This is a genomic window from Streptomyces albidoflavus (assembly GCF_000719955.1).
Taxonomy (GTDB): Bacteria; Actinomycetota; Actinomycetes; order Streptomycetales; family Streptomycetaceae; genus Streptomyces; species Streptomyces albidoflavus.
The window spans coordinates 282,072-332,223 of the sequence record NZ_JOII01000003.1 but is presented as its reverse complement, the minus strand read 5'-3'; the positions used below and the strand labels follow the sequence as shown (position 1 = coordinate 332,223).

General features: G+C 74.8%; 45 protein-coding genes, 1 pseudogene and 1 riboswitch (1 of these 47 running past the window's edge). Of the genes and pseudogenes, 22 read left to right on the top strand and 24 right to left on the bottom strand.

The features are described from left to right. Window positions 1-137 precede the first annotated feature (137 nt). The 4 genes and pseudogenes from IF45_RS31245 to IF45_RS0104855 all read right to left on the bottom strand — a co-directional run bounded on the left by IF45_RS31245 (window position 138) and on the right by IF45_RS0104855 (window position 2,612). Window positions 138-1,022, bottom strand: a pseudogene (locus tag IF45_RS31245) (class I SAM-dependent methyltransferase). A gap of 104 nt (window positions 1,023-1,126) precedes the next feature. Then, window positions 1,127-1,837, bottom strand: a complete 711-nt coding sequence (locus IF45_RS0104865; protein WP_030305687.1) for a class I SAM-dependent methyltransferase — start codon at window positions 1,835-1,837, stop codon at window positions 1,127-1,129. Between the two features lies 1 nt (window position 1,838). Continuing rightward, window positions 1,839-2,144, bottom strand: a complete 306-nt coding sequence (locus IF45_RS0104860) for a 4a-hydroxytetrahydrobiopterin dehydratase (protein WP_003951946.1) — start codon at window positions 2,142-2,144, stop codon at window positions 1,839-1,841. A gap of 162 nt (window positions 2,145-2,306) precedes the next feature. Continuing rightward, window positions 2,307-2,612 (bottom strand): YciI family protein, encoded by a 306-nt coding sequence (locus IF45_RS0104855; RefSeq protein ID WP_003951945.1) that lies wholly within the window; start codon window positions 2,610-2,612, stop codon window positions 2,307-2,309. 160 nt (window positions 2,613-2,772) lie between these two features. On the opposite strand from IF45_RS0104855, the gene IF45_RS0104850 reads away from it, so the two are divergent. The 7 genes from IF45_RS0104850 to narI all read left to right on the top strand — a co-directional run bounded on the left by IF45_RS0104850 (window position 2,773) and on the right by narI (window position 11,721). Next, window positions 2,773-3,300 (top strand): SRPBCC family protein, encoded by a 528-nt coding sequence (locus tag IF45_RS0104850; RefSeq protein WP_030305686.1) that lies wholly within the window; start codon window positions 2,773-2,775, stop codon window positions 3,298-3,300. Between the two features lie 249 nt (window positions 3,301-3,549). Then, complete coding sequence (locus tag IF45_RS0104845; protein WP_003951943.1) at window positions 3,550-4,209, top strand: hypothetical protein; 660 nt, start codon at window positions 3,550-3,552, stop codon at window positions 4,207-4,209. A 5-nt stretch (window positions 4,210-4,214) separates the two neighbouring features. Beyond that, on the top strand, window positions 4,215-4,889 hold the full coding sequence (locus IF45_RS0104840; RefSeq protein ID WP_030305684.1) for a hypothetical protein: 675 nt from the start codon (window positions 4,215-4,217) through the stop codon (window positions 4,887-4,889). Window positions 4,890-5,068: 179 nt separating this feature from the next. Then, entirely contained in the window at window positions 5,069-8,764 is a 3,696-nt protein-coding gene (locus IF45_RS0104835; protein ID WP_030305682.1) for a nitrate reductase subunit alpha, read from the top strand. 18 nt (window positions 8,765-8,782) lie between these two features. Next, window positions 8,783-10,408 carry a nitrate reductase subunit beta gene (gene narH, locus IF45_RS0104830; RefSeq protein WP_030305681.1) on the top strand — a complete coding sequence of 542 codons (1,626 nt, stop codon included), beginning with the start codon at window positions 8,783-8,785 and terminating at the stop codon, window positions 10,406-10,408. Next, window positions 10,408-11,001 (top strand): nitrate reductase molybdenum cofactor assembly chaperone, encoded by a 594-nt coding sequence (gene narJ, locus IF45_RS0104825; RefSeq protein WP_003951939.1) that lies wholly within the window; start codon window positions 10,408-10,410, stop codon window positions 10,999-11,001. The genes narH and narJ overlap by 1 nt, the downstream gene beginning before the upstream one ends. A gap of 9 nt (window positions 11,002-11,010) precedes the next feature. Further along, complete coding sequence (gene narI / locus IF45_RS0104820; protein ID WP_018468991.1) at window positions 11,011-11,721, top strand: respiratory nitrate reductase subunit gamma; 711 nt, start codon at window positions 11,011-11,013, stop codon at window positions 11,719-11,721. 51 nt (window positions 11,722-11,772) lie between these two features. Here the strand turns inward: narI and IF45_RS0104815 are convergent, their stop codons facing one another. Then, window positions 11,773-12,198: an OsmC family peroxiredoxin gene (locus tag IF45_RS0104815; protein ID WP_003951937.1), complete on the bottom strand. Its 426-nt coding sequence runs from the start codon at window positions 12,196-12,198 to the stop codon at window positions 11,773-11,775. 231 nt (window positions 12,199-12,429) lie between these two features. Here IF45_RS0104815 and IF45_RS0104810 point away from each other — a divergent pair, with 231 nt between their 5' ends. Further along, a complete protein-coding gene (locus tag IF45_RS0104810) occupies window positions 12,430-13,473 on the top strand; it encodes a methyltransferase (protein ID WP_030305680.1) in 1,044 nt (347 codons plus the stop codon). Here the strand turns inward: IF45_RS0104810 and IF45_RS0104805 are convergent. Next, a complete protein-coding gene (locus tag IF45_RS0104805) occupies window positions 13,451-15,466 on the bottom strand; it encodes a phage holin family protein (protein WP_030305679.1) in 2,016 nt (671 codons plus the stop codon). The genes IF45_RS0104810 and IF45_RS0104805 overlap by 23 nt on opposite strands. A 176-nt stretch (window positions 15,467-15,642) precedes the next feature. Continuing rightward, the gene (locus tag IF45_RS0104800) at window positions 15,643-16,065 is read right to left on the bottom strand and encodes a hypothetical protein (RefSeq protein ID WP_003951934.1); all 423 of its coding nucleotides are present in this window, start codon (window positions 16,063-16,065) and stop codon (window positions 15,643-15,645) included. A 155-nt stretch (window positions 16,066-16,220) separates the two neighbouring features. Between IF45_RS0104800 and IF45_RS0104795 the strand changes: the two genes are divergently transcribed. Beyond that, the gene (locus tag IF45_RS0104795; RefSeq protein ID WP_008410887.1) at window positions 16,221-16,988 is read left to right on the top strand and encodes an MBL fold metallo-hydrolase; all 768 of its coding nucleotides are present in this window, start codon (window positions 16,221-16,223) and stop codon (window positions 16,986-16,988) included. Continuing rightward, a complete protein-coding gene (locus IF45_RS0104790; RefSeq protein WP_008410888.1) occupies window positions 16,985-17,638 on the top strand; it encodes a DedA family protein in 654 nt (217 codons plus the stop codon). The genes IF45_RS0104795 and IF45_RS0104790 overlap by 4 nt, the downstream gene beginning before the upstream one ends. Before the next feature lie 12 nt (window positions 17,639-17,650). Here IF45_RS0104790 and IF45_RS0104785 read toward each other — a convergent pair whose 3' ends face one another. Further along, on the bottom strand, window positions 17,651-18,673 hold the full coding sequence (locus IF45_RS0104785) for an MBL fold metallo-hydrolase (protein ID WP_030305677.1): 1,023 nt from the start codon (window positions 18,671-18,673) through the stop codon (window positions 17,651-17,653). Then, window positions 18,670-19,920, bottom strand: coding sequence for an aminotransferase class I/II-fold pyridoxal phosphate-dependent enzyme (locus IF45_RS0104780; RefSeq protein ID WP_015506792.1), 1,251 nt, complete (start codon window positions 19,918-19,920; stop codon window positions 18,670-18,672). Before IF45_RS0104780 ends, IF45_RS0104785 begins: the two co-directional genes overlap by 4 nt. A gap of 202 nt (window positions 19,921-20,122) precedes the next feature. On the opposite strand from IF45_RS0104780, the gene IF45_RS0104775 reads away from it, so the two are divergent. Both IF45_RS0104775 and IF45_RS0104770 read left to right on the top strand, forming a co-directional pair. Beyond that, complete coding sequence (locus IF45_RS0104775) at window positions 20,123-20,473, top strand: DUF2795 domain-containing protein (RefSeq protein ID WP_008413550.1); 351 nt, start codon at window positions 20,123-20,125, stop codon at window positions 20,471-20,473. Between the two features lie 158 nt (window positions 20,474-20,631). Beyond that, the gene (locus IF45_RS0104770) at window positions 20,632-21,183 is read left to right on the top strand and encodes a type 1 glutamine amidotransferase domain-containing protein (RefSeq protein WP_010640853.1); all 552 of its coding nucleotides are present in this window, start codon (window positions 20,632-20,634) and stop codon (window positions 21,181-21,183) included. Window positions 21,184-21,201: 18 nt separating this feature from the next. Here the strand turns inward: IF45_RS0104770 and IF45_RS0104765 are convergent, their stop codons facing one another. Beyond that, on the bottom strand, window positions 21,202-21,795 hold the full coding sequence (locus IF45_RS0104765) for a TIGR03086 family metal-binding protein (RefSeq protein ID WP_030305672.1): 594 nt from the start codon (window positions 21,793-21,795) through the stop codon (window positions 21,202-21,204). 122 nt (window positions 21,796-21,917) lie between these two features. Between IF45_RS0104765 and IF45_RS0104760 the strand changes: the two genes are divergently transcribed. The 3 genes from IF45_RS0104760 (at window position 21,918) to IF45_RS0104750 (ending at window position 25,901) form a co-directional block, all read left to right on the top strand. Then, a complete protein-coding gene (locus tag IF45_RS0104760; protein WP_030305669.1) occupies window positions 21,918-23,441 on the top strand; it encodes a bifunctional phosphatase PAP2/diacylglycerol kinase family protein in 1,524 nt (507 codons plus the stop codon). A gap of 149 nt (window positions 23,442-23,590) precedes the next feature. Further along, window positions 23,591-24,406, top strand: coding sequence for a methyltransferase domain-containing protein (locus tag IF45_RS0104755; protein ID WP_030305667.1), 816 nt, complete (start codon window positions 23,591-23,593; stop codon window positions 24,404-24,406). 372 nt (window positions 24,407-24,778) lie between these two features. Next, a riboswitch (cyclic di-AMP (ydaO/yuaA leader) is annotated at window positions 24,779-24,958 on the top strand. Between the two features lies 1 nt (window position 24,959). Next, on the top strand, window positions 24,960-25,901 hold the full coding sequence (locus tag IF45_RS0104750) for a LysM peptidoglycan-binding domain-containing M23 family metallopeptidase (protein WP_030305665.1): 942 nt from the start codon (window positions 24,960-24,962) through the stop codon (window positions 25,899-25,901). 103 nt (window positions 25,902-26,004) lie between these two features. Here IF45_RS0104750 and IF45_RS0104745 read toward each other — a convergent pair whose 3' ends face one another. Then, entirely contained in the window at window positions 26,005-26,886 is an 882-nt protein-coding gene (locus IF45_RS0104745; protein ID WP_030305664.1) for an alpha/beta fold hydrolase, read from the bottom strand. A 44-nt stretch (window positions 26,887-26,930) separates the two neighbouring features. On the opposite strand from IF45_RS0104745, the gene IF45_RS0104740 reads away from it, so the two are divergent. Then, window positions 26,931-27,530 (top strand): TetR/AcrR family transcriptional regulator, encoded by a 600-nt coding sequence (locus IF45_RS0104740; protein WP_015506795.1) that lies wholly within the window; start codon window positions 26,931-26,933, stop codon window positions 27,528-27,530. Here the strand turns inward: IF45_RS0104740 and IF45_RS0104735 are convergent. Then, entirely contained in the window at window positions 27,490-27,861 is a 372-nt protein-coding gene (locus IF45_RS0104735) for a MerR family transcriptional regulator (RefSeq protein ID WP_030305662.1), read from the bottom strand. The two genes, IF45_RS0104740 and IF45_RS0104735, sit on opposite strands and share 41 nt — an antisense overlap. 108 nt (window positions 27,862-27,969) lie before the next feature. Between IF45_RS0104735 and IF45_RS0104730 the strand changes: the two genes are divergently transcribed. Together IF45_RS0104730 and IF45_RS0104725 are read left to right on the top strand one after the other, a co-directional pair. Next, a complete protein-coding gene (locus IF45_RS0104730) occupies window positions 27,970-28,851 on the top strand; it encodes an NADP-dependent oxidoreductase (RefSeq protein WP_030305660.1) in 882 nt (293 codons plus the stop codon). Between the two features lie 215 nt (window positions 28,852-29,066). Further along, a complete protein-coding gene (locus IF45_RS0104725; protein ID WP_003951918.1) occupies window positions 29,067-29,423 on the top strand; it encodes a VOC family protein in 357 nt (118 codons plus the stop codon). Between the two features lie 7 nt (window positions 29,424-29,430). On the opposite strand, the gene IF45_RS0104720 is transcribed toward IF45_RS0104725, so the two are convergent. The 11 genes from IF45_RS0104720 to IF45_RS0104670 form a co-directional block, all read right to left on the bottom strand. Next, on the bottom strand, window positions 29,431-31,485 hold the full coding sequence (locus tag IF45_RS0104720; RefSeq protein WP_008413528.1) for a DUF5107 domain-containing protein: 2,055 nt from the start codon (window positions 31,483-31,485) through the stop codon (window positions 29,431-29,433). 51 nt (window positions 31,486-31,536) lie between these two features. Beyond that, window positions 31,537-32,154, bottom strand: a complete 618-nt coding sequence (locus IF45_RS0104715) for a GNAT family N-acetyltransferase (RefSeq protein WP_008413526.1) — start codon at window positions 32,152-32,154, stop codon at window positions 31,537-31,539. A 91-nt stretch (window positions 32,155-32,245) separates the two neighbouring features. Then, a complete protein-coding gene (locus tag IF45_RS0104710) occupies window positions 32,246-32,800 on the bottom strand; it encodes a YbaK/EbsC family protein (protein WP_008413524.1) in 555 nt (184 codons plus the stop codon). A gap of 81 nt (window positions 32,801-32,881) precedes the next feature. Further along, complete coding sequence (locus IF45_RS0104705) at window positions 32,882-34,675, bottom strand: CocE/NonD family hydrolase (protein WP_030305655.1); 1,794 nt, start codon at window positions 34,673-34,675, stop codon at window positions 32,882-32,884. A 153-nt stretch (window positions 34,676-34,828) separates the two neighbouring features. Beyond that, the gene (locus tag IF45_RS0104700; RefSeq protein ID WP_030305653.1) at window positions 34,829-35,770 is read right to left on the bottom strand and encodes a DNA-3-methyladenine glycosylase family protein; all 942 of its coding nucleotides are present in this window, start codon (window positions 35,768-35,770) and stop codon (window positions 34,829-34,831) included. A 169-nt stretch (window positions 35,771-35,939) separates the two neighbouring features. Continuing rightward, window positions 35,940-36,878 (bottom strand): S66 peptidase family protein, encoded by a 939-nt coding sequence (locus IF45_RS0104695; protein ID WP_015506801.1) that lies wholly within the window; start codon window positions 36,876-36,878, stop codon window positions 35,940-35,942. 76 nt (window positions 36,879-36,954) lie between these two features. Beyond that, entirely contained in the window at window positions 36,955-38,934 is a 1,980-nt protein-coding gene (locus IF45_RS0104690; protein WP_030305651.1) for a prolyl oligopeptidase family serine peptidase, read from the bottom strand. Between the two features lie 63 nt (window positions 38,935-38,997). Continuing rightward, the gene (locus tag IF45_RS0104685; protein ID WP_030305648.1) at window positions 38,998-40,350 is read right to left on the bottom strand and encodes a M20/M25/M40 family metallo-hydrolase; all 1,353 of its coding nucleotides are present in this window, start codon (window positions 40,348-40,350) and stop codon (window positions 38,998-39,000) included. Then, the gene (locus IF45_RS0104680; RefSeq protein ID WP_008410591.1) at window positions 40,343-41,176 is read right to left on the bottom strand and encodes a M55 family metallopeptidase; all 834 of its coding nucleotides are present in this window, start codon (window positions 41,174-41,176) and stop codon (window positions 40,343-40,345) included. The genes IF45_RS0104685 and IF45_RS0104680 overlap by 8 nt, the downstream gene beginning before the upstream one ends. A 127-nt stretch (window positions 41,177-41,303) precedes the next feature. Beyond that, a complete protein-coding gene (locus tag IF45_RS0104675) occupies window positions 41,304-43,862 on the bottom strand; it encodes an MFS transporter (protein ID WP_030305647.1) in 2,559 nt (852 codons plus the stop codon). Between the two features lie 245 nt (window positions 43,863-44,107). After that, complete coding sequence (locus tag IF45_RS0104670; protein WP_003951907.1) at window positions 44,108-44,551, bottom strand: SRPBCC family protein; 444 nt, start codon at window positions 44,549-44,551, stop codon at window positions 44,108-44,110. 143 nt (window positions 44,552-44,694) lie between these two features. Between IF45_RS0104670 and IF45_RS0104665 the strand changes: the two genes are divergently transcribed. Beyond that, window positions 44,695-45,732: an Rv2578c family radical SAM protein gene (locus tag IF45_RS0104665; RefSeq protein WP_030305645.1), complete on the top strand. Its 1,038-nt coding sequence runs from the start codon at window positions 44,695-44,697 to the stop codon at window positions 45,730-45,732. Between the two features lie 169 nt (window positions 45,733-45,901). Further along, window positions 45,902-47,518 (top strand): alpha/beta hydrolase, encoded by a 1,617-nt coding sequence (locus IF45_RS0104660; RefSeq protein WP_030305643.1) that lies wholly within the window; start codon window positions 45,902-45,904, stop codon window positions 47,516-47,518. Between the two features lie 7 nt (window positions 47,519-47,525). On the opposite strand, the gene IF45_RS0104655 is transcribed toward IF45_RS0104660, so the two are convergent. Then, complete coding sequence (locus IF45_RS0104655; protein WP_015506805.1) at window positions 47,526-48,095, bottom strand: HEAT repeat domain-containing protein; 570 nt, start codon at window positions 48,093-48,095, stop codon at window positions 47,526-47,528. Between the two features lie 115 nt (window positions 48,096-48,210). Here IF45_RS0104655 and IF45_RS0104650 point away from each other — a divergent pair, with 115 nt between their 5' ends. Continuing rightward, entirely contained in the window at window positions 48,211-48,984 is a 774-nt protein-coding gene (locus IF45_RS0104650) for a helix-turn-helix domain-containing protein (RefSeq protein WP_008410581.1), read from the top strand. Between the two features lie 242 nt (window positions 48,985-49,226). Continuing rightward, window positions 49,227-50,152, top strand: partial view of an iron-siderophore ABC transporter substrate-binding protein gene (locus IF45_RS0104645; protein ID WP_030305641.1) — the 5' portion only. It continues 127 nt past the right edge of the window; 926 of the gene's 1,053 nt are visible here — the first part of the coding sequence; the start codon lies at window positions 49,227-49,229; the stop codon falls past the right edge of the window.

The following is a 50,152-nucleotide window of genomic DNA, read 5'->3' as shown; positions in this document are numbered from 1 at the left end:
GTCCAGCGCCTCGAAGAACCTCGCCTTCAGCGCCTCAAAATCCACGACCCCCGCAACTCCCTGAACTCCAGGGTGTTGCGGGGATCAATAGAACCCGCCGTCGCGCGGTGCGGGGCACTGTCGTGTGCGGGCCCGGCTCACTCCTCGCGTACGGCCAGGTGGACGGTCTGGGCGCTGAGCAGGAAGAGGTCGGGCCGGTGGTACAGGCCGGCGCTGTCCTCGGGGTCGAGGAGGCGGCCGGCGGTGGCGCGGTCCACCGGGTCCAGCTCGACGTGGTCCAGCCGGCGCTGCCACTGGGCGATCAGGTGGGCGCGGGTCTCGTAGGGCACCGGGGCGGGCAGGTCGAGGAGGAAGCTGCGGGTGGCGACGTGGCGCAGTCCCGCGGCCTCCAGCAGGGCCGTCCAGTCCTCGGTCTCCTTGACGGTGCCGGGCAGCGACTCGCGCATCCCGGCGAACTACTCCTCCTGGGCGGCGTCGAGCCGGGACTCGATGCCGGGCCGCCCGAAGCCCAGTTCGCGCGGGAGGGTGCGCGGCGGCAGACCGCCCTCCAGCAGGACGAGGTGGCCGCCGGGGAGCAGCGCCCGGCCGAAGGCGGCGAGCCCGGCGCGCTGGTCGCCGACGTGGTGCAGCGAGCGCCCGGCCCAGACGAGCGAGGCGGCGGGCAGCGCGTCGAGGCCGCCGGGGAGTTCGGCCCGGTGGGTGTGGAGCCGCTCCTGGAGGCCGGTGCGGTGGGCCCGGTCGGCGGCCCGCTCCAGCAGCGCCGCCTCGGCGTCGACGGCGTACACCTCGCGGTCGGGGAAGATCTCCGCGAGGAGGGCGGCGACGACGCCGGGGCCGCTGCCCGCGTCGACGACCGGGCCGGGGACCCGCTCGCTGCGTTCGGCGGCCCAGCCGGCGATCTCCCGGTACAGCGGGAGGCTCACCTCGGCCTCCCGCTCCATGACGGGCCCCATCACGGACCAGTCGAGATCCCCGTGGCCGTGCCCGTGCTGGTGGCCGTGCCCGTGGCCCTGCTCACTCATGTACGCCGCCCTCCGCTCGCCCGGTGCTGCCTCCAGCCTGGTACGGGCGGGGCGAGCGGGCCAGTCGTGTTGCCGTCGCGGCAAGCGGAGGCGGCGCGTCCGGGTCAGGCGGCGCGGAAGGCCATCAGCCGGAAGACCGGCTCGGGGCGGGGGGTGTCCGGGTCGGGGAGGGCGGCGAGGCGGGCGGCCAGCGCGCTGCCGCCCTCGCGGTACATGTCGCCCGCCCGGACCCTGCGGGCCAGTTCGGCGGGGGTGCGGCCCTGGCCGTGGCCCTGGAAGAGCGCCTCGCCGCAGGGGGTGAGGCCGTGCTGTTCGGCGAGGGCGGTGACGGTGGCGTGCGCGTCGGCCACCTGGCGCAGCCGGTAGGGGCCGACCAGGGTGTCGATGTCGCTGCCCACGTCGTGCGCGTCCGCCTTGTCGACGGTGGTGACGAAGACCCCGCCGGGGCGCAGCACCCGGGCCGCCTCGGCCACCACGGGGGCGGCGTCGTCCAGCAGGTGGAGCAGCCAGACGGCGGAGACGGAGTCGAAGGCGGCGGCGGTGAAGGGCAGGCGGCGGCAGTCGGCGCGCAGCGCGTGGCCGGGGAGCCGTCCGGCGGCGACGGTGAGCATGCCCGGGGCCAGGTCGACGCCGACGACGCGGCGGCCGGGCCGCGCGACGCGCTCGCTGACCAGGCCGGTGCCGCAGGCCAGGTCGAGGTGGTCGCGGGCGGTGGCGGGGAGCAGGGCGTCGACCGCCTCGGCGGCGGCTCTGGCGCGGGGGACGCCGCCGCGGGTGGCGTCGTAGACGGCGGCTTCGCGTGTGTAGTCCAGCACGTCAGTGCGCTCCGTGGGCCGGTGCCAATTGCTCGATCCGGGCCGCGAGGTCCAGGTCGAGCGCGGTGATCGCGCCGTCGGCGCTGTGGGTGCGTACGGCGAGCCGCACGGTGTCGTAGCCGAGGGTCAGGTCGGAGTGGTGGTTCAGCTCGTCCTGGACCTGGGCGATGTGGGTGGTGAGCGCGGCGGCGGCGAAGTGGGAGCCCAGCCGGTAGGTCCGGGTGATCCCGTCGTCCTCCAGGGCCCAGCCGGGGAGTTGGGCGAGCCGGTCCTCGATCTGCCGCTGCGGCAGAGGGTCGGCGGTCATGACCTGCCTCCTTCGGTACGACTGCCGGTACGACTGCGGTCGGGGTCACCCTGCCACACCGGCGGCGCCGACCGGCTGATGCGCGCCTGAGGTTCGCCCGGCCGCGCGGGGGATCGTCCCCTGGCGTCCGCCGAGCGGTGGTGCGCCAGGGGACGGGGCGGCTCAGCTGGTCCCGAAGGTGCCGGCGAGGGGGCCGAGCACCGGCAGCCACTCGGCCACGTCGGTGCGGGCGACGAGGCCCTCGACACGGAACGGGTCCTTCTCGGTCAGGGCGAGCACCTCGTCCTTGGACCCGGCGCGGAAGAGCAGCAGGGCGCCGGCCGGCTCGTCGGCGCCGAACGGGCCGGAGACCAGGTTGATCCCCTGCTCGGAGAGGGTCGAGAGGTAGGCGCGGTGGGCCGGGCGGTGGGTGTCGCGGGCGGCGGCGGAGTCGTCGGCGTAGGTGTAGGTGACGGCGTAGATCGGCACGGTGGTCCTTCTCGGTACGGGGTGCTGACAAGGCGGTTCACCGGGCCGCGGGCCCGGTCCTCGGATCGTACGGGGGTGGGCGGTGCCCGCCGTCCGGGGGCCGGGCGGGGCCCTGTAGCGTGCGCCGCACCCTCATCCGGACCACCCTCCAGGAGCAGCCGTGCCCCGTGTCCTGACCGTCTCCGGCAGTGTCGTCGTGCCGATCGCGCCCCGGGAGGCGTACGCGCTGATCGCCGATCCGGCCGGGATGGGGCGGTGGAGTCCGGAGAACGAGGGGGCGGTGGTACGCGGGGAGGACGGCGCTCCGTATCCGGGGATGGTGTTCGACGGGCGCAACCGGCGCGGCCTCGTGCGGTGGACGACGCGGTGCACGGTGACGGCGGCCGAGCCCGGGGAGCGGTTCGCCTTCAAGGTGCGGGCCATCGGGCTGCGCCGCCCGGTGGTGCGCGGCCCCATCGCGACCTGGGAGTACCGCTTCGCGGCGGAGCCCGGTGGCGGCACGCGGGTCACCGAGACGTGGACGGACGACCGGCGGGGCTGGCCGGACGCCGCCGCGTGGCTCTTCGACCACGCGGTGACCTCGGGCCGCTCCTTCGCCGACTTCCAGCGGCGCAACATCGCCGCCACCCTGCGCCGTTTCGCCGAGAGCTGCGAGACCCCGGCGGAAGGTCCCGGCAACCGCCGCTGAGCTGGGCCTTCACCCTTCATTCCAGCTTCGCTCACCTGCGCGTGCATTGGCGGTGCGCTTCGGGGCATGCGGTCAGCACCGGGAGGTACGGCGGCCCCGGCACCGGGCCCGCCGGGCCCGTGCCTCACCGGAGAGAACGCTTCCGGGAGCCGGCTCCGACGCCGGTTCCCCCCGCGCCCCGCCGACGCCACGCGACCGCGTCCGGCGGAGGTGCCGCACCCCTGCACACCGGAGCCGAAGGGAACAGCCATGCTCACAGTCGTGATCATCGTCGCGGCCGTCATCGTCGTGGCGGCGGCCGCCTACGCCCTGATGAGGCGTGAGAACACCGGGCCCGCGCTGAAGAAGCGCTTCGGCCCCGAGTACGACCGGACCCTCGCCCGGCACAACGGCGACGAGGCCGCCGCCCGGCAGGAGCTGGGTGAGCGGGTGAAGCGCCACGGTGCGCTGGAGGAGCGTCCGCTGGACGCCGAGTCGCTCGCCCGGTACGAGGCCGAATGGGCCGGTGTGCAGCGCCGCTTCGTCGACTCGCCGCAGCAGGCGATGGCCGACGCCGGCGCGCTGCTCGCCCGGCTCGCCCAGGAGCGCGGCTACCCGGGCCCCGAGCAGGGCGACGAGCAGATCGCGGCCCTCTCGGTGCACCACGCCCACGAGGTCGAGGGCTACCGCACCGTCCGCAAGGCCGCCGAGCACGGCGGCGACACCGAGCGGATGCGTGAGTCGCTGCTCTCCGCCCGCTCCCTGTACGAGGCGCTCACCGGCTCGGCCGGACACCCGCAGGCCGGCCGCCCGGCCGACCACACGGAGCCGGGCGACGACCCCCACACCCCCCGGGCCCACGACGACATCCCGGCCACGGCCCGGCCCGAGACGCCGGCGGCCGACGCCCGTACCCCGAAGGGGATCTGACGGACATGGCGGCCGAGAGCGGCAAGTGGGCAGCGAAGCACACCCAGAACCCCCCGGAGAAGGAGACCATCGTGGAGAACGACCCGCGCCCCCAGTCCGGCAGCACCCCCCGGGGCGCCGCCGACCTGACCGGCACGCCCGCCGGCGCCCCTGACGGTGCCCGGCCCGCCGAGGCCGGCACCCCCGGCCGGCCCCCGGCCGACGTGCCTCACCAGGCTCAGGGCGACCGGGCGACCGGCACCGGCGCCGGCACCGGCGCCGGCACCGTCGGTGACGACGCGGTGGGCGGCGACCGGACCACGGTGAAGCCTCAGCCGCTGGCGGGGAAGAACACCGCGGACAAGGCGGCCGGGGCGACCGGCGGCAAGGAAGCGGCGCCCCGCGCCCCGCAGACCGACGGTGCCCCGCAGGTCCCGATGTTCGGTGCCGGGGAGGGCGAGCGCTGGACCGGCCGGCTCCAGGGGGCCGTGAACGGCTTCGTCGACCGGCCCCGGGAGGCGGTCGCCGAGGCCGACGAGGTCTTCGCGGAGCTGGCCGGACGGGTGACCGAGGCCCTGGCCGAGCAGCGGCGGGTGCTGCGCTCGGGCTGGGAGGAGCCGGCCGGTGAGCCCGACACGGAGCGGCTGCGGGTGGCCCTCCAGTCGTACCGGGAGGCGTCGGAGCGGCTGCTGAAGCTCTGACCTCTCCCCCAGAGTCGCCGGTGCCCGGGCCGGGGTGCGAACCCCCAGCCCGGGCACCGGCATGTCCGGCCCCGGGCACACCACCCGGTCGGCGGCGCCCCTGACGGACCGTGCCGGGAGGTGGGCCGCGGGCGGCGCTCCTACGGTCGCAGCACGGCCCGACCCAGGGAGCGCCTCAGGTGACCGACACGACGACACCGTCCGAGCCGGACGCGGCACTCCTGCGTGCCGGACGGTTCTTCCGGCGCGGCACCACGGCGCCCGACCTGCACAGCGAGGAGCTGAAGGGCGGCCGCCAGGGGGACGCCTTCTACCGGGACCGGTGGAGCCACGACAAGGTCGTCAACTCCACCCACGGCGTCAACTGCACCGGTTCGTGCCGCTGGAAGGTGTACGTCAAGGACGGCATCATCACCTGGGAGACCCAGGAGACCGACTACCCCTCGGTCGGCCCGGACCGCCCCGAGTACGAGCCCCGCGGCTGCCCGCGCGGCGCCGCCTTCGCCTGGTACACCTACTCGCCTACCCGGGTGCGCTATCCGTACGTGCGCGGGGTGCTGCTGGAGCTCTACCGGGAGGCGCGGGAGCGGCTGCGCGACCCGGTGCTGGCCTGGGCGGACATCCAGGCGGACCCGGAGCGCCGGCGGCGCTACCAGCTGGCGCGGGGCAAGGGCGGGCTGGTGCGCGCCTCCTGGGACGAGGCGATCGAGATCACCGCCGCCGCCCATGTGCACACCATCGGAACGTACGGGCCCGACCGCGTCGCGGGCTTCTCCCCCATCCCGGCCATGTCGATGGTCTCGCACGCCGCCGGTGCCCGCTTCATGAGCCTCATCGGCGCGCCGATGCTCTCCTTCTACGACTGGTACGCCGACCTGCCGGTGGCCTCCCCGCAGGTCTTCGGCGACCAGACGGACGTCCCGGAGTCGGGCGACTGGTGGGACGCGGCCTATCTGATGATGTGGGGCTCGAACGTCCCGGTGACCCGGACCCCGGACGCGCACTGGATGGCGGAGGCCCGCTACCGGGGCCAGAAGGTCGTGGTGGTCTCCCCCGACTACGCCGACAACACCAAGTTCGCCGACGAGTGGCTGCACCCGCACCCGGGGACCGACGGGGCGCTGGCGATGGCGCTGGGGCACGTGGTGCTCAAGGAGTTCTTCGTCGACCGGACCACGGAGTTCTTCGACTCCTACGTGCGCTCCTACACCGACCTGCCGTTCCTGGTCACCCTCACCGAGCGGGACGGCGCGCTGGTCCCGGCCAAGTTCCTGCGCGCCTCGGACCTCGGGGACACCGGCGAGGGCGCCGAGTGGAAGACGGTCGTCCTGGACGAGGCGACCGGGCGGGCGGCGGTGCCGGGCGGCTCGCTCGGCTTCCGCTGGACCGAGTCGGGCAAGGGGAAGTGGAATCTCGCGCTCGGCTCGGTAGTCCCCCAGCTCTCCCTGCACGGCGACGCGGTGGCGGCCGGCGTCGAGGTGCTCCTCCCCCGCTTCGACACCGAGGGCGGGGCGCACGGCCAGGGACGCGGCGAGGTGCTGCGGCGGGGCGTGCCCGCGACGCGGCTCGGCGGCCCGGACGGACCACTGGTCACCACCGTCTTCGACCTGCTGCTCGCCCAGTACGGCGTGGGGCGGCCCGGTCTGCCGGGCAGCTGGCCCACCGGGTACGAGGACGCCTCGCAGCCGGGCACCCCGGCGTGGCAGGAGACGCACACCTCGGTGCCGGCGGCGAAGGCGGTGAAGATCGCCCGGGAGTTCGCGCGGACCGCCGAGAAGTCCCGGGGCCGCTGCGTGATCCTGATGGGCGCCGGGACCAACCACTGGTTCCACTCGGAGACCATCTACCGCACCTTCCTTGCCCTGCTCCAGCTCACCGGCTGCCAGGGCCGCAACGGCGGCGGCTGGGCCCACTACGTCGGCCAGGAGAAGTGCCGCCCCTCCACGGGCTGGGCGACGCTGGCCGGCGCCCTCGACTGGAGCCGCCCGCCGCGCCAGGCGATCGGCGCCGCCTACTGGTTCCTCCACACCGACCAGTGGCGGTACGACACCTACCCCGCCGACGTGCTCTCCTCGCCGCTGGGCAACGGGGCGTTCGCGGGGATGACCGGCGCGGACTGCGTGGCGCAGGCGGCGCGTTCGGGGTGGATGCCCTCGTACCCGACCTTCGACCGGAACCCGCTGGACCTCGGCGACCTGGACGACCCGGTGACGGAGGTGGTGCGGCAACTGAGATCCGGGGAGCTGGGCTTCGCCTGCGAGGACCCGGACGCGCCGGAGAACTGGCCCCGGGTGCTGACGCTGTGGCGGGCCAACCTGCTCGGTTCCTCGGCCAAGGGCGCCGAGTACTTCACCAAGCACCTGCTCGGCACCCAGTCCTCGCTCCGGGCCGCCGAGGCGCCCGAGGGGCTGCGCCCGCGCGATGTGCGCTGGCACGAGGAGGCGCCGGAGGGCAAGCTCGACCTGCTGCTCTCGCTGGACTTCCGGCAGACCTCCTCCACCCTCCTCTCCGACGTGGTGCTGCCGGCCGCCACCTGGTACGAGAAGCACGACCTGTCCACCACCGACATGCATCCGTACGTGCACGCGTTCACCCCGGCCGTCGACCCGCCGTGGCAGGCGCGGACCGACTTCGACATCTTCCTGTCGCTGGCCCGGCGGCTGAGCGAGCTGGCCGCCAACCACCTCGGGGTCCGCAAGGACGTGGTGGCGAGCGCCCTCCAGCACGACACGCCGGGCGAGATCGCGCAGCCGGGCGGGGTGGCGCTCGACTGGCGGCGCGGGGAGTGCGAGCCGGTGCCGGGGCGGACCCTGCCGAACCTGGCGGTGGTCGAGCGGGACTACACGGCGGTCGGGGCGAAGTTCGCCTCGCTCGGGCCGCTGGTGGAGAAGCTGGGGCTGCCCGCGAAGGGCGTCGCGCTCCACCCCGGCCAGGAGGTCGAGGAGCTGAGGGCCCGTAACGGTGTCGTCCTCGGCGGTCCCGCCGACGGGCGGCCGGCGCTGGACACCGCGGTCAAGGCGGCCGACACCATCCTCGCCCTCTCCGGCACCACCAACGGGCGCCTGGCCACGCAGGGGTTCCGCACCCTCCAGGAGCGGGTCGGGCGGGAACTCACCCAGCTCTCCGCCGAGCACGAGGGCAAGCGCGTCACCTACGCCGACACGCAGGCGGCGCCGGTGCCGGTCATCACCTCGCCGGAGTGGTCGGGCAGCGAGTCGGGCGGGCGGCGGTACGCGCCGTTCACCATCAACACCGAGCACCTGAAGCCCTGGCACACCCTCACCGGCCGCCAGCACTTCTTCCTGGACCACGACTGGATCCACGAGGTCGGTGAGGCGCTGCCGGTCTACCGGCCGCCGCTCGACATGAACCAGCTCTTCGGCGAGCCGCGCCCCGGCACCCGCGAGGACGGCGGGCACGAGGTGACGGTCCGCTACCTGACCCCGCACAACAAGTGGTCCATCCACTCCGAGTACCAGGACAACTTCTTCATGCTGGCGCTCTCCCGGGGCGGCCAGACGATCTGGATGGCGCCCCAGGACGCGGAGGCGATCGGGGTGAAGGACAACGACTGGATCGAGGCGGTCAACCGCAACGGCGTGGTCACCGCCCGCGCCGTCGTCTCGCACCGCATGCCGGCCGGCACGGTCTACATGCACCACGCCCAGGAACGCACCGTCGCCGTGCCGAAGACCGAGACGACGGGCAAGCGCGGCGGCATCCACAACTCGCTGACCCGCCTGCTGATGAAGCCCAGCCACCTCATCGGCGGCTACGCCCAGCTCACCTGGGCCTTCAACTACCTGGGCCCGACCGGCAACCAGCGCGACGAGGTCACCGTGATCCGCCGCCGCTCGCAGGACGTCACGTACTGACCGCAGGGGAGTGCCGACATGCGCATCATGGCCCAGCTCGCGATGGTGATGAACCTCGACAAGTGCATCGGCTGCCACACCTGTTCGGTCACCTGCAAACAGGCGTGGACCAACCGGGACGGCATGGAGTACGTCTGGTTCAACAACGTCGAGACCCGACCGGGGCAGGGGTACCCGCGCCGCTACGAGGACCAGGAGAAGTGGCGCGGCGGCTGGCGGCTCAACAAACGGGGCAAGCTCACCCTGCGCTCCGGCGGCCGCTTCCGGAAGCTCGCCACCATCTTCTCCAACCCCGAACTGCCGGAGATCAAGGACTACTACGAGCCCTGGACGTACGAGTACAAGAACCTCACCGACGCGCCGCTCGGCGACGACTACCCGGTGGCCGAGCCGCGTTCGCTGATCACGGGCAAGCCGATGAAGATCGAGTGGGGCGCCAACTGGGACGACGACCTCGGCGGCGCCCCGCAGTACGGCGACCTCGACCCGATGGTGGAGAAGACCCGCGCGCAGGCGTCCGAGAAGGTCAGGTTCGCCTTCGAGCAGACCTTCATGTTCTACCTGCCACGGATCTGCGAGCACTGCCTCAACCCGTCCTGCGTGGCCGCCTGCCCGTCGGGCGCGATCTACAAGCGGAGCGAGGACGGCATCGTCCTGGTCGACCAGGACCGCTGCCGGGGCTGGCGGGAGTGCGTCACCGGCTGCCCCTACAAGAAGATCTACTTCAACCACCGCACCGGCAAGGCCGAGAAGTGCACCTTCTGCTACCCGCGCACCGAGGTCGGCCTGCCCACGGTCTGCTCGGAGACCTGCGTCGGCCGGCTGCGCTACCTCGGCGTGCTGCTCTACGACGCGGACAAGGTGGCGGCGGCCGCGGCCACCGAGGAGGAGACGGGGCTGTACGAGGCGCAGCTCGGCGTCTTCCTCGACCCCGAGGACCCCGAGGTGCGGCGCGAGGCGGAGGCGGCGGGCATCCCGCACGACTGGGTGGAGGCGGCCCGCCGCTCCCCCGTGCACGCGCTGGTCAGCCGGTACAAGGTGGCGCTGCCGCTCCATCCGGAGTACCGCACGATGCCGATGGTCTGGTACATCCCGCCGCTGTCACCGGTGGTCGAGGCGCTCAACGAGACCGGCTTCGACGGGGAGGACCCCGACAACCTCTTCGGCGCCATCGACACCCTGCGCATCCCGCTGGAGTACCTGGCGGAGCTGTTCGCCGCCGGGGACACCGGGCCGGTCCGCGCCTCGCTGGAGAAGCTGGCGGCGATGCGCTCCCACATGCGCGCGATCAACCTCGGCGAGCGCCCGGACCCGGCGATCGCCGCCTCCGTCGGCATGGACCTGACGGAGATGGAGGCGATGTACCGGCTGCTGGCCGTCGCCAAGTACGAGGAGCGGTACGTCATCCCGACCGCCGCGGTCGGCGACGCCCGGCGGCTGGAGGAGTCGGCGGTGCCCACCTCGTGCAGCCTCGACCACGCCGACGGGCCGGGCATGGGCGGCGAGGGAGCCTTCGGCCAGGACTCCGGCCGCACCGAACTGCCGCTGGTCTCCCTGGAGACCTTCCACGCCCTGCGCGCCCAGCAGACCGCCGACGCGCAGCCGCACGTCGGGGACGTCGCCGCATCCCGGGGAGAGAAGTGATGGACACCGCCGTGCTCCACCAGGCCGCCGCGCTCTGCCTGGTCTACCCGGACGAGACCTTCCACGAGCGGCTGCCGCTGCTGCGGGCCGCCGCCGGTGATCCGGCGCTCGCCGAGTTCGTCGCCTGGGCCGGGGAGCAGGAGCCGGGCGAACTGGCCGCGCACTACGTCCGCACCTTCGACTTCCGCAACAAGCACAGCCTCTACCTCTCCTGGTGGCGCGACGGCGACACCCGCCGCCGGGGCGCCTCCCTGGTCTCCTTCAAGGCCGCCTACCGCGCCCAGGGCCTGGAGTTCACCGGCGAGGAACTGCCCGACTTCCTCCCGGCCGTACTGGAGTTCTCCGCCCGCGTCGGCCCCCGCCTGCTGCTGGAGAACCGGCCCGGCGTCGAGCTGCTCCGCATCGCGCTGACCGAGTCCGGCACCCCCTACGCCCGGGTCCTGGACGCCGTCTGCGCCTCCCTGCCCGGCCCCTCCCCCAAGGACAGGGCGGAGGCGGCGGCGCTGGCCCGCTCCGGCCCGCCGCGCGAGGAGGTCGGCCTGGACGGCGCCCTCGCCCCGTACGGCCGCCCGACCCTGCCGCTGCTGAACTGAGGAGACCGCATGAACGTGCTGCTGTGGGGCGCCCTGCCCTACGTGGCCTTCGCCCTGCTGGTGGCCGGGATCGTCTGGCGCTACCGCTACGACCGCTTCGGCTGGACCACCCGCTCCTCCCAGATCTACGAGTCGAAGCTGCTCAACATCGCCTCCCCCGTCTTCCACTACGGCATCCTCTTCGTCCTCGCCGGCCACCTGCTGGGCCTCTTCGTCCCCGCCTCCTGGACCGACGCGATCGGCGTCACCGCCCACACGTACCACCTGTTCTCGCTGTACGGGGGCACGCTGGCCGGGGCGGTGGCGCTGGCCGGGATCGCCCTGCTGGTCTACCGGCGGCGCACCCGGGCCCCGGTCTTCCGCGCCACCACCGCCAACGACAAGGTGATGTACCTGGTGCTGGTCGCCGCCATCGTGCTGGGCATGTGGGCGAAGGTGGCCCACTCGACCCCGACCGCGGGCTACGAGTACCGCGACACCATCGCCCCCTGGGCCCGCAGCCTCTTCCGCCTCAGCCCCGACATCGGCCTGATGAGCGGCGTCCCCGTGCTCTACCAGATCCACGCGGTGGTCGGCATGCTCCTCATCGCCCTGGTCCCGTACACCCGCCTCATCCACATGTTCGCCGCCCCGGTCCAGTACCTGTTCCGGCCGTACATCGTCTACCGGAGCCCGGACGAGCGGCAGTTGGCGCGGCGGGGGGCGCCGCGGGGGTGGTGACCCGTGTGCGGGAGGAGCCGGCGAAGCTCCTCCCGCACGCCGAGGCACGGCTCAGGCCAGCTTGGCGCTGTGCGTGATCGTGGTGCCGGTCAGGGCCTGGCTGACCGGGCAGTTGGCCTTGGCGTCGGCGGCGGCCGCCTCGAAGTCCTCGGCGGAGATGCCGGGGACCTCACCCTCGACCTTCAGGTGGATGCCGGTGATGCCGGTACCGGGCTGGAAGGTGACGTCGGCGGAGGTGGTGAGCCGGGTCGGCGGGGTGCCGGCCTTGGCCAGGCCGTTGGAGAGGGCCATCGAGAAGCAGCTGGAGTGGGCGGCGGCGATCAGCTCCTCGGGAGAGGTCTTCCCGTTGGCCTCCTCGGCGCGGGACGGCCAGGAGACCTGCTGGTCGCCGATGCCGGAGGAGTCGAACGAGACGGTCCCGCTGCCCTTGAGCAGGTCGCCTTCCCAGACGGTGTGGGCCGAACGCGTGGTGGCCATCGGTGAGTTCCCTTCATACGGCGGACCGGCGGGATGCCGGTCCCGGGGGCTATCCGATCACAGGCGGGACGAGGACGGGTCCGCGCGGTGACGCGTCGCCGTGTCCCGTAGCGGTCGGTTCCTGTCGCTCGGGGGACTCATGGCGCCTCGGTCCGGGACAGGCGCGCCCGGAGTGGGCCACCGTGGAGGCGCGTACCGGCCAGAGGGAACACGAGGGAAGGGAAGACACCTGTGGCGAACTCCGATGTCCCGGCGGCGGGCGAGGCAGGCCGCGAGCTGATCGTCCGCCTCGCGTTCGGGAGCATGGCGGCGCAGACCCTGCGTGCGGCGGTCCGGCTCCGGGTCGTGGAGCTGATGGGCGACACCCCGCGTCAGGCCACCGAGGTGGCCGAGGCCGCCGGTGCCGCCCCGCAGCCCATGGCGCGGCTTCTGCGCGCCCTGGGCGCCCTCGGCCTGCTGGAGGAGCGCGCGCCCGGCACCTTCGCGGTGACGCCTGCGGGCGCGCTCCTCCGTCCCGAAGCTCCGGGCTCGGTCGCGTCGTTCGTGCGGATGTTCACCGACCCGGCGCTCGTACGGGCCTGGGAGCACCTGGACGACAGCGTCCGTACCGGTGAGGTCGCCTTCGACGCCGTCTTCGGCACCGACTTCTTCAGCCATCTCGGCCGGCACCCGGAGCTGTCGGCGGAGTTCAACGCGGCGATGAGCCAGGCCGTCGCGGGGACCGCCGCCGTGCTGCCGCACGCCTTCGACTTCGGCCGGTTCCGCCACGTCACCGACGTCGGCGGGGGTGACGGAACCCTCCTGGCCGGAGTGCTGGCCGCCCATCCGCACCTCTCCGGCGCGGTGTTCGACACGGCGGAGGGTCTGGCCAGGGCGCCGGAGACGATCGAACGGCACGGGCTGGGCGGGCGGTGCGCTCCGGTCGCCGGGGACTTCTTCCGCTCGGTGCCCGAGGGCTCGGACCTCTACCTGGTGAAGAGCGTCCTGCACGACTGGCCGGACGAGCGGGCGGTCACGATCCTGCGCCACTGCCGCGCGGTGCTGCCGCCGGGCGGCACCGTCCTGATCGTGGAACCGGTACTGCCCGAGACCGTCCGCGCCGGCAGTGCGGGCACCTACCTCAGCGACCTCAACATGCTGGTGAACCTGGGCGGCAGGGAGCGCACCCGCGAGGAGTTCGCGGAGCTGTGCCGGAGCGCGGGCCTGGCCCTCACCTCGGTCACCCCGCTCGCCGAGGCCGCGCCGTACAGCCTCATCGAGGCTGTGGCCGGCTGACGGCGGGCCAGCCGGGCGACGCCGTCTCCAGCCAGCCGCGCAGGACGGCGTGGACCTGTTCGGCGCCGGTCAGGTCGGTGCCGTCGGCCGGGGCCGGGTCGGGCAGGGAGAGCGGCGAGAGCAGGAAGGGGTGGCTCTGGGCGCCGCCGAGGCCGCCGTGGGAGCCGATCTGCTCCTCGAAGGCGTGGATCTCGCCGGTCTCCGGGAAGCAGGCCGAGTTGATCATGATGTCGGCGGTGTGCGGGAAGCCGTCGGTGCGCCGCACCGCCTCGGCGGCTCCGGGGCCGAAGGGCTCCAGCGGGCCGCCGGGACGGTCGGCCTCGGCCAGCGGTACGGCCTGGCCCGCGCCGAGCACGACCGCGCCGTGCTCCTCGCTGCGGACCAGCAGGAACCCGATGCCCGGGTGGGCGGCGAGGGTGGTGAGCAGCGCCGGGTGGCGGCGGTCGATCTCCTCGCGGGTCATCCGGTGCGGTACGTCGGGGAAGGAGACGAGGCCGAGGTTGCCGGAGGCCAGCACCACGGGTTCGGAGCGGCGGGGCCGGACCTCGTCGGCGGGGCCCTCCTCGACGGGCCGGTGCAGTGCGGCACGGACGGCGGCGCGGGCCTCGGCGCCGCTGGGGGTGCGGCGGGCGCGGCGGGGCACGGGCAGGCCGCAGCCGGCGCGGACGAGGTCGGCGAGGGTCAGGCCGTACCGGGAGCGGAAGGTCTCGCCGGGGCTCTGGCCGTGGTCGGAGAGGAGGACGATCCGGTAGGGGCGGGGGGCGTGGTCGGCGACCTTCTCGATCAGGGCGAGGGAGCGGTCGAGGCGGGCGAGGACCTGGTCGGCGTCGGGGCCGGTGGGCCCGGAGTGGTGGGCGACCTCGTCGTAGGCGACCAGGTCGGCGTAGACGGAGGTACGGCCGGCCAGCATGTCGCCCATGACGGCGGCGACGACCACGTCCCGTTCGACGACGGTGGCGAAGGCCCGCACGAAGGGGTAGAGCCCGGCCCGGCCGACGCGCGGGGTGTCGCCGCGCAGCCGGGAGCGGGTCGACTGGACCATCTCGCGCAGCACCTCGGCGACGAAGGACATCGCGGTGCGGACGGCGTTGGCGGGGTCGGAGAAGTAGGCGAAGTAACCGGAGCGGGAGCGCTGCCCGCGCTCGCGGCGGGCGGAGACCGACAGGACGAGGGCCACCTGTCCGGCGCCGCCGCTGAAGAGGTTGCCGCGGCTGGCCCCGTCGTCGGCGAGGAGCCCGGCGTTCCCGGTGCGGCGCACCGCGCGGCGCTGGAGTTCGGCGGCGGAGGCGGGCCGGTTGCTGACCATGACCTGCCGCCGCTCCTTCTCGTACCAGCGGAAGGCGGGGATGTCGTACGTGGTGCCGTGCAGGATGCCGAGCTGGCTGGCGCCGGTCTGGCTGGACCAGTCGGTGCGCCAGGGGGTGAGGCGGTGGGTGGCGGGGGCGGTGCCGTGGCCGAGCCAGCGGGCGACCGTGGGCAGCAGGCCCCGTGCGACGGCGGAGGCGAGGACGTCGTGGCCGACGCCGTCGAGCTGGAGGAAGACGGTGCCGGGGGTGGCGGGCACCGGCAGGGCGCGGCGGCGGCGCCGGTCGGAGAGGCGGTAGAGGCGGCGCCGGTAGGCGTTGTCGTCGCGGACGGCGAGGGCGGTGCCGGTGGCGGAGGCGACCGCCGACATGACGGCGGCGACCAGGACGGCCGTCTCGGGGGCGGCGGTGCCCCGCCCGTCGGGGATGAGCCAGAGGGCGAGGGTGAGCAGCGAGCCGTTGAGGGCGAAGGCGAGCAGGCCCAGCACGAGGGCTGGGACCAGCAGCAGGGCGCGGACGACCAGCGGCCAGACCAGGGCGGACAGGATGCCGAAGACCCCGGCCCCGGCGGCGGCGGTGATACCGATGCGGGTGGCACTGTCCCCGTCGGCGGACTGGAGCCGGAAGTCGGGCAGGATGCCGGCGAGCACCAGCATGGTGACGGTGGAGACGGCCCAGACCGCTCCCATCCGCCACAGCGCCCCCGCGAACCTCCGCCACGGCCTCTCTGCCACGCCTGCCCTCACCTCGTCACACCGGCGGGTCCCGCCCGCCGGGCCCGGTCCAGCGTTTCACACCGGCTTCGGCCGGTCCGTTCCGGTATGTGCCCGGGTGGTGCGGCCGGGTACCGCGGTCGGCCGTGGCCTCAGCAGCCGTCGTATCCGGCGGTGGGCATGGAGAGGCGGCGGTGGACGCGGGCCTTGGAGCGGGGACCGTACTGCGGCTCGGCGAGGTCGGCGGTGACGACGCGGGCGCCGCGCCGGGCGCAGAGGGCGGTGAACTCCTCGGCGCAGGTGACCGCCTGGTCGAGGACGCGCCGGCTCGGGGTGAGGAAGAGGTCGACCCGCCCGGCGTCGAAGTCGGCCCACAGCTCGGGGTGGTCGGGGGCGAGCCGGTGGAGCAGCAGTTCGCGGGTGATGACGTGGTCGTGGGCGGCGGCCCAGCGGGCGCACATGTCCTGCTGGCTGCGGGTGTCGACGAGGAAGGGGTCCTGGTCCAGGTGTTCCAGCGGGGTGAGGCTGGCGATGGCCGCCGCCCGTGGGTGCGGCGCCTGCCCGGCGTCCTCCATGGCGTCCTCCCTGACGTCCCCCGCCGGGCTGGGGCCCCGGCCCGTTGGCGTCCGTAGACCCTATCCCGGCCTTTAGGCTCGTAGGGAGCGGTCTTCCGGCCGTCCCCCGTCCGGGTGACGCGGGGGCGGGGGCCGCAGGGAGGAGTGCGCGGACGGTGGAGATCACCTGGTGGGGTCATGCCACCTGCACGGTGGAGGACTCGGGGGTGCGGCTGCTCACCGACCCGGTCTTCGCGCGGCGGCTGGCCCATCTGCGGCGGCGCCGGGGGGCGCCCCCGCCGGCCCGGGCGGCGGTCGCCGACGCGGTCCTCGTCTCGCACCTGCACGCCGACCACCTCCATCTGCCGTCGCTGGCGCGGCTGGCGGCGGGGACGAAGCTGCTGGTGCCCCGGGGCGCGGTCCGTGCCGTGCCGGGGCTGCGGCGGCTGGCGCGGCTGGACGTGGTGGAGGTCGGGCCCGGGGACACCGAGAAGGTCGGGCCGGTCACGGTGCGGGTGGTCCCGGCGCTGCACGACGGGCGGCGGATGCCGGTCGGTCCGCGCCGCTCGCCCGCGCTGGGCTTCGTGGTCGACGGCCGGGCACGCACGTACTTCGCGGGGGACACCGGGCTCTTCGACACGATGGCCGAGGAGGCCGGGCCGGTGGACGTGGCGCTGCTGCCGGTGGGCGGCTGGGGCCCGGGGCTCGGCCACCACCACCTGGACGCCACCCGGGCCGCCGAGGCGCTGCGCCGGCTCGCCCCGGCCTCCGCGGTGCCGGTGCACTACGGGACGTACTGGCCGATCGGGCTGGACGCGGTGCGGCCGCACGAGTTCCACTCCCCCGGTGACGAGTTCGTCCGCAAGGCGGCGGTGAGCGCCCCCGGGGTGCGGGTGCACCTGCTGGACCACGGAGAGAGCGTGCGGCCCGAGGTCCGCCGGTGACGGGCCCGGAGCTGTCTCCGCTGGTGGTGCTCGGCGCCGCCGGGGTGCCCGACGCCACCACGCAGCAGGCTCTCGGCTACCCCTCGCTCTTCCTGCTGATCTTCCTGGGCGCGCTGGTGCCGGTGGTGCCGACGGGCGCGATCGTCAGCGGCGCCGCCGTGGTCGCCTTCCACGAGGCGGCGCCGGTGACGCTGCTCCTGCTCTTCCTCGTCTCGGCGCTGGCGGCCTTCCTCGGCGACCTGGTCCTGTACTGGCTGGGGCAGCGCGGGGTGCGGTCGCGCGGCGGTTCGCGGTGGCTGGACACGCTGCGGCAGCGGGCGGCGCCGGACCGGCTGGAGCAGGCCCGCGCCAAGCTGGACGACCACGGCGTGGCGGTGCTGATCCTCTCCCGGCTGATCCCGGCGGGGCGCGTCCCGGTGATGCTGGCCTGCCTGCTGGCGCGGATGCCGCTCTCCCGGTTCGCCCGTGGGGACGGCCCGGCGTGCCTGGCGTGGACGGCGACCTACCAGCTCATCGGCATCGTCGGCGGGTCGCTCTTCGCCGAGCCCTGGGAGGGCGTGGCGGCGGCGGTGGCGCTGACGGTGCTGATCAGCGCGGCCCCCGGGGTGTGGCGGCGGCTGCGGGGGCGGACGGCCTCGTCCTCGCACTGAGGGCGCCGGCGGTCACAGGGTGCGGGAGCCGCCGACGGGCAGGTCCCACAGGTCCTCGCGGGGGCGGCCGGTGCGGGCCCAGGCGGCGCGGACCCGGGTGAGGGGTTCGAGGACGGGTTCGGCGGAGAGCAGGAAGGTCGCCCAGTGCATGGGGGCCATCCGGCGGGCGCCGAGGTCGGCGCAGGCGGCGACGGCCTCCTCCGGGTCGCAGTGGACGTCCCGCAGCCACCAGCGGGGGGCGTAGGCGCCGATCGGCATGAGGGTGAGGTCGATGCCGGGGTGGCGGCGGCCGATCTCGGTGAACCAGTGGCCGTAGCCGGTGTCGCCCGCGAAGTGCACCTTGCGGCCCTGCGGGTCGGTGAGTACCCAGCCGCCCCACAGGGTGCGGCAGGTGTCGAGGAGGCCGCGCCGCGACCAGTGGTGGGCGGGGACGAAGTCGAAGGTGACGCCGCCGATCTCACGCCCCTGCCACCAGTCCAGTTCGTGGACGCGGGTGAAGCGGCGGCGCCGGAACCAGCGCCCGAGCCCGGCCGGGACCAGGACCGGGGTGGTGCGCGGCAGGCGGCGCAGGGTCGGGGCGTCGAGGTGGTCGTAGTGGTTGTGGCTGATGACGACGGCGTCGACGGGCGGGAGGGAGGCCCAGGGGACGCCGACCGGGGTGACGCGCGGCGGCGTGCCGAGGATGCGGTGCGACCAGACCGGGTCGGTGAGCACGGTGAGGCCGCCGATCCGCAGGATCCAGCTGGCGTGTCCGGCCCAGGTCAGGGCAAGGACACCGGGTCCCGCCGGGGGCAGCGGCGCGGGCGCGCAGGGCAGCAGCGGGACGTCGCGCCGGGCCTCGGTGCCGGGACGCAGGGCGCCGGCCTCGCGGGCCAGCCGGGTCACGGCGCGGACGCCGGGGAGGGGGGCGGTGAGGCGGTCCCGGTAGGAGCGGCGGCGGTGGCGGCCAGGGGCGGCCTCCTCGGGGCGGGTGGTCGCGGCGGGGGCCGGGGCGAGGGCGGCGGGCGCGGGGACGGGGTCGCGCTGCTGGGTCATCGGGTGGCCTCCTCTGCTCCGGCGGGGGGTGCGGCGAGGGCGCCGAGGACCTCGGCCACCCGGTCCAGGGCGCGTCGCACGGGGGCCGCCTGGAGGGGGTCGGGGGCGCCGGTGAGCAGGTCGGCGCGGACCCGTTCGTCGTCGCCGAGGAGCGGACCGGTGGAGAGCCGGACGCGGAGCTGGTCGAGGTCGTCGCCGAAGCGGTGGCCGCCGGGGGCGGGCATGCCCAGCCGGGCGGTGAGGTCGTTCTCCAGCTCCAGCGCGTCGGTGACGCCGCGTGCCGCGAGGGCGGGGGCCAAGGGCGCCAGGTCGGCGTAGAGGTGGCGGCCGGCCTGGGGCGGGCGGACCAGGGCCCCGGCGGTGTGCAGGACCTCGTACAGGGCGCCCGCCAGGCGGCCGTGCAGGGCCACGGCGTGGGCGAGCCGGGCGCCGAGTGCGCGGGGTTCGCCGAGGGCGTGCGTGGCGGCGGCCGCGACCGGGGTGGCCAGGGTCGCGTCGAGGGCGGTGAGGATGTCGAGGCAGCGGGCCCGCAGCTGGGCGCCGGCGGTGGTGCCGGGGAAGCGGGCGACGGCGGCGGGCCAGCCGGGCGGGAGCCAGCCGCCGGAGAGGTCGCTGAGGACGGTGACCCCCTCGGGCAGCATCTCGGCCGGGCCGACGACGGGGTTCTCCTGGGGCCGGTGGACGGTGTCCCGCCAGGTCTCGTCGCTGACCACGTGCAGCCCCTCGGCGGCGGCCGCCTCGACGGCGCGGCTCATCACCTCGGGCACCGCCACCGTGCCGGTCGGGTCGTCGGCGACGGCGAGCACCAGCAGCCGCGGGTCGCCGCCCTCGGCCCGCACCCGGCGGACCGTCTCCAGCAGGGCGTACGGGTCGGGCACCCCGCCGCAGGCGGCCGGTGAGGGCACCGAGAAGGTGGGGCGGCCCAGCAGCCGGGCCTGAGGCGCCCACCAGGCGGGGCAGGGCCGGGGCAGCAGCACGTCCCCGCCGACGGCCGCGGTCAGGGCGAGGAGCAGGGCGGGCGCGCCGGGGGCGGCGGCGAGCAGGGCCGGGTCGGCGGCGAGGCCGCGCCGCGCCCAGTACCCCTGGGCGGCCGCCAGGAGGGCGGGGCCGCCGCCGGGGGGTTCGGCGTGCGGGCGCTCGGCGGCGCGGGCGAGGACGGCGGCGAGTTCGGGGACGACGGGCAGGCCCGGCTCCGGCACGGGCGGACCGTACCGGAGGGGTCCACGGCCCTCCAGGGCGCTCTCCATCCGCCGTACCTCCGCTCGAACGCATTACCCCTCTCGCACTGTGCCGCGCCCCGGCCCCGCCCACCACCGGGGGCCTCCGATCCGGGGAACGGAGGGGATGGTTCGGGCCGGGAGCGCCGGGTACGTGTGGGGCCACGGCCGGCCGGGCCGGGTGTCCGGGGCGGCCGTACCCGCAGAACGGACCCGTACAGAAGGGCACAGCATGCAGCGAGGCAGTGACCGGATGAGCGTCCACCGCGACGAGGGGATGAAGCACGAGCTCCGCGACTACCTGAGGTCGGGCCACCCGACCCGGTCCGAGGAGTGGCACGACGCGGAGCCCGGCGACCCGCTGGGGACGCATCCGGACATCGCGGAGGTCCGGCACGAGCTGGGGCGGCGGCTGGGCCGTACGCCCTTCCCGGCGAGCGCGCCGGAGCTGGCCAGGGTGCTGGACGCCGGGCACTGCCCGGACGAGGTGGTGGCGCTGCTGGAGCCGCTGCCCGCCGACGAGACCTACCGCAACGTGCAGGAGCTGGCGACGGCCGTGGTGGAGGCCAGGGCCGACGCCTGAGGCAGGGCGACGGACCGCCCCTTCTGCCCCCTTTGCGTCCGGGGGGCGGTCCGCGCGACCCTGGAAGGACACCCGGATGGCGGCGGGCAGGCCACCCCGGGCCGCCGGACGGGGCGGACCGGAGAGCCGGGACGAGGATTCGAAGGGCGGGAACGCCGATGCGTGTCGCATTCCTGGTGGCCCCCGAGGGCGTGGAAGAGAGCGAACTGACCGGGCCGTGGGAGGCCGTGACCGAGGCGGGCGGTGAGCCCGTCCTGGTGTCGACCTGGCCGGGCGAGGTCCTCTCCTTCCGCCATCTGGAGAAGGGGGACCGCTTCGTCGTCGACCAGGTCGTGGGCGAGGTGTCGGCGGGCATGTTCGACGCGCTCGTCCTCCCCGGCGGCGTGGCCAACCCCGACCAGCTGCGCACCGACGCGGAGGCCGTCGACCTGGTGAAGGACTTCGTCGACCAGGGCCGGCCGATCGCCGCGATCTGCCACGCCCCGTGGCTGCTGATCGAGGCGGACGCGGTGCGCGGCAGGACCCTGACCTCGTACCCGAGCCTGGCCACCGACATCCGCAACGCCGGGGGCACCTGGGTGGACGAGGCGGTCCGGGTCGACTCCTCGGGCCCGACGACCCTGCTGACCAGCCGCACCCCGCGCGACCTGCCGGCCTTCAACGAGGCCCTGGTGGGCGTCTTCACGACGGCGGCGGCCGCCGCTCGCTGAGTTCCGGGCGCCGGCCCCCTACGCCTCGCGGCCCAGCCGGGCCAAAAGGCGGGTCTGGGGGTCGGCGCCCGAGGGCGGGGTGAGGGGCGGGGCGAAGACGCCGCTGCCGGAGAGGTCGTCGGCGTAGGGGGCGGTCTCGCGGTCGGCGAAGGCGACCAGTCCGGCGGGGAGGTGTTCGGTGGCGCCGATGCCGCGGGCCAGGTCCCAGGCGTGGATGATCAGGTCGGTGGTCATCTGGCCGCAGTAGTGGTCCGCGTCGCTCGGCCCGTAGGAGAGTTCCACGGTGCGGCCGAGGGCGCCGGGGGCAGCGAACGCCTCGCGGGCACCGCGAGCGGCCGCCTCCCAGGCGCCGACGGGGTCCTCGCCGAGGAGATCGCCGTCGAGGGCGTCACCGACCGACTCCATCGTCTCGCCGGCCAGCAGCGGGGGCGCCCAGAGCTGTTCGGAGACCAGGTGGGCGACGAGGTCGCGCACGTTCCAGTCGGTGCAGGGCGTGGGGTGGTCCCACTGGTCGTCGAGGATGTCGTGGACCCGCCGGCCGAACAGGTCCAGCGCGGCCGCGTGCGCCGCGAGGAGTTCGGAGTGGCTGGGGGTGCTCGTCTCGGGGGACATGGGGTCCATCCTCACCCCGCGCGGGCGCGCACGCCGGGGGCGGGCGCCCGTTCCGGTGACGGACGCGCCCGCAGTCGCGCGCCGTCGCGGGTGAGCGGGGCGCGCGGGGGTACCCGTGCCGCATGCGTCCTGACCCAGTGAACTCCCTGCCCGCCCGGCTGCGCCCCAAGGTGCCCGCCGCGTTCGCACCGGAGCCCCCGGCTTCCCTGGCCGAGCGGCTGGTCGCGTTGGACCGCACCGTCTTCGAGGCGGTCGCGGCACGCCGCTGGCCCGGCGCCGACCGGGTGCTGCCGAAGCTGAGCCGCAGCGCCAACCACGGCCTGCTCTGGGGCGCGGTCGCGGCGGGGCTCGCGGTGACCGGTTCGCCGCGCGCCCGCCGGGCGGCGGTCCGGGGGCTCGCCTCGCTCGGGCTCGCCTCGGCGACCATCAACACCCTCGGCAAGCGGACGGTGCGGCGGCAGCGCCCCGGGCTGGAGTCGGTACCGCTGATACGGCAGCTGAAGCGGCAGCCGATCACCTCGTCGTTCCCCTCCGGCCACGCGGCCTCGGCGGCGGCCTTCGCGACCGGGGTCGCGATGGAGTCCCGGGGCCTGGGCGCGGCGGTGGCCCCGCTGGCGGCGGCGGTCGCCGTCTCCCGCATCCACACCGGCGCGCACTACCCGGGTGACGTGCTGGCCGGGGCGGCGCTGGGCGCGGGCGCCGCCTTCGCCGTACGCGGCCTGGTGCCGACCCGGGACCAGCTCCCCTCCCCCGGCCGCCCGCTGGTGGACGTACCGGCGCTGCCCCGGGGCCACGGCCTGGTCATGGTGGTGAACCAGGGCGCCGGTACCCCCGACAAGGCGCGGGTGCTGCGCGAGCTGCTGCCCGAGGCCGAGGTGGTGGAGTGCCGGGGCGACGGGCTGGTGGCGGAGCTGGAGAAGGCGGCGGGCCACGCGCTGGCCCTCGGCATCTGCGGCGGCGACGGCTCGGTGAACGCGGCGGCCGGGGTGGCGCTGCACCACGGGCTGCCGCTGGCGGTGCTGCCGGGCGGCACCCTCAACCACTTCGCCTACGACCTCGGGATAGAGGACCCGAAGGAGCTGTGCCGGGCGGTGGAGGCGGGCGACGCCGTCGCGGTGGACGTGGGCCGTTTCCGTTCCGGGGAGCGGACCGGGTACTTCCTCAACACCTTCAGCCTCGGCGTCTACCCGGAGCTGGTCCGGGAGCGGGAGCGCTGGTCGGGCCGGGTCGGCGGGCGGCTCGCGGACGTGGTGGCGGCGGCCCGGGTCCGGCGCCGGGACAATCCGCTGGAGGCGGTGGTGGAGGGTGAGCGGCGCCCCCTGTGGCTCCTCTTCGCGGGCAACTGCACCTACCGCCGGATGGGGCTGACCGGCGGGCGCCGGGTCGACCTGGCCGACGGCCTCATCGACGTCCGCGCGGTGCACGGCGGACGCGGCCCCGGGTTCCGGCTCATCGCGGCGGCCCTGGCGGGCCCGCTGACCCGCTCGCCCTTCCACGCGGCGGTACGCGTCCAGCGGCTGCGGATCGGCGGGATCAGTCCGGGCACGCCGCTGGCCTTCGACGGCGAGGTGACCGACGCGGGCGCGAGCCTGCAACTGGACAAGCTCCACGAGGGGCTGCGGGTGTACCGGCCGCTCACCCTCTGACCTCGCGCCACCGCGACGGCCCGCATGATGAGACAGGGGTCTCATCATGCGGGCCGTCGCGTGTACGGTCACGGCACCGGGGCCGGTCGCGCGACTCCGCCACCGGCGCCCGGTCCGCCGTCCGCCTGCCCGCCGCGAGGAGAACGCCCGTGCCCACCGACCCCGCCGCCGTCGTCTACACCCACGGCCACCACGAGTCCGTCCTGCGCTCCCACACCTGGCGCACCGCCGCCAACTCGGCCGGGTACCTCCTCTCCTCGCTGGAGCCGCACCACCGCGTCCTGGACGTGGGGTGCGGCCCGGGGACGATCACCGCCGACCTCGCCGCCCTGGTCCCGCAGGGCCACGTCACCGGGATCGACAGCGCCGGGGAGATCCTGGACGCGGCCCGCTCGGCCGCCGCCGAACGCTCCCTGACCCACACCACCTTCCGCACCGGCGACGCCCAGGCACTCCCCTTCCCCGACGCCTCCTTCGACGTGGTCCACGCCCACCAGGTGCTCCAGCACCTCGGCGACCCGGTGGGCGCCCTGCGCGAGATGCGCCGGGTCTGCGCGCCGGGCGGCCTGGTCGCCGTACGGGACGCGGACTACGCGGCGATGACCTGGCACCCGGCAGGCCCGGGGCTCGACCGGTGGCTGGAGCTGTACCGGTCGGTGGCACGGGCGGGCGGCGGCGAGCCGGACGCGGGGCGGCGGCTGCGAGCGTGGGCCCTGGAGGCCGGGTTCACCGAGGTCACGGCGACCGCCTCGGCCTGGTGCTACGCCGACGAGGAGGAACGGGCCTGGTGGGGCGGACTGTGGGCGGACCGGACGACGGCCTCCGGGTACGCGGAGCGGGCGGCCGGCCTCGGGTACGCGGACCGGGCGGAGCTGGAGCGGATCGCGGCGGCCTGGCGGCAGTGGGCGGCGGCACCCGACGGCTGGTTCGCGGTGCTCCACGGGGAGCTGCTCTGCCGCGCCTGAGCGGAGCGGACCGGGGGCCGCACCCGACCGAGGTGACACAGCGTCACTCTTATGCGGCCCCTACACCACCCCGCATTGCGGACAAATAGGGCATCGAGCTGCATATGCATCAATTGGCGCCGCGTCGGACGCCGTTGAACCCGCCCCGTGAGCAGCGTCATAGCCGTCACGGTCCGTGGCAGCCGCCGCGAGCCCGGGCACAACGCCCGTCACGCCCGGAAAGATCGCGAGTCTACGGAGGGTGACCACCCCCCGGAACAAAGGATCAAGAAAGCGACTTCCGGGGCGCGCACGCTGCTTGTTCACGGGAGTCGGGCTCGTCTACGGTCACCGTCATTCCGGATGGACCGCCGAATCCTGCCGCCGTCCGGTATCCGCACATCGACCCTTCCACGGCAGGAGCGGGGGACCCAGGTAAGCCGCCGGAACCGGGAGCAGCGCACCGCGCACGCCACCGGCCCCGGCTAGGGGTGAAGCCGCGCCACACGGCGCGGCCGGGCAGCTCCAGCCCGAACCCGACAGCTCACCTCGCAGGCGCCGGAGAGGAACCTTCATGCCCGCCAAGGGGAAGCACCGCCGTACCAGGACCATGCGCATAGCCCGCACGCTGGCCATCGCCGGCTCGGGCAGCGCCGCTCTGGCCCTGCCGCTGATGGGCGCCGCCCACGCACAGGCCGCCGAGAAGTCGGCGCCGCAGTCGGTCGCCGTCCAGCAGGCCGTCGCCGCCGCTCAGCAGCAGGCGCCGAAGAACGCCGCCGCCGAGACCTACGAGGTCGCCGTCGGCGACTACCTGGCCAAGATCGCCGACGAGCAGCACGTCGACGGTGGCTGGGAGCAGCTCTACCAGGACAACCGCGAGGTCGTCGGCTCCAACCCGAACCTGATCCTCCCGGGCATGAAGCTCTCGGTGGACGGCACCGCCGCCGAGGCCCCGAAGCAGGCCCCGGCCAAGCCGCAGAGCGCGCCGAAGCAGGCCGCGCCCAAGGCCGACACCGGCGCCTCCACCGCCCAGAAGACCGAGACCGCGCCGAAGCCGGCCGCCCCGGCCAAGCCCGAGGCCGAGCAGGCCGAGCAGCCCGCCGCCGCCTCCGGCGACTGGGTCCGCCCGGTCGAGGCCTCCGCCTCCACCGCGTACCGCGCCTCCGGCGGCAGCTGGTCCTCCGGCTACCACACCGGTGTCGACTTCTCCGCCTCCTCGGGCACCTCGGTCAAGGCCATCGGCGCCGGCACCGTCGTCTCCGCCGGCTGGAGCGGCTCGTACGGCAACGAGGTCGTCATCAAGCACGCCGACGGCAAGTACTCCCAGTACGCCCACCTGTCGTCGCTCTCGGTCTCGTCCGGCCAGACCGTCACGCCCGGCCAGCAGATCGGCCTCTCCGGCTCGACCGGCAACTCCACCGGCCCGCACCTGCACTTCGAGGTCCGCACCGGCCCGAGCTACGGCTCGGACATCGACCCGCTGGCCTACCTGCGCGGTCACGGCGTCTCCGTCTGACGCTCCCCCGGCACCGCCGGGTCTCTCCTCACCACCGGCCGGGGCCGGACCTGGGTACACACCACCCAGGTCCGGCCCCGGCCGCGTGTGTGCCGCCGGCCCCCTACCGCCCGGCCATCTCCAGGATGCGTCCGGCGACCAGGGCCGGCTGGTCGGTGGGCAGCGCGTGGCCCGCGCCGGGCACGATCTCCACCTCGACGGTGTCCACCAGCGCGCCGACCCGGGCGGCCACCTCGCGCGCCTCGTGCAGGGTGCTGCGCTCGCCGAGCAGGAAGAGCGCGGGTGCGGTCAGCCGGCCCAGCTCCTCGTCGGTCAGGACCCGGGCGGCGGGCAGCGCGCGGCGGAACCCGACCCCGGCGCGGCCCAGCCGCATCAGCTCCGCGTCCAGGATCGCGGTGTTGCCCACCAGCCGGGCCAGTCGCGGCCGGAGGGCGCGCGGCGCCAGGCCGGCCAGTCCGCCGGCGATCAGCCAGGTGTAGAACCGCCGGCCCGGGTCGGCGAATCCCGCCGGGTCGAGGAGGGTCAGGGTGGCGGTCCGGCCGGGGTGGTGGATCTGGTGGTTCAGCGCCAGCCAGCCGCCGTACGAGCAGCCGACCACGTGGGCCGCGCTCGCCTCCAGTCCGTCGAGCACCTCCTCCAGCCAGGCCGCGCCGTCCCGCCCGTCGGCGACCGGCGCGGTCTGCGTGCTCGCCCCGGCCTCGCCGACCGTGTCGACGGCGATCACCGTGCGGTGGGCGGCCAGCGCCTCGACGTACCCGTGCCACATCAGGGAGTTGCCGCCCGCGCCGGGCAGCAGGACGATCGGCTCGGCACTCGCCGGGCCCACCCGCAGGACGCGGGTGGTGCCGAAGGAGGTGGACACGTCGACGGCGGTGCGCGGACCGGGCCAGACCTGGTCGAGGACGTACGCGTAGGTCGCGCGGTACCGCTGTGCCGCCTTGTCGCTCTTGAACTCGCCTATGCTCATGGTACAGGTGTACCACACCCTTGGTACACCTGTACCACCACCGGAAGGGGAGGAGCGGCGTCATGCCGGTCGACCACGAGGAACGCAGGAAGCAGATCGCCGAGGCGCTGCTGCGCATCGCCGACACCGAGGGCTTGCAGTCGGCGAGCATGCGGGCGGTCGCCGCCGAGGCAGGGGTCTCCCTGCGGCTGGTGCAGTACTACTTCACGACCAAGCAGGCGCTCCTGCTGGACGCGCTCGCCCGCCTCGGCACTCAGCTCCAGGCGAGGATGGACCGGTTCGTCCGGGCGGCCGGCACCCCGCCCACGCCGCGCTCCACCGTGACGGCCATCCTGACGAGCATCCTGCCGACCGACGCCGAGAGCCGCCGCATCACCCGCACCTACGCGGCCTACTACACGCTGGTCCTCGGCGATCCGGCGCTGGAGAAGCAGGCCACGGCCCAGCCCGACCTGCTGGAGGGCTTCCTCGCCCGGCAGATCGGCGCGGCCCAGGAGTCCGGGGAGGTCGCCCCGGAACGCGACCCGGTGATGACGGCGGCCGGGCTGCTGGCCATGGTCAACGGGCTGGGCTCAAGCGTGCTGGGCGGACAGCGCACGGGGGACGCGGCGCTCGCCGTCCTCACCCACCACCTGGACGAGCTGTTCGGGGAGCCTCGATGACGCCGTCCAGGAGGGTACGTGAGGAGAGCAGGTCGTCGATGGCGCGGGTGATCCGCTCCCGCTCCCGGCGGAGTTCGGCGACCAGGCCGGAGCAGACCGGCACCAGTCGCTCCCCCTCCTCGCGGACGCACGGGAGGACGCGGGCGATGGTCGCGGTGGTGAGCCCGGCGTTGAGCAGCGTGCGGACCCGCCGCACCGTCTCGACGTCCCCCTCGGCGTACACCCGGTAGCCGCTCGGCAGGCGGTCCGGGGCGAGCAGCCCCTGCTCCTCGTAGTAGCGCAGCAGCCGTTCGCTGACGCCGGTCCGCCGCACCATCTCGCCGATGCGCATCGCGCCCCTCCCCCGGGGTTGACTCTCACACGGATGTGAGACTTTAGCGTCTCCTCACAGCGGCCAGGTCAATGGGGCGACGCCCGCCCGTTCCCGAGGAGTGGTGTCATGCGTGCCGTGCAGATGGACGTTCACGGAGGCCCCGAGGTACTCACCGTCCGGGAGGTGCCCGAGCCCGTGTGCGGTCCGGGCGAGGTGCTCGTACGGACGGTGGCGAGCAGCCTCAACCCGGTGGACTGGAAGACGCGGGCCTGGGAGGAGACCGGGCCGGCCCTCCCGGCGACCCTCGGCTGGGACCTGGCCGGCATCGTCGTCGCCAGCCGCGCGCCCGGCTTCGCACCGGGCGACCGGATCCTCGCCATGTCGGCGCAGATCGCCACCGGCCTCGGCACCTGGGCCGAACTGGTCGCCCTGCCGCAGCGGTTGCTGACCCCCGCACCGGCCACCCTGAGCCTCGCCGAGGCCGCCGCACTCCCGCTCGCCGGAACCGCCGCCGTGCAGGCGGTCGCCGCACTGCGCCCCCGGCCCGGCGGGCGCCTGCTGGTGGCCGGGGCCGCCGGAGCGGTGGGCGGACTGGCCGTGCAACTGGCGCGGCTGGCGGGGATGACGGTCGACGGACTGGTCTCCCGCCCCGGACACGTGGCAGTGGCGCGGGAGTTGGGGGCCGCGACGGTGACACACGACCCGGCGTCGCTGCCCCGGGGCGCCTACGACGCCGTGCTCGACACCGCCGGGGTGGACCTCTCCGCGAGCCTCACCGAGGGCGGCCGCTACGTCTCCGTGGCCGACACCCCGCTCCCCGACGTGCCGGACGCGGCCAAGAGTTACGTCCAGGAGAGCAGCACGGATCTGGCCCGGGTGGTGGAACTGGCCGACGCGGGCGCGCTGCGGGTGCGGGTCGCCGAGCACCATCCGGTCGGGCGGGTCCGCACGGCCCACGAGCGGTTCGAGGCGGGCGGGCTGCCGGGGAAGGTGGTGCTGCTGTTCTGAGGCCGGGGCGGTCGCGACGAGACGCCATGTCACGACTGGTCGCCGAAGAGGGCCGTTCCCCTGAAGGGAGTTGAGGCCTCGGCGGGGACCTGACGGTAGGGACGCGGCGTGCCATCATGAGGGCGTCGCGCGGGCTTCGGATCTTCCTCCGCCCGGTGTCGTGCGGCGAGGTCAACCGCGAGCGTGCGGGCCGGAGCGTCTGGAATGGGTGAAGCGTGGAAATCCTGGGGACCACACTGCGGATCTGCGTCGAGGATCTGGAGGCCGCGGTGCCGTTCTACGAGCGGCTGGCGGGCAGCCGGGCGATGCGGCACCAGCAGGGCGGCGTCTCCGTCGCCGCCGTCGGCTGCTTCCTGCTGATGAGCGGGCCCAAGGCCGACCTGGACGTGCTGCGGAAGGTCGCCGCGACCATCGCCGTGGCCGACGTGGAGCAGACCGGGCAGGTCCTCGCCGCCTCCGGCGCCGCCGTGATCGCGGGCCCGGTGGCGACACCGGCCGGGCGCACCCTGGTCGCGATGCACCCGGACGGCTCGGTCTTCGAGTACGCCGACCGGCTCGGCGCCTCCGCCTGACGCCCCCTCAGCCCTCCTGTCCCGCGGGCCGCATCCGGAAGTCGTAGGCGGCGGGCAGGGGTTCGTCGCCGAGCCGGGCCCAGGTGTCGCTCAGCACCTCGTCGCCCTCGCGCAGGTCGGCCACCTCGAACCCGCCGGTGAAGACGGCGAGCGCGGCCTCGCGCTCCCCCTCGGCCAGCAGCAACTGGGCCTCCAGGAGCCGGAAACGGCCCCGGGCACGGGTCGCGGGGTGCAGCCGCCCGTACACCTCACGGGCCGCCCCCGCCCGGTCCGCCGCGAGCAGCGCCGGGACGGCCTCCCGGACCAGGGCCGCGATCAGCGGCGAGGGCTCGTCGTCCGGGTCCTCCCCGTCGGGGGTGCCGCGCCGCGCCAGGGCGTCGGCCAGTGCCTCGGCGTACCGTTCGGCGGCGCGTACGGGATGACGTGCGGCGGTGTCGGCGACGGCGAGGGCGCGCAGGGCGGGCCAGCGGGCGGCGTCGGCCGCACCGGGGGCGGTCAGGGCCCGTTCCCAGCTGCGGACGGCCTGGGCGAGGTCGCCCGCGTGCCACTGGGCGACGCCCAGGTGGTACTCGGTGAGCGGGTCGGGCGGGGCGGTCTCCAGCAGGTCGCGCCAGGCCGGGGAGACCAGGGTGGGGCCGGGGTCCTGGTCCGGTCCTGGGGCCTTGGCGGGCAGCGCGCCGGTGTCCAGCAGGGCGGCCCACGGGCGCTGTTCGGGGCCCGGCGCGTCGTCGAAGGGGGTGCCGGGCAGGTCGAGTGCGGCGCGACGGACCTCCAGGGCGCCCCAGGCGGAGCCGGTGGCGAGGCGTTCCCCGGGCGGTGTGTCGGCGACGGCGCGCCAGGCGTCGCGGGCGGCGGCCAGTTCCTCCGGCGGCAGGGCCCGGTCCAGGGCGGTGCCGGCCTCGGTGGTCGCGGCGGCCCAGTCCGGGCCGTGGGCGGCGCCGGGGTCGACGTGGAGCGGCCCGTACGCCTCCAGCCAGGCACTCTCGGCGCCGGCGGGGAGCGGGACGTGTTCCAGCTGGGTGCGGGCTAGGCCCGCCTGGATCTCGGCGTAGCCGCCGGTGCCGGGCTCGGTCAGCCACTCCTGCCAGCGGCGCCCGCCCGGACCGGAGCCCCAGACGAAGAGTTTGCGGCCGGGGAGTTCGCCGGTGGAGGTCTGGACGAGGCCGTGTCCGTCCCGGTCCAGAGCGGCGATCCAGGGGCGGGCGGCCGGGTCGCGGGGTTCGTGGAAGTAGTCGGCCGGGTGGTGGGAGTGGGCGGGGTGGCTGCGGTCGGCGCCGTCGTGGTGCGGGAACGGGACGCGGCGCAGGCGGCGTTCGTAGCCGAAGTGCCAGGCGGTGTCGGCCGGGGTGAGGACGCGGTGCTCCTCGGGGACGGCGGTGTTGGACCACCAGTAGAGCGGGGCGGTGGTCAGGTGCGGGTTGCGGACCCGGACGCCCACGAGGAGGAAGTCGGAGTCCTCGGGGAGCCAGAGGTCGACCTGGAAGGGCAGGTCCCGCAGCCGCTCCCACTCCCAGAGGCGGAGCATCTCGCCGCCGTCGGGGGCGGGGACGCGGGCGGCGTGCAGGGGGGCGCAGGAGAGGGTGGTGTGGCCGGTGGCGCCGATGTTCCACTCGATGCCCCCGGAGTACCAGGCGCCGTTGAGGGCGAAGTCGGCGGGCTGGAACACCGGGTTGCGGTAGAGGAGTTCACGGCCGGTCGGCTTGTGCAACAGGGAGTGGACGCGTCCGCCGAGGCCGGGCAGGACGGTGGCGCGCAGCCGGCTGTTCTCCAGGACGAGGGCGGGCAGGGCGGTGGGGACGCGGCGGCGTTCGTAGCCGTCCAGGACGCGGGTGGGCAGCAGCGAGGTCAGCGGGGCGAGCGCGAGCCCGCGCGCCATGTCCGGCGGGAGCCCCGGGACGGTCGCCGGGTCGACGGTGTGGGTCTCGTCGAGCGGGCGCAGCGGGGCCAGTGGGTTGACCGCCCCCAGGGGTGCGGCGGGCAGGGTCAGCCGGTCGTGCCGGATCGTGGTCGCCAAGGCGTAACTCCCCTCACCGGGGCGCTCCTTCGCGCCCCTCGCCGCCATGGAACCCTCTGACCGGGGGCGGGGGCCAGAGGGCGTCGGCGGCGGAGTGGGTCAGCCGGCGGCCTCGCGCATCTCCTGGGTGAGGGCCCAGCGTTCGTGGTCGCGCCAGGCCCCGTCGATGAAGAGGAAGTCCGGCGAGAACCCTTCCAGGCGGAAGCCGGCGCGACGGGCGAGGGCGATCGAGGGGGTGTTGCCGGGCTGGACGTTGATCTCCAGCCGGTGCAGCCCGAGGGTGTCCATGGTGTGGGCGACGACCAGCCCGAGGGCCTCGCTCATCAGGCCGCGCCCCTCGCACCCCGCGAAGGCGCCGTAGCCGAGGGCGCCGCAGCGGAAGGCGCCGCCGACGATGTTGTTGACAGCGACGTAGCCGGCGAGGGCGCCGGTGGCGCGTTCGTGGACGAGGTAGCCGGCCCGGTCCTCGTCACCGATCAGGCGGCCCGCCCAGACGGCGTAGGCGCGGGCGTCGGCGGGCGGGAAGAGCCAGGGCTTGTGCAGCTCGCGGCTCTCACGCGCCCGGGCGGTGAACTCCGTCCCGTCGGCGAGCGTGAGGGGCCGCAGCATGGTGCGCTCGCCCTCGGCGACGGGCGCGGGGGCCGGGCGGCGGGGGTTGTGGTCCGTGGGGCCGCCGGGGTCCGTGGGACCGCCCTCGGTGACGGTGTCTCTGTTCATGCGGGGTCGTTCACTCCTGCCGTACGTCTCTCGTGCCTCCCGTCAGCATCGCGGAGGGCGGCCCCTCCCGCACCACGGAGGCCCGGCGGGCTCACGGGGCCAGGCCGAGTCCCGGGACGGTCTCGGCGTGCGGGAGGGCGGCCACCTCGCGGCCGGGCAGGATCAGCTTGCCCCGGCGGGCGCCGCTGCCGACCAGCACCCAGGGGGCGTCGGCCACGGCCGGGTCGACCAGCAGCGGCCAGCCGGCGGGCAGGCCGACCGGGGTGATCCCGCCGTACTCCATGCCGGTCTCGCCGGTGGCGAACTCGCGGGGCGCGAACGACGCCTTGCGGCTGCCCAGGTGTTTGCGGACGGCTCCGTTGACGTCGACCCGGTGGCGGGAGAGGACCAGGCAGGCGGCGGGGGTGGTCCCGGCGCCGCGCCTGCCCAGGACGATCACGCAGTTGGCGGAGGACTCCATGAGCTCCTCGCCGTGGTGCGCGACGAAGGCGGCGGTGTCGGCGATGGCCGGGTCGGTGTCGACGTGGATCAGTTCCGCGGTCCCCGGCCCGCCCTCCTTGACGGCCTCGGCCACGGGGGCGGGCAGCAGGTCGAGGCGGTCGGCGGCGGGGAGGGCGTTGTCGAAGGAGCCGATGGGTGCGCGCATGCGCGGCACGGTAACAGGGGTCCGCTCCCCCGCTCCCGCTGCCCCGGGCGGCGTCCGGGGCGGCGGGAGCGGGCGGGCCGGTCAGTCCTGGGCGAGTGGGAGGGTCAGGGTGCCGGAGTCACCGGGGGCGTGGGTGACGGTCACCGGCTTGACGCCCCGGTTGCCGGAGTAGGCGCCGTCGCTGGCGGCCACGGTCAGGCGCAGCCGGTGCCCGGCCTCGTACCGGTGGACGATGCCCGGGAGGGTGACGGTGAAGGGCCGGGTGGCGTCGGCGACGCGGGCGGGGGCGGTGAGCCGGTGGACCAGGGTCTTCGTGCCGTCGGGGGCGACGTCGTAGAGCTTGGCGAAGAGGACGAGCTGGTCGGCGGCGTCGCCGGAGTCCTGGTTCTTCTCGGCGCGCGGGGAGACCACCTTGAGGCGGAGCTGCGGGGCGCCGACCACGTCGAGGGGCGTGTCGAGCGGGGCGGTGGTCCAGTCGAGGGCGGTGCCCTTGAGGTCGTGCGGCTTGGGGTCGGGCAGGCCGATCACCCCGGCGAGGGAGGATTCCGAGTGGCTGGTGGGGATGAGCCAGTTGCGGTACTCGCGGCTGCCGCGCACCACCTGCTCCGGCCGGCCGACGAGGGCGCCGTCGCCGGAGAGGTGCAGGGCGCGGGAGGGGGCGGGGGGCGCGTCGGCGGTGGCGTACGCCTGGCCTGCGGGGGCCCAGTCGCGGTAGTAGGCGAAGGCCGGTCCGGTGTCGGTCTCCTTGTCCAGGAGGTACTTGTCGAACCAGGCGGCGATGCGGCTGCCGGTGTAGCTGGACTCCAGGTCCGGGTCGGAGAGGTCGAGTTCGCCGGAGGCCGGGTCGGTCATGCCGCCGCTGTGGCCCCAGGACTGCCAGATCATGGCGGTGTCGACGCCCTGGGCCTTGAGGGTCTCGTAGGTGGCGGTGGCCTCGTTGAGGTTGAAGAGGGTGTCGGCCTGGCCCTGGACGAGCAGGGTGGGGGTCGTGACCCGGTCGAGGTAGGAGACCGGGGAGACACTGCGGGCGTAGCCGAGGACCTTGTCGGCCTTCTCCTTCGGCAGCTTGCCGGAGTCCAGGACGCGCTTGGTGTCGCAGGCGGCCGCGACGAAGTGCAGGCAGCCCCCGCCGCCGATGCGGGACGGGTCGAGGCTGGGGTTGAGCAGCCCCTGCGCCTCCCCGATGAGGAAGAAGCCGCCGGTCCACTGCTTCTTGTAGACGCCGGGGGTGTCGGAGGAGACGCCCTGGCCCTGGCCGGCGTTGTTGGGGTTGAGGGAGTACGAGAGGTCGTTCCAGGTGATCATCGGGACGAGGGCGTCGACGCGGTCGTCCTCGGCGGCGGTGGCGAGCTGGATGGAGCCGCCGTACGAGCCGCCGATCATGCCGACGCGCGGGTCGCCCTCGCCGTCGAGGGTGACGAGGTCGAGGCGGGTGCCGTCGTCGGCGGCTCTGGTCCCGGCGAGGAAGTCGATCAGCGCGGAGGCGGCACGGCCGTCGACGGCCGGGTCGTTGAGCGAGATCGGGCAGCCGCTCCGGCCGAAGCCGAGCCCCGAGTAGGCGAGCGAGACCAGCCCCCGCGCGGCGAAGGTACGGGCGGTGGCGGCGGTCGAGCCGTCGGCCTTGTCCCCGCCGAAGCCGTTGGTGGTGAGGACCGCGGGGGCCCGGTTCCCGGCGTCGACGCCCGCCGGTACGTACAGGTCGGCGTCGACCGCGCACCGCTTGCCACCCACGTCCACGGTGAACTTCAGCGCGGTGACGGCCGGTTCGGCCGCCGCGTCGGCGTGCGCCGCACCCGCCGGGGCGAGCGCGGCGGCGAGAGCGAGACCGAGGGCGGCCGCCAGTGGCGGGCGGAAACGGGACGGGGCACGGGTCACGGGGGCCTCCACACTGAGACGGACTTACCCGTGGGTACACACGGGCAGCGCTCATCGTGTGGCCCAGCTCACTGCCGGGTCAACGGACGCGACCGGGGTTTGTTCCGGGAGGTTCGGTGAAGGTGCGCGCGGGCGTGCGCTCCGGTCCCCCGCTCAGCGTGACGCGCTGTCCTGTGCGCGGGCGCGCAGCAGGAGGGCGACCCAACTGCGGTAGGGGCGCCAGACGGTGGCGAGCCGGGCGAGCCGGGCAGGATCGCCGGCGGTGGCGGCGTCAAGGCCGTACTGGGTGGCCATGGCCCGGTGGAGCCGGGGTTCGACGGCGGGGAAGACGTCGGGGTGACCGGCGCCGCGGATGAGGACGAGTCCGGCGGAGAAGGGGCCGATGCCGGGCAGTTCCTTGAGTTCGGTGAGGGCGGATTCGACCGGCTGGTCGCCCAGGGTCGCCGCGTCGAGGCCTCCGTCGAGGGCGGCCTCGGAGAGGGCTCGCAGGCGTTCGAGCTTGGTGTCGCTCAGCCCCTCGACACGGTCGAGGCGCCGCAGGACACCCGGGGCCGGGAACGCGTGCAGTTCCTCCCCGGCGACCTGCACGGCCTGTCCGTGGTCACGAGCGAGGCGGGCCTTGATCGCGGCGGCCTGACTCATGCGGATCCGGTTGCCGATCACCGCCCAGACGGCCGCCTCGTACGGGGAGTGGAAGCAGACCGGGCGCAGCCCCGGCCAGTCGGCCTGGAGTCCCGCCACGACCGGGTCCGCGTCGGCGAGCGCGGGGAACCCGGTGCCGTCCACGTCCAGGGACAGGATGCGGGCGAGCTGCGCCCGCGCGGCCCTGTGGTGGTCGGTGCCTGAGCCGGCCGGAAGGGTGGTGTCACCGTGGTGGACGGTGATGTCGGCGGTCACGGCGGCGGGCGTGGGGCCCGCCGTCTCCTTCTGCCGCACCGCGCACCCGATCATGTGGACGCCGTCGTCGGCGGGGAAGGCCAGGCGCAGCACGCCGTCGGCGGCGTGGTCGTAGGAGGCGGGGGTGAAGTCCTCCAGGAACCGGCGGGAGGCGGCGAGCGAGAAGGGGCCCTTGGGCGTGATGGAGACGGAGGTCAAGGTCAGGCTCCCTGGGCAGTCGGAACGTAGCCCCCGGGGCGATCAGCGTAGGGGCGTGGCGGACAGCTCGCCAGGCGGACAGCCGCCGCGCGGGCGTCGAGCGCTCCGTCCGCGTGCGACGCCGCCCGGCACGCCAGGGGTTCGGGTGGCCGCTCCCCCAGCCCCGCCGTCACACCAACGCCGGCACATCCAGCGTCAACGTCCCCGCATCGGCGTCCAGTTCGGCGGGCAGGCCGAAGGGCATGGTCAGTGCGCCCTCCCCGTGCCCGAAGCCGAACTCCTCGGCCACCGGTACCCCGAGGGGTCCGAGCCGGTCACGCAGCACGGCCCGCACCTCCTCGTACGGGCCGCACTCCTCCCAGGAGCCGAGGGCGACGCCCCGCACCCCGTCGAGCCAGCGGGCGCGCAGCAGCTGGGTGAGGATGCGGTCGAGGCGGTAGGCCTCCTCGCCGATGTCCTCGATGAGGAGGAGGCCGCCGGTGGCCGAGGGGCGGGTGTGCGCCACGCCCAGTTCGGCGGCGAGCAGGCTGACGCAGCCGCCGAGGGTGACGCCCCGGGCGCGGCCGGGGACCAGGACGCGGCCGGTGGCGGAGGTGAGGACGCGCACCGATTCGGGGTCGAAGAGGGTGGCCCGCAGGTGTTCGCGGGCGGCCTCGTTCTTGAGGAACCCGGCGGTCGCGGCCATGGGGGCGTGCAGCGTCGCCACGCCGAGGCGGACCGCGAACTGCTCGTGCAGGGCGGTGATGTCGCTGTAGCCGACGAAGGGCTTGGGGTGTGCGGCACGCATCGCCTCCCAGTCCAGCAGGCCCGTCATCCGCTGGCAGCCGTAGCCGCCCCGGGCGCAGAACACCGCGTCGACCGACGGGTCGCACCAGGCGTTCTGGAGGTCGGCGGCCCGGTCGGCGTCCTCGCCCGCGAGGTAGGGGAAGGCGGGGTGGCGGTCGAGCACATGCGGGGCGACCACCGGGTCCAGGCCCCAGCCGCGCAGCAGGTCGAGACCCGATTCCAGCGACTCCTCGGGCACCGGTCCGGCGGGGGCGACCACGGCGACCCGGGCGCCGGGGGCGAGCCGTGCGGGGCGGGTGAGCGGGCTCAGGGAGTACGGCAAGGGGGTGCTCCGGTGCGGTGTCAGAGGGAAGGGCCGCCACCCGGCGAGGGGTGGCGGCCCGGGACGTGCGGGTGGATCAGTTCCGGAACTCCAGCTCCGGCACCTCGGCGGTGAACCCGAACACCTTGGCGTACAGGGCGAGTTCGGCCTCTATCGCGGTGATCATGGTGTCGGCGCGGCGGAAGCCGTGGCCCTCGCCCTCGAAGGCGAGGTAGGCGTGCGGGACGCCGCGCCCGGCCATCCGCTCCAGGAGGCGCTCGCTCTGCTCGGGCGGGCAGATGGGGTCGTCCAGCCCCTGGAGGAGGAGGAAGGGGGCGGCGATCCGGTCCGCGCGCTCGGTCGGGGAGCGCTCGGCGTACCGCTCGGGGACCTCCGCGAACGGGCCGACCAGCGACTCCAGGTACTGGGACTCCAGGTCGTGGGTGCCGCCGGTGGCCCAGCCGGCCAGGTCGAGCACCGGGTAGATGACGGTGGCGCAGGCGTAGACGTCGGTCCCGGCGAGCGAGGCGGCCGCCGTCCAGCCGCCCGCGCTGCCGCCCCGGACGGCGAGGCGGCCCGGGTCGGCGGTGCCCTCGGCGGCCAGGGCCGCGGCGACGGCGGCGCAGTCCTCGACGTCGACCAGGCCCCACTGCCCGCGCAGCCGGTTGCGGTAGGCGCGGCCGTAGCCGGTGGAGCCGCCGTAGTTGACCTCCACGACACCGATGCCGCGCGAGGTGAAGTAGGCGGCGTCCAGGGAGAGATCGGCGGTCGCCTGCCCGGTGGGACCGCCGTGCGCCCGGACGACGTACGGCGGGAGTTCGTCCTCGGGGCCGTGCCGCTCGGGGTGGCGCGGCGGGAGGACGACGGCGTGGATCTCGCGGCCGCCGGGGCCGGTGAAGACCCGCTCCTCGGGGTGCGGGAGGTAGGCCGGGTCGACGGCGTCGGTGTGGCGGGCGGCGACGGCCCTGGCCCGGCCGGTGACGGTGTCCAGCTCGACGATCTCGGCGGCGCTGAGGGGCCCGGCGGCGACCCCGGTGACGCGGCTGCCGCGCACGTCGAGGCAGGCGGCCCAGGTGGTCCACGGTCCGGCGGCGTCGCAGATCTCCCCGGCGTCCGGGTCGAGGATGCCCAGGCGGGTGGAGCCCCGGCCGTGCACGACGGCGATCAGGCCGTTCTCCATCGGCGCGAACCACCGCGACCCGATCCGCCACAGCGGCCCGCCGAACTCCTCCTCGCGCGGGCAGAGCGGCTTGGCCTCGCCGGTGGCGGGGTCGACGCGGTGCAGGTTCCACCAGCCGGAGCGGTCGGTGGCGGCGATCAGGGAGCCGTCGGACGCCCATTCGGCCTGGCAGACCGACTCCTCGGGCCCGCCGATGAGGGTCCGCACGCCGGTGAACGGGCCTTCGGCCGTCACCTCGGCGATCTTCAGCTCGGTGCCGTCCCACGGCATGCGCGGGTGGTCCCAGGCGATCCAGACGGCGCGCTGCCCGTCCGGGGAGAGCCTGGGGCCGGTGACGAACCGGTGCCGGTCGGTGTCGAGTTCGCGGACGGCGTCGCGGTTCTCGGCGGCGCTGCCGTCGAGGGGTACGGCGGCCGGGACGCGCCGCACGTCGGTCGGGCCCTCCCCGGTGAACTCCTCCAGGACACACCAGACTTCGCCGGTGGCCACGTGCACCACCGGGTCGGCCCAGCGCAGCCCGCCGCCGACCCCGGAGAGCGGGGTGAGCGGGCGCGGCCCGGCCTCCGGCCGGTCCGGCTCGTAGGCGTAGAGCCGCTGGTCGGCGAAGTGGACGAAGACGACGAGGGGGCCGTCGGGGCCCGGCACGCCGGCCCAGGGCTCGCCGCCGTACTCGACGACGCGGCTGCGGACGTTCCACGGGGCCGGGAGTACGGACTCCTCGGTGCCGTCGGGGCGGCGGCGCACCAGGGTGCGACGGCCGCCCTCGGCGGGGCGGGGCGCGGTCCACCACAGGTCGTCGCCGACATGGGCGACGGAGTCGGGCCGGCCGTCGTGGGCGGCGGTGAGGCGGGCGTCGATGGGCGAGGGCCAGGCACCGTACGGCTCGGGCGTGCTCATGGGGTCTTCCAACTCCTCGTTCGGCGGCGGCCCGCCCCGCTCCGTCGCGGGGCGGGCCCGGGGTCAGGCGCTGCGCAGGAACCGGTCGAGTACGCGGACACCGAAGTGCAGGGCCTCGACGGGCACGCGCTCGTCCACGCCGTGGAAGAGCGCCTGGTAGTCGAAGCCGGGCGGCAGCTTCAGCGGGGAGAAGCCGTAGCCGGTGATGCCGAGGCGGGAGAACTGCTTGGCGTCGGTGCCGCCGGACATGCAGTAAGGCACGGCGCGGGCGCCCGGGGCGAACTCCTCGACGGCCTCGCGCATCAGGGTGAAGGTCGGCGAGTCCACCGGCGCGGTCAGCGCCGTCTCGCGGTGGTGGAACCGCCAGTCGACGTCGGGCCCGGTCAGCTCGTCCAGGGTGGTCCGGAACTCGTCCTCGCCGCCCGGCACGAACCGGCCGTCGATCATGGCGGTGGCCTCGCCGGGGATGACGTTGACCTTGTAACCGGCGTTCAGCATCGTCGGGTTGGAGCTGTTGCGGACGGTCGCCTCGACCAGGGAGGCGGCCGGGCCGAGCTTGGCGAGCAGCACGTCCACGTCGAAGCCCTCGGCGGCCGGGTCGGCCTCGATGCCGTAGAGGGCGGCGAGTTCGGTGAGGGCGGCCTGGACCGTCGGGGAGAGGCGGACCGGCCACTCGTGGTGGCCGATGCGGTCGACGGCGGCGGCGAGGCGGGTGACCGCGTTGGAGCGGTTGACCTTGGAGCCGTGGCCGGCGCGACCGCGTGCGGTCAGCTCCAGCCAGCCGGTGCCGCGTTCGCCGGCCGCGATGGGGTAGATCTCGCGGCCCGCGCCGTCGTGGAAGGTGAAGGCGCCGGACTCGCTGATGCCCTCGGTACAGCCCTCGAAGAGCGCGGCGTGCCGGTCGGCGAGGAAGTCCGAGCCGTCCTCGGCGCTGGCCTCCTCGTCGGCGGTGAAGGCGATGACGAGGTCGCGGCGGGGGCGGACGCCGGTGCGGGCCCAGGAGCGGGCCAGCGCGAGGATCATCGCGTCCATGTTCTTCATGTCGACGGCGCCGCGTCCCCAGACCACGCCGTCCTCGACCTCGCCGGAGAAGGGATGCTTGGTCCACTCCTCGGCCTGCGCGGGGACCACGTCGAGGTGGCCGTGGACGAGGAGGGCGTCGGCGGAGGGGTCGCTGCCGGCGATGCGGGCGACGACGTTGCCCCGGCCGGGGGTGCGCTCCAGGATCACCGGGTCGAGTCCGGCTGCGGCGAGCCGCTCGGCGGCGTACTCGGCGGCCGGGCGTTCGCGGCAGTCGCCGCCGCCCCGGTTGGTGGTGTCGATGCGGATCAGCTCGGAGGTGTAGGTGACCACCTCCTCCAGGGCTGCGGCGTCGACGCCGCTGGTGGTGGTCGTGGGGGCGGGCTGCTCAGCCATAGGTCTCCTCCACGGCGTTCTGGGCGACCGTGGTGACGGCCTTGAACGTCCGGATGGCTTCGTACATGGTCTCGCTGGTGTAGCTGGCGCGGAGGTCCCCTGTCAGGGCGACACCCGGGACGACGGTGACGGCTGCCGCCAGGTGGGCGGCGTCGAACTCCAGGTCCACGGTGTGCGGCCCGGCCTGCACCGGCTCGTGGCGGACGGCGAGGCGGGTGGCGTCGCGGGCGGCGGTGCGGATGTCGGCGGCGGTCCGCTCGGGCGTGCGGCAGACGGCCGCGTACCGCGAGACGTGGTCCTTGACCGCGACCCGCTCGGCCTCCGGCGCGTACCCCTTGGAGTCCTCGCAGGCCACGTCGTCGCCGGTGACCAGGACGACGGGCACGCCGTACTCGGCGACGACGTGCGCGTTGAGCAGGCCCTCGCTGGCGCGGACGCCGTCGAGCCAGACACCGGTGAGGGAGTTGGCGAGGTAGGTGTGGGCGAGGACGCCCGGCATGCCGGCGCCCGCGTGGTAGCCGAGGAAGGCGATGCCGTCGACGTCGCCGTGCTGGACGCCCTCCACCATGCTGAGGCTCTTGTGGCGGCCGGTGAGCATCTGGGCGCGCGGGTCGAGGCGTTCCAGGAAGAGGTTGCGCATCGTCCAGTGCGCCTCGTTGATCAGCACCTCGTCGGCGCCCCCGTCGAAGAAACCGAGGACGGCGGCCTGGACGTCGGAGGTGAACATCGACCGGCACCGCTCCCACTGGGCGTGCCCCGGCAGCACGTCGTGCGGCCAGGTCACCCCCGTGGCGCCCTCCATGTCCGCGCTGATCAGGATCTTCACACCCGCTCCGTTCGGCTACGGGGGCGGATCTTGTTCCGCCCGGCGGGGTCACGGTACGCCTTGGCGAGGGCGGCGGGTAGGGGATTCGGCCGGAGCGCGGGCGCCCCGGCCGGTGCCGCCCGGTGGCTCAGTCCTCGTGGCCGAGGAGCAGGTCGCGCTCGGTGCGGCCGCCGCCCGCCACCTGGAGGACGGTGGCGACCGGCGGGTAGCCGGAGGCGATGACGGTGTACTCGCCGGAGGAGAGGTCGACGAAGCGGAAGGTGCCGTCGGCGGAGGTGGTCTGGGAGTCGACGACGTTGCCCCCGGCGTCGAGCAGGGTGACGCGGGCGTCCTCGACGGGCCGCCCGCCGCCCGCGCGGACGGTGCCGCGCAGCACCGCTCCCCCGGCCAGCTCCACGTCCTGCCGGGTCTCGCGGGAGGCCTGGACGCTCACCGGCAGGGCGGTGGGGCGGTAGGCGTGGGCGCTGGCGGCGAGGGTGTACTCCCCGGCGACCAGCTCGGAGATGACGTACCCGCCCTCGCGTCCGCTGCGGGTGGAGGCGACGACCTCGCCGCGTACGTCGGTCAGGGTGACCGTGGCGTCGCGGACGGGCAGGCCGTCGGCGGTGAGGACGGAACCGGCGAGGCGTCCGGCGCCGCCGAGGACCACGTCCAGCTCGACCGGGCGCTCGCCGACGGTGACGGTGACGGCCTGCGGCTGGTGCCCGCCGGCCGCCGCGATCAGCACGAAGCTGCCGCTGCCCGGGGTGGCGAGCGCGTACCGGCCCTCGCCGTCGCTGGCGCCGCGCCCGATCTGGCGGCCGGTCACGTCGATGAGGGTGAGGGCGGCGCGCGGCACGGCGGTGCCGTCGGAGTGCTGGACGCTGCCGCAGACCGCGACTCCGGCGGTGTGGCCGGTCCGGGCGGCGGGCAGCTGCGGAGCGGGCGGGGCGGCGGCCTCGGGCGCGGGTGCGGCGTGCGGTTCGGCGGCGGGGACGGAGGCGGGCCGGGACGCGGCGTGGGACACGAGGGGGGTCTCCTTGAGGAAGAAGGCGAGCAGCAGGCCCAGGAGGAGGACCGGCACGAGGTAGAGGAAGATCCGGGGCATGGCGTCGGCGTACGCCTGGATGTAGGGGTCGCGCAGGGCGGGCGCCATCGCGTGCACCGCCTGCGGGGTGATCGCCTCGGCGTCGACGCTCCCGGCGGGCGCCCCGGCGGGCAGCCGGTCGGCGAGGGCGTCGGTGAGGCGCTGGGCGAAGAGGGTGCCGAAGACGGCGGCGCCGACGCTGCCGCCGATCTGCCGGAAGTAGTTGTTGGCGCTGGTGGCGGTGCCGAGGTCGGCGGGGCGGACGCTGTTCTGCACGGCGAGCACCAGCACCGGCATGATCAGGCCGATCCCCGCGCCGAGCACCGCCATCCAGATGCTGTAGTGCAGCCGCGAGGTGCCGGTCTCCAGCAGGGAGAGCAGCCACATGCCGAGCGCGGCGAGGACCCCGCCCGCGATGGGGTACGGGCGGTAGCGCCCGGTCTTGCTGATGAGCTGGCCGGAGAGGATCGAGGCGCCGACGACGCCGCCCATCATGGGGAGCATCAGCAGGCCGGACTCGGTGGCGCTGGCGCCGTCGACCATCTGGAGGAAGGTCGGCAGGTAGCTGGCGGCGCCGAACAGGGCGATGCCGACCACCGCCCCGATCAGGCCGGTGAGGTTGAAGATCGACTCGCGGAAGAGCCGCAGCGGGATGAGGGGTTCGGCCGCGTACCGCTCGGCGACGAGGAAGAGCACCGTCGACAGGACGGCTCCGGCGGCGAGCGCGAGGATGGTCCCCGAGCCCCAGGCGTACTCCGTCCCGCCCCAGCTGGTCAGCAGCACCAGGCAGGTCGAGGCGGTGGCCAGCAGCAGGATGCCGGGCACGTCGAGGCGGCCACGGGTGGCGGGCTTGGGGAGCTTGAGGACGACGGCGACCACGGCGAGGGTGACCAGGCCGAAGGGGACGTTGAAGTAGAAGCACCAGCGCCACGACATGTGGTCGGTGAAGAAGCCGCCGAGCAGCGGTCCGGCGACCGAGGCGAGGCCGAAGGCGGCGCCGATCAGCCCCATGTAGCGGGCCCGCTCCCTGGGCGGCACGATGTCGGCGATGATCGCCTGCACGCCGATCATGAGGCCGCCCGCGCCGAGCCCCTGGAGGGCGCGGAAGGCGATGAGTTCGTCCATCGAACGGGACCAGCCCGCGAGCCCGGAGCCCACGATGAAGACGACGATGGCGAACTGGAAGACGCCCTTGCGGCCGAAGAGGTCGCCGAGCTTGCCGTAGACCGGCAGCGAGATGGTCGAGGTGAGCAGGTAGGCGGTGATGGCCCAGGACATCTTGTCGAGGCCGTGCAGCTCGCCGACGATCTTCGGCAGCGCGGTGGCCACGATCATCTGCTCCAGCGCGGCGAGGAGCAGCGCGAGCATCAGCCCGACGAAGACCATCCGCACCTGGCGGGGGCTGAGCCCCGCGTCACCGGTGGCGGGGGCGGCCGGACCACCGTCGCCGCCGTCGCCACCGCCCTCGCCGGGGGGAAACGCTTCGCCGTTCGCCAGGGGCAGGGTGGGCGCGTCGTCGGCGGTGTACGCCCCCTCGGGCTTCGGGGCGCCGGGGGGCGCGGGGGGCCCGGAGGGTTCCTCCCCCGAGGCCGTCCTGTGCTCCAGCGTCGTCCCGCCCACGTCACTCTCCCCTCGTCGCGCCGCGCCGACTGCGCCGACAACTGGCGCCAAGTCTGCGCGCCCGCACACAAGTCGGGGCAAGAGGGGCGACACGCGCGCAGGCCCGCACAAGGGGCATCCGCGCCGGTGGGAGCGTTACGGGCGACCGGGCGCCGCCCGCGAAAACCACTCGAACCGGTGAGGTGACAGCGCGCCCGAGTCGACGGACAAGGGGCGCCGCACGCGGGCGGCGCCCCCCCTCCGGGCTACTTCTCCAGCTCGGCGGCGAGCTTGGCGAGCGTCTGGTCGTGGATACGGGCCAGCCCCTTGGGAGCGAAGGTCCGCTCGAAGAAGCCGCCGATCCCGCCGGCCCCGTTCCAGACGGTGCGCACCTGCACCCGCGCGCCGCCCTGCCCGGCCGGGGTGACCGTCCAGGTGGTGACCATCGAGGAGTTCCGGTCGGTCTCGACCAGCTCCCCTTCCGAAGGCTCCTTCACGTCGAGCAGGCAGTCCCGCACCCGCTTGCTGGTGGCCTGGAGCTTCCAGTGGACGAGGGTGCCGTCGCCGTCGCCGCCCTCGCGCACCTCGTACTCGCTGTACTGCTCGGGAAGGACCGTACGACGGGTACCGCTGTAGTCGGCCAGCGCGTCGAAGACGTCGTCCGGCTTCGCCGCGATCGTCCGCTCCGTCGTGGCCTCGACCTGTGCCATGTCCACTTCCTCCAGCACTCGGGTTACGGGTCGGGCAAAGCCAACCACCCCGGCCCCGGCCGCTCAAATCCCCGCCCGCGCCACCCTGCGGCGATCATGGGAACAGATGTTCTATTGTGGCGAACGACGTCAGGAGGAAGACCATGCGCTGGGAGAACCTTGCCGAGCAGCCGGTCCGCCCGGGCTCCGACGCCGCGCTCTTCGGAGCCGACGCCGTCGTCACCCGGACCGTCGACACCCCCGAGTTCCGGGGGATCACCTTTCACGAGATCCGCGCCCGTTCGATCGTCAACCGCGTCCCGGGCGCCTCACGGATGCCGTTCACCTGGACGGTCAACCCGTACCGGGGATGCAGTCACGCCTGCGTGTACTGCTTCGCCCGCAAGACCCACAGCTACCTCGACCTCGACACGGGGCTCGGCTTCGACTCGCAGATCGTCGTCAAGACCAACGCCCCCGAGCTGCTCCGCCGCGAGCTGGGCGGGCCGCGCTGGCGCGGCGGCCACATCGCGATGGGCACCAACGTCGACTGCTACCAGCGGGCGGAAGGCCGCTACCGCCTGATGCCCGGCATCATCGAGGCCCTGCGCGACCACGCCAACCCGTTCAGCATCCTGACCAAGGGCACGCTGATCCTGCGCGACCTGGACCTGCTCACCGAGGCCGCCGCCGTCACCGACGTGGGCATCTCGGTCTCCGTCGGCTTCACCGACCGCGAACTGTGGCGCACCGTCGAACCGGGAACCCCCGCCCCCGAACGCCGCCTGGACGTCATCCGCGCCCTGGCCGAGCGCGGCATCGACTGCGGCGTGCTCATGGCCCCCGTCATCCCCTACCTCGGCGACCACCCCGACCAGCTCCGCGCGACCGTCCGCGCCATCGCCGAGGCCGGCGCCACCTCGGTCACCCCGCTCGTCCTCCACCTGCGCCCCGGCGCCCGCGAGTGGTACTTCCAGTGGCTCACCGAACACCACCCCCACCTGGTCCCCCACTACGAACGCCTCTACGCCTCCGGCGCCTACGCCCCCAAGAGCTACCAGCGCCGCATCACCGGCCAGGTCCACGAACTGGCCCGCCAGTACGGCATCGGGCCGGGCCGGTCGGGGGCGGCGCGGCGGATACGGCCGGAGCGGGAGACGGGGCCGGCGACGGCGGAGCCGGAGCAGCTGACGCTGCTGTAAGAGGGAGGCCGGGGGGCGGCTCCCCCGGGCGCGCGCCCGCACGCGCGCATCGGCAGGTCACCCGACCACGCCGACTGTCGGACGAATCGCCCACTCGGGGCATCGGGGTCCGGGACGATGCGGCGGGGGCCGCAGGGTGCGGTGCCCTGTTGTGGAGCCTGGAGGCCAAGTGAACAGACGTGTCCTGGCGGTGTGCGGTGCCGCCGTCTCGGTTGCCGTGCTCGGTCCGACGGCGCCCTCGGCGGTGGCGCGGGCGTCGGCCACGCCGTCGTCGGCGGCACCGCAAGCACCGGCCGCCCCCGCCGCGATCCGGTGGAGCGATTGCGCGACCAAGACGTATCCGACGCTCCAGTGCGGCACGGTGAAGGTTCCGCTCGACCATGCCAGGCCCGAGGGGCGACGGATCACGCTGGCGCTCAGCCGGGTGCCGCACACCGCGAAGTCCTCGCTGGGGCCGCTGCTGGTCAATCCGGGCGGGCCCGGAGGCAGTGGGCTGAGCCTGGCCGGGCACGTGGCGGCGGCGTTGCCGAAGGAGGTGGCGAGCCGGTACGACGTGATCGGCTTCGACCCGCGCGGGGTCGGCCGGAGCGAGCCCGCGCTCGACTGCCGGCCCGGCCACTTCACGGCCGTACGCCCCGACACGCTGCCGCTGACCCCGGCCGTCCAGCGCGCCAACCGTGAGCGTGCCACGGCCTTCGCGACCGCCTGCGGCGAGCGCCACGGGGATCTGCTGCCGTACCTGGACACCCGGAGCGCCGCCCGCGACCTCGACGTGATCCGGGCCGCGCTCGGCACCCCGCGCATCAGCTACCTCGGCTACTCGTACGGGACCTATCTCGGCGCCGTCTACGCCAAGCTCTTCCCGGAGCGGGTGCGGCGACTCGCGCTGGACTCGGCGGTCGACCCGGACGGCGTCTGGTACGACAGCAACCTCGCCCAGGACTACGCGTTCGAGGACCGTCACCGTGCCTTCCTCGCCTGGGTGGCGAAGAACCACGCGGTCTACGGCCTGGGCGCGGACCCGGCCACGGTCGAGGGGGCCTGGTCGCGGATGCGGGCCGCCGTCGCGGCCGAACCGGCGGGCAAGACGGTCGGCGCGGCCGAGCTGGAGGACACCTTCCTGCCGGGCGGGTACTACGACGGGTACTGGCCCCGGCTGGCCACCGCCTTCGCGGCGTACGCCAAGGACGGGGAGAGCGGGCCGCTGGTCGCCGCGTACCGGGCGCTGGCCGAGAGCGACGCCTCCGGCGACAACGGGTACAGCGTGTACACCGCCGTGCAGTGCCGGGACGCCGCCTGGCCCCGGACGTGGAACCAGTGGCGGGCGGACACCTGGCGGGTGCACGCGAAGGCACCCTTCCTGGCCTGGAACAACACCTGGTACAACGCGCCGTGCGCGAGCTGGCCCGTCCCGCCGCTCACCCCGCCGGACGTGACCAACACCAAGCTCCCCCCGGCCCTGATCCTCCAGGCGACCGGCGACGCGGCCACCCCGTACGAGGGTGCCGTCTCGCTCCACCGCAAGCTGCGCGGCTCCTCACTGGTGGTCGAGGAGGGCGGCGGCAACCACGGGGTGACGCTCGGCGGCAACGCCTGCCTCGACCGGCACCTGGCCCGCTACCTCGCCGACGGCACGGTGCCGCGCGGCTCCGGCTCCGGCGAGGCGGACGCGACCTGTGCCGCGCTGCCGGAGCCGAAGCCTGCCGCGGCGAAGGGTGCGGCGCCGGACGCGTCCGAGCGCGCCGCGGGCCAGGCGCTGCACGGCCTGCTCCCCCGGCGCGGCTGAGTCCCGCTCAGCGCGGCAGCCGGTCCAGGGCGCCCCGGGCGACGATCGCCAGCCCGGGGCGCCCCAGCGCCGCCCGCAGCACGGGACGGGCGCAGGGGTCGCCCAGTTCGCCGAGGCCGTCGGCGCAGGCGAGGGCGACGGCCTGGTAGCGGTCGCCGGGGGCGAGCCGGCGCTCCAGTACCGCGATGAGGGCGGGCACCGCCTCGGGGGCGCGGAGGGCGACCAGCAGGCGCACCGGGTGCAGGGCGTAGGCGACGCGGAGTTCGTTGGTGGCGAGGGCGGCGGCGGCCCTCGCCGTCCTCGGGTCGCCCAGTTCGGCGAGGGCGTGGGCCGCCGCCGCGCACCGGGCGGGTTCGCGGTGGTTGAGCAGCAGCACCAGCGTCTCGAAGGCCCGCGCGTCCCCCGCCGTACCGAGCCGGAAGGCCGCCAGCTCCCTTGCCCACAACGGCTCCTGGGGCGCGGTGAGGACGGCGTTCAGCTCCTCGACACCGGTGGCCGCGAGCCACTCCACCCGGGGGTCCTCCCCGGCCTCCTGGGAGACCCGCGCCAGCAGGTTCCGCCACACATCCTGGTCCATTCCCCGACCCTAGGCCGGGACCGGGGCCGGTATCCGGGGAATGTCCGAATCCGGTGGTTCCCGGCGGATCGGGGCTGGTCACGGCTCCGGACCGACCACCTCATAAGCTGACCGCATGACCAGGGAGACCCGCACGCTGCCGGCCCACGCGCCCGGCGCGGTGGAGACGCCCTTCGTCATCCGGGGGTACGAGGAGGTCGTCCCGCACGACACCGCGTGGAACGACCACTCCCACCCCTTCCACGAGCTGCTCTGGAACGAGCGGGGCGCCTCCTCGGCGATCGTGGGGTCGCGGATCTGGACTATCACCCCGACGATCGGGCTGTGGATGCCCGCGGGCACCCTGCACGGCGGGGTGGCGGCGGCCGGGACGTGCCTGCGCGCCAGCTTCTTCGGCTTCCGGACCACCTCGTCGATCTCGGACATCCCGGTGGCGGTCGAGATCACCCCGCTGCTGCGGCTGCTGCTGGAACGGCTCGGCGAGCCGGAGCTGCGCCCCGCCTCCCGCGCGGCCACCGAGGCGCTGGTCCTGGACGTGCTCGCCCCCGCCCCGCGTGAACTGCTGGTCCGCCTGCCCTCCTCCGCCCTGCTGCGGCCGATCGCCGAGGCGGTGCGCGAGGACCCGGGCGACCGGCGGACGCTGACCGACTGGGCGACCGCGCTGGAGGTCAGCCCGCGCACGCTGACCCGGGCGTTCACCGCCGAGACGGGCACCAGCTTCGCGCGCTGGGTCGCCTCCGTCCGCGCCCAGCACGCCATCGGGCTGCTGACCCGGGGCTGGGAGGTGGAGGCCGTGGCCGAGCAGGTCGGCTACCGCTCCTCCAGCGCCTTCGGCGCCGCCTTCCGCCGGGCGACCGGGCTCACCCCGGGGACGTTCCGGCCCAGTTGATCCGGTGCGCGGCCGGGACACCGGCGCCTCCGGCGTACCGTCACGCCCCTCCCACTGTCCCGATCGCTACAGCGGATGTCGCATCCGGCTGATTGCGACACGCCACCCCCCTCTCATAAAGTGCCAAGGCAAGCCTTACCTAAGTCGCTTGTGCAAGCGCGGTGCGCCCTTCCGCGACGGCACCTCCTGCCCTCCCGCGCGAGCAGCGTCACCCCCGACACCCGAAAGCTGGGCACGCACCCATGTCCTCACACCGCCTTCGTCTGGTCGCAGCGGCCGCCGCCCTGCTCACCCTCTCCGCCTGCGGCAGCGGCGCCGAGTCCGAGAGCAAGGACAGCGCCGGCAGCAAGGAGCAGAAGGGCTCCGCCGGCAGCTTCCCCCTGACCGTCGAGCACGCTCTGGGCAAGACCACCATCCCGGCCAAGCCGAAGCGCGTCGCCACGGTCAACTGGGCCAACCACGAGGTGCCGCTGGCCCTCGGCGTCGTCCCCGTCGGCATGGCGGCGGCCAACTTCGGTGACGACGACGGCAACGGGGTGCTGCCCTGGGTCGAGGAGAAGCTCGACGAGCTGGACGCGAAGACCCCGGTCCTCTTCGACGAGACCGACGGCATCGACTTCGAGGCGGTGGCCGACACCAAGCCTGACGTGATCCTCGCCGCGTACTCGGGGCTGACCAAGAAGGACTACGACACCCTCAGCAAGATCGCCCCGGTCGTCGCCTACCCGGACGCCCCCTGGGCCACGCCGTGGCGCGAGATCATCCGCACCAACAGCGAGGCGATCGGCCTGTCCGGCGAGGGCGAGAAGCTGATCAAGGAGCTGGACGGCGAGATAGCCGCCACCGCCGCCAAGTACCCGCAGCTCAAGGGCAAGACGGCGATGTTCATGACGCACCTCGACCCCAACGACGTCAGCGAGATCGGCTTCTACACCACGCACGACACCCGGACGCAGTTCTTCCTCGACCTCGGGATGAAGACCCCGGGCAGCATCGAGAAGGCGTCGAAGGGCACCGACAAGTTCGCGCTGACGCGCAGCGCCGAGCAGATCGACACCTTCGACGACGTCGACATCGTCACCGGCTACGGCGACGAGAAGGGCGAGCTGCTCGACAACATCCGCAAGGACAAGGTCCTCTCCAAGATGCCCGCCATCGACCGCGGTTC

Excerpts from the sequence above, each read along its gene's own strand:
- IF45_RS0104685 (WP_030305648.1), bottom strand. The coding sequence starts at position 40,350 with ATGGCTGAGCAGCCCGCCCCCACGACCACCACCAGCGGCGTCGACGCC.
- IF45_RS0104815 (WP_003951937.1), bottom strand. The coding sequence starts at position 12,198 with ATGGCCACCACGCGTTCGGCCCACACCGTCTGGGAAGGCGACCTGCTC.
- narI (WP_018468991.1), top strand. The coding sequence starts at position 11,011 with ATGAACGTGCTGCTGTGGGGCGCCCTGCCCTACGTGGCCTTCGCCCTG.
- IF45_RS0104785 (WP_030305677.1), bottom strand. The coding sequence starts at position 18,673 with ATGACCCAGCAGCGCGACCCCGTCCCCGCGCCCGCCGCCCTCGCCCCG.
- IF45_RS0104715 (WP_008413526.1), bottom strand. The coding sequence starts at position 32,154 with ATGAACAGAGACACCGTCACCGAGGGCGGTCCCACGGACCCCGGCGGC.
- IF45_RS0104760 (WP_030305669.1), top strand. The coding sequence starts at position 21,918 with ATGCGTCCTGACCCAGTGAACTCCCTGCCCGCCCGGCTGCGCCCCAAG.
- IF45_RS0104805 (WP_030305679.1), bottom strand. The coding sequence starts at position 15,466 with ATGGGAGCGGTCTGGGCCGTCTCCACCGTCACCATGCTGGTGCTCGCC.
- IF45_RS0104800 (WP_003951934.1), bottom strand. The coding sequence starts at position 16,065 with ATGGAGGACGCCGGGCAGGCGCCGCACCCACGGGCGGCGGCCATCGCC.
- IF45_RS0104765 (WP_030305672.1), bottom strand. The coding sequence starts at position 21,795 with ATGTCCCCCGAGACGAGCACCCCCAGCCACTCCGAACTCCTCGCGGCG.
- IF45_RS0104730 (WP_030305660.1), top strand. The coding sequence starts at position 27,970 with ATGCGTGCCGTGCAGATGGACGTTCACGGAGGCCCCGAGGTACTCACC.
- IF45_RS0104860 (WP_003951946.1), bottom strand. The coding sequence starts at position 2,144 with ATGACCGCCGACCCTCTGCCGCAGCGGCAGATCGAGGACCGGCTCGCC.
- IF45_RS0104670 (WP_003951907.1), bottom strand. The coding sequence starts at position 44,551 with ATGGCACAGGTCGAGGCCACGACGGAGCGGACGATCGCGGCGAAGCCG.
- narJ (WP_003951939.1), top strand. The coding sequence starts at position 10,408 with ATGGACACCGCCGTGCTCCACCAGGCCGCCGCGCTCTGCCTGGTCTAC.
- IF45_RS0104650 (WP_008410581.1), top strand. The coding sequence starts at position 48,211 with ATGACCAGGGAGACCCGCACGCTGCCGGCCCACGCGCCCGGCGCGGTG.
- IF45_RS0104720 (WP_008413528.1), bottom strand. The coding sequence starts at position 31,485 with ATGGCGGCGAGGGGCGCGAAGGAGCGCCCCGGTGAGGGGAGTTACGCC.
- IF45_RS0104750 (WP_030305665.1), top strand. The coding sequence starts at position 24,960 with ATGCCCGCCAAGGGGAAGCACCGCCGTACCAGGACCATGCGCATAGCC.
- IF45_RS0104655 (WP_015506805.1), bottom strand. The coding sequence starts at position 48,095 with ATGGACCAGGATGTGTGGCGGAACCTGCTGGCGCGGGTCTCCCAGGAG.
- IF45_RS0104740 (WP_015506795.1), top strand. The coding sequence starts at position 26,931 with ATGCCGGTCGACCACGAGGAACGCAGGAAGCAGATCGCCGAGGCGCTG.
- IF45_RS0104845 (WP_003951943.1), top strand. The coding sequence starts at position 3,550 with ATGCTCACAGTCGTGATCATCGTCGCGGCCGTCATCGTCGTGGCGGCG.
- IF45_RS0104775 (WP_008413550.1), top strand. The coding sequence starts at position 20,123 with ATGCAGCGAGGCAGTGACCGGATGAGCGTCCACCGCGACGAGGGGATG.
- IF45_RS0104690 (WP_030305651.1), bottom strand. The coding sequence starts at position 38,934 with ATGAGCACGCCCGAGCCGTACGGTGCCTGGCCCTCGCCCATCGACGCC.
- IF45_RS0104710 (WP_008413524.1), bottom strand. The coding sequence starts at position 32,800 with ATGCGCGCACCCATCGGCTCCTTCGACAACGCCCTCCCCGCCGCCGAC.
- IF45_RS0104840 (WP_030305684.1), top strand. The coding sequence starts at position 4,215 with ATGGCGGCCGAGAGCGGCAAGTGGGCAGCGAAGCACACCCAGAACCCC.
- IF45_RS0104780 (WP_015506792.1), bottom strand. The coding sequence starts at position 19,920 with ATGGAGAGCGCCCTGGAGGGCCGTGGACCCCTCCGGTACGGTCCGCCC.
- IF45_RS0104770 (WP_010640853.1), top strand. The coding sequence starts at position 20,632 with ATGCGTGTCGCATTCCTGGTGGCCCCCGAGGGCGTGGAAGAGAGCGAA.
- IF45_RS0104665 (WP_030305645.1), top strand. The coding sequence starts at position 44,695 with ATGCGCTGGGAGAACCTTGCCGAGCAGCCGGTCCGCCCGGGCTCCGAC.
- IF45_RS0104735 (WP_030305662.1), bottom strand. The coding sequence starts at position 27,861 with ATGCGCATCGGCGAGATGGTGCGGCGGACCGGCGTCAGCGAACGGCTG.
- narH (WP_030305681.1), top strand. The coding sequence starts at position 8,783 with ATGCGCATCATGGCCCAGCTCGCGATGGTGATGAACCTCGACAAGTGC.